We start from the raw sequence: 57,671 nt of genomic DNA on the forward strand, positions 1-57,671 counted from the left end.
TGGAGCGATATTTACAAAAACAAAGTAGAAATCGAAGTCCGCACCGATCTCCGAATCAAATGGTACGGCGGCGCGCGGAAGCCGACGTGGAATGCGCAGCTCGGCGGCAAGGAGGCGAAGTCATGATTGCCGTTACGATCGCGTTCGTCTTGATCGCCTATCACGAGAGCCGGTATCTTCGCAGTCACCGTCGCAGCAAACGAACGGTTCGTCTCGTGCTCGGTTTTTTGACTTTCCTGTGGCTCCTTGCTTCGACGGTCGTCCTGCTGCATGGCCGATTCTCGCTGGGGGTCGCCGTCACGGACTTGTTCAAGCCGCTGCAGCAGCTGCTGTTTATCGAAGAATAGAGGAGGGATGACGTTGAAGGCAATTACGCCGCTCCAGATCTATATGATGTCGACCCAGTTTCTGTTCTCGACGGCGATCGGTTTCTTCATCGGTCCGCTTGTGCTGAAGGCCGGATTCATGAGCTGGATCAGCGTTATCCTCGGCAGCGGGATCGGCCTGGCGATGACGTATTTATCCTTTAGGCTGATGCAGCGAAGGCCCGAAGAATTCCTGGCCCATTACGGCATGCACATCGTCGGCAGGTGGCCGCATTATATCATCTTCGCGTGCGTCTTGCTGATCCATCTCTATATGGCGGCTTTCGTGCTCCGCGAACTCAGCGATTTTATCATTCAGATTTATTTGCCCGGAACCCCGGAATGGGCCGTCGTATCGTTATTCGGCCTCTGCATCGCCCGCGGCGTCCGCTCGGGGCCGGTGCACTTCTTTCGCAGCGCGCAAGGGCTGTTCTTGTTCAGCGTCATCTCGGTGTTTACGTTCCCCTTGTTCGTCTCGAGCGAAGTGGATACGGAGAAGCTTATCGCGTTCGTTACCGATTTCCATCCCGGCGGCATTTGGGACGGCACGCTCATCTCAAGCGCGTTGTTCAGCGAGACGGCGTTCATCGTCTATTTGATTCCGTATTTCAGGAACAAGGAGCGGACCTTCCGCATGGTCGCTTGGTCGGCCTTGACCGCCGCCTTCGTGACCATCGCCAATATTGTCGCGACGCTCATGTTGTTCGGGTCCGAGCTTACGGCGAATCTGACCTATCCGACGTTGGAAATGATCCGTTACATCTGGGCAGGCTCTTTCCTGGAGAACCTCGATCCCTTGTTGATCGTCTTCTGGTTGTTCAGCATGCTGCTGAAGATCGGGCTGTTTCTGATGATGGGCACGCTCATTACCGCCCATTTATTCGGACTGAAGGATCACAAACCGTTCTCTTACGGCATGGCCGCCGCCATGATCGTTTTGTCGATCGCGATGTTCGAATCGACGGCGGATATCGAAGAAAGTACGACCCAAAGCCAATCGATCCTGCTGCTGCTCAAGTCGTCCGTTCCACTGCTGTACTTGCTCGTGGATTCGCTGCGCGCCTGGAAGGGGAGAAAGCTCGCCGGTCAAGCCGACTAGCGGGCGAAAGCAGGGACAGGCGAATGCCGCATGTCCAACCTCGCGGTTGTACACGCAAACCAATCGCCTCTATTAAATGCAATTATATTTATCTCGTATCGATAGCTGCCTAGCAACAGAACGGAACTTATGAATAGTTTGAAGTACAACTTAATTGCGAGCGAAGGGAGCATGGAATGAAAGTTCTGATCATCGCGCCGGAGCAGCTGCCCGTGCCGCCGGTTTCGGGCGGTTCCGTCGAAAATTGCATCTACCAAATCGCCAAGCACATCCCGAACGATCACCAAGTCACGATCGTCAGCCTGCTTCGAAAGAATCTGCCTCGCAAATCGGTCTTGAACAATACGACCATATTGAGAGTTTCCGGCGGAACGAAGCAGAACTATCTAGCAAATGCCATTCGGAAAGTGAAAGGGAACGTCTACGATGTCATTCAAATCGACAACCGACCAAGCTTCGCCGGTGCCGTGCGCAAAGCATTTCCGAAAACGCCGATCTCCGTCTTCCTGCACTCCATGACCTTCGTATCCGCCCCGATGACGTCGCTGCGCAAAGCGAACGCCGATCTGAAGCACGCCAACTTGATTATCGGCAACAGCAGGTCGCTGCAGCAATCCTTGGCACGACGCTTTCCGGCCCATGCGGACAAAGTGAAATTCGTGCATCTCGGCGTGGACGGGTCGAAGTTTCAACCTCGAAGCCAGCCAAGCTCCAAGACGTTTCGCCTGCTCTTCGCCGGGAGGCTGATCCCGAGGAAAGGCGTTCCCGTCTTATTCAGCGCATGCCGGATCGCTCGGAAATCCGTGCCTTCCCTGCGCGTATCCGTGGCCGGAGGCACCAGCAAAGCGGCTTATCTCGCGTTCTTGAAGAAGAAGGCGCGCAGCCTGGGCGTCCCCGTTCAATTCAAAGGAAGATTGACCGGCAAGCAAATGCCCGCGTTCTACCGCTCCGGGCACGGTTTCGTCTGTCCGTCGCAAAAGCATGAAGCCTTCGGCTTGGTCAACGTCGAAGCGATGGCGAGCGGCCTTCCCGTCATTGCCTCCCAGATCGGCGGCATTCCGGAAATCGTGCAGCATGAACGCAACGGCCTGCTCGTGCAAGATTACCGGAATCCCTCCGCGTTCGCTGCCCAAATCGTCAAGCTTGCCCAAGATTCAAGTCTGCGCGGCCGGCTGTCCAAGCAGGCCAGAGAAGACGCGCTGAGCCGGTTCAATTGGAAGTCGACCGCCGCGAAATTAATGGAGTATTATCAACAAGCACGGAAGCATGCGGGTAAAGGAGAGAGCGATGTCGCGCTATGTAGGAAGCAAGTGGAGAAAAACCGTCGCTATTCGAAAAAACACTGAATTGGCCTCGTACGTGCCGGATACGCTTAGAATGACGAATACGACGCTGCTCCAGCATTTAAACCGTTATGCCATGGTGTATATCAAGCCGGAATTCGGCATGCACGGCAACGGCGTCATTCGCGTCGAACGCACGGCAGCCGGCTATAAGTACCAGCTGAACAAGAAGGTTCGTTCATTCGGGGACTATGCGGCCCTGTATCGCTCGATCCGGCTTCAAACCGGCGGCAAGAAATATCTGGTGCAGAAGGGCATTCGCCTGCTTGCGCATCGCGGCAGGCAATTCGATATCCGGGTCATGGCTCAATTCGGGCCGAAGCGGGCGTGGGAAACGACGGGCATCATAGGAAGAGTAGCAGCAAAAAACAAGATCGTAACCAATTATCACGGCGGCGGCAAACTTCTGGCTGCGAGCCGGTTATTGGGTCCGCATACGGACGACGTGAAATCCAAGTTAAGCGCGCTGTCTAAGCTCGGCGTTCGTGCGGGAAAGGCGATGCAGAGCTCGTTCCCCGGCGTATACGTGATCGGGCTGGATATCGCCATGGACGAATCGCTGCAGCCCTGGATTCTCGAAGTGAATACGCGTCCTGACCCTTATATTTTCAGGAAGCATCCGGACCCGAACGTTTTCAGGAAAATCATGCGGTATGCCAAGGCATATCCGAAGTCATAAGTAATCCCGAGAGTCCGCCTGTTTACAGGTTGACTCTTTTTCGCATAGCCGTATAAATGGCCATTTCCATGAGGAAAGCCGCGCCGTTCAAACCGGCTGAACTCGTCGCGAGAGTCAAGGCCCGTCGACGCGCAGGGAGACTTGCAGACCGTAACCGTGCATATTCGGAAAATTCGAGAAAAAATCGAAAGCAATTCGGCCGAACCAACGTACATCGAGACGGTGTGGGGCGCCGGCTACCGTTTTAAGGGATAGGGAAAGCCTGATGGCGCATTCAGGCTTTTTTTCTTTGCGCCCATTCGGCTGCGCGAGCTTCGGACGGGCCAGTTAAGAAAATTTTAAGAAACGGTTCACGTCTGGTTGAGAAATGGGCACTAAAGTAGGGATAGACCAATCAAAGATGCCCCTACCCCTACTAGAAAGGAGCGCGCTAAACATGCAGCATCTATTCAACGCCATCGTACTAGGCATCTTGGAGGGACTGACGGAGTTTCTGCCGGTATCCTCCACTGGCATTTGGCAAAACAACCAACCCTTAAGAATTAACGGTGCCTAAAGCAGCTGCGCAGGTTTCGTTCAAGCGAAACTGTAAAAGAAAGGAACGTTATCATGAATATCAAACCACCTTTATCGGCCGGTAAACGGCATGCGGCACGCATGCTCGCGAAAGTACCGGAAATCACGCTGTACTTCTGGATCACGAAGCTATTGACGACTGGAATGGGCGAAGTGGCGTCCGACTACTTGTTCGAGCGATTGAACCCGATCATTTCCGCACCGCTCAGCGTGATGATCTTCATTGCCGCGATGGTGCTGCAATTCAAAGTTCGCCGTTACGTACCGGGTATCTACTGGCTCGTCGTCGTCATGGTCAGCATCTTCGGGACGACGGCTGCGGACGTCGTCCGCGTCGGTCTGGGCATTCCCTATATCGCCTCGACGCTGTTCTTCACGGCGGCGCTCGCGATCATTCTGGGCCTCTGGTTTCGGAAAGAGAAGACGTTGTCCGTACACAGCATATTCACCCGGCGCCGTGAGATCTTCTATTGGCTGACCGTGCTGGCGACCTTCGCGCTCGGCACCGCCGCAGGCGATATGACCGCGACCAATATGCACCTTGGCTACCTGGCTTCCGGCATCATGTTTACCGTGATTTTGGCCGTGCCGGCGATCGGCTTCTGGCTGTTCGGGCTAAAGGAAATCGTGGCTTTCTGGTTCGCGTACATTATGACCCGCCCGGTCGGAGCTTCGTTCGCGGATTGGATGTCGGCGGCGCATACCAGCGGAGGTCTCGAGCTGGGCAAAGGTCCGGTCACGCTCGTCTTGACGATCCTCATCGTAATTTTGGTCGTCTTTCGCGGCGGTTCAGCCGCAAAGAGCGCCGAGTTGCAACCCGATTTGGCAAGCGACATTTAAGTAGAACGTAATCGCAGAGATTGAATGAGTATCGGCTAACGAGGGCGGTGGAATGATCGTGCAGCGCAGATTAATCCTGTGGTTACCGGCCATCCTAATGGTCCTAAGGTTCGGAACAGATGGATGCGGACTATTCACTGCCGCTTGGGGATGATATCGCTGCCGGTATTATGGCTGCATGCCGGGGGTTCCGTGATTGCAGCGGCCGCCGCACATTGCTGATTGGCGCTATACTTGCGGTGCTTCATAAGAGAACGGCAGCGCAGAAGACGTAAAGGAGCTCGCCTGTTTTTAGTCGTAAACAAGTGATTATTCAAGCAGAAGGTGGAGAATGAAGGAGCCGGGGCATGAGATGCCTGGCTCCTTTTTGTTGTTCGCATCTCATGCCGTTAGTCGTGGGCCGAACGCTTGGCTACGGTCATGAAGGGACCGGACCCGTCGACTGCCGTACGACCAGCTTGGAAGGAACGACGATCCGCTGACGCTCCTGGTCCGGATCGCCGATGACGGATACGAGCATCTTCGCCGCTTCGCGCCCGATCGCTCCGCCGTCTTGACTGACGCAGGTCGTGGGCAGGGCGGCCATCGCCGAAATCTCGTGATCGTAGCAGAAGACGGACAAGTCCTCGGGTATGCGAAGTCCCAAGCCATGCGCCGCATCCAGCACCGTAGCGCCGATCGACGCATTGATCGCGAAGACGGCGGTCATATCGGGATTGCGCAGCAGGAACTGCTGGAGCTCCTCGCGGTAGGACGGGTTCGGAATGCCTGTCTGCAGCACCTCGTTCATCCGTTCGACGTCGAAATGCGTTAGCCGAAGCCGATGGTCGATCGGCAGCCGATTCTCGGCATGCGCCTTGTCATAGCCGACGATGCGGTCCTCGATGCTGGACGTGCTGACGTAATCGGTCGTAATGAGACCGATGCGCGTATGGCCGAGTCCGATCAGGTACGAGACCGCGCCGAAAGCGCCTTCAACGTTGTCCGAGCAGACGCAGTTCGTCTCCAGGCCTCTCAAATAGCGGTCGACGATGACGAGCGGATACCGGTCCAGCGTCAACCTCAGGATATCTTCGTTGTACGACTCGCCGTCCACGGGGTACACGATGATGCCGACGACGCCGAGCCCGATCATTTCCTTGATCTTGTCTTTCTCCCGCTGCTGCGAGTTATGCGTGCTGGCGAATAAGAGACGGTAGCCGTGTTCCGCAAGCTCGCGCTCGATTCCGCTCAGCAAATGCGCGGTATGGAGATTGGAGAGATGCGGCATGAGATAGGCGACCAATCGCTGCTCCGGACGGACGGACTGCCCGGGCGCGGAAGGAACCGGCTCATCCGGCCGTTCATCGGAGACGAAGGTGCCTTTGCCCTGGATGCGATAGACCAAGCCTTCTGCAAGCAGCGCTTCCAAGGCTTTCTTCACCGTTATCCGGCTGACTCCGAATTGAGCGGACAATTCGTTCTCGGACGGAATAAGGTCGCCCGGCTTCCAGTGCGCTTCTCGCAGGCAATCGTATAGGTAATCCTGAAGCTGCTTGTAGATAGGCACGCGAGGAGAAGGTTTCGGCATATCGACGCCCCTGACTTGGTGGAATCCCGATCGTAAGGCTATGTATTCATGTATATATTGAATGTTCAAGTTTTAATACAAGTGACGCCCGGCATTCCCAAGTTGAATAAATCGAGCCAGACAAGATGACAACTGGCATGATCGAGGCCGAGGGATAATAAGTTGTATAGAAATCATGGCCAGCCGATTGCCGGTTACAAGAAACCGAAGCAAACGTTCGGTTTTTAAAGGAAGCGTTATGTAAGCGCTTCCCGATTAACGATCAATTCAAAGAGAGGGTGCTCGGAAAATGAGAGGGAAGCACAAGTGGAGTCCGGTTTGGATGCTTGTATTGACCATGGCCGTCATTCTTACCGCATGCGGGGGCAATAACGGCGACTCGTCGACGGGGAGCAGCGATGTCAAATTGACGATGTGGCATTGGAAGGTCGCGTTCGATCCCGGCTTCAAGGCCGTGGCCGACGCGTTCAAAGCGAAAACGGGTATTACGGTCGTGACGCAGGCTTTTACGCCGGACGATGCCTACCGCCAGAAGCTGACCGGAGCGGCGTCGGCAGGCGACATGCCGGATCTCTACGCCTACTGGGCGGGACCGCTCGAAGGCGCCTTCGACGGCAAAGCGCTCGAGATGGGACCGGAGCTCGAGAAGGACGCGGAGTGGAAGAACGGCTTCCTGCCTTCGGCGCTGCAAGGCGTGACCGTCAGTCAGGCGAACCTCGATACATGGGCGGCGGACGAGAAGAGCAGCGATTGGAAGAAGGAGCGCAAGGTCGGTCAGATCTACGGCGTGCCGCTTGATGTCGGCGCGTTCTATACGATCTACGGCAATGCCAAGCTGTTGAAGGAAGCGGGTCTGGAAGCCAAAGCGCCGGCGACGATCGAGGATTGGATCGATACGATGAACAAGGTGAAGGAGAAGAGCGACGTGCCGGGACTCGTCTTCAGCGCGAAGACCTTCACCCTGTACGAGAACTGGTTCATGAACTTCGTCGACTATATGAAGAACGGCGAAGAGTCGTTCACGAATTTCATGAATCATGACGAGAAGCTGTCCGATCCGAACCATATCCACGCCATCAAGATCATCGAGGATCTCGCCAAGTCCGGGAACATCCTTCCGGGCTCGGTCTCGCTCGACATCGATCCGGCCGACCAAGCATTCGCGCAGGGCAAAGCCACGTACGATATCGGCGGCACGTTCACGTACGCCAGTCTCGTCGCGATGGGCATGAATCCGGACGATATCATCAGCTTCCGCGTGCCGGCCTATGCCGATTCCAAAGTGCCGGATGCCAAAGTAACGCCGTTCCCGCTCGTCCAGATGGTCGTCACCCAAGGCGGCAAGCATCAGAAGGAAGCGCTGGAGTTCGTGAAGTACCTCACCTCCGAGGAAGGGCAGATCCTGTACGCGAACGGCGCTTTCGACCTCCCGGCGGTCAAGATCAACGATACGAGCAAGCTTAATGGCTCCCTGCAGGCGATGGCGGGCTCTCTCAGCAGCGAGAGCAATTGGTGGTCGGAGAACTCGGCCATCTCGGGCAAGATCGGCCAGCCGGAATGGCAAACGTTCCACGCCGATATGCAGAAGGTGATTCTCGGCAATATGACCGCGGCGGAGGCGGCCGAAGACTTCGATAAGGCGGCCGCGGCCGAGAAGGCCAAGGCGCAGAAATAATCGCCGCGCCAGCGGCGCAATCATCCAAGGGCGAGAGGGAGGAGCTGCCTCCCTTTTCGCTTTCTTCAAGGAGGCATGCGTACCATGAAAAACAGCTTCTCCGCCATGGCGCGCCGGGAGGCGGCTGCCGGTTATCTGCTCGTGGCGCCGGCGATTCTGCTGTTTCTGCTGATCGGCCTGTTCACGGTGCTCTTCTCGATCGGACTGTCCTTCTATCACTTGGGACAGGGCTCGCTGATTACGAGCGCCAAGTTCGCCGGACTCGACAACTTCCAGAACTTCTTGTTCGGCCGCGACCTGAATCTCTCCAGAGCCTTCAAGCAAGCGCTGGTCAACAATCTATGGGTGCTCCTGTCGACGCTCGTCGTCATCCCGATCGCCCTGGCGATCGCCGTCATGCTGCAGCGCATTTCGAAGGGCATTCGTTTGTACCGAACGGTGTTTCTCCTCCCGATGGTGACCTCGTCCGTCGCGATCTACTATGTCTGGCAGGGCATCTATGAACCGGAAGGCACGCTCAACAAGCTGCTCGCCGCAATCGGACTCGATTCGCTCATCGCCGTCAACGGCTGGCTCGGGGAGCTGCACACGGCACTGCCCGCGCTGATCGTCACCGTGATCTGGGGCAGCGTGCCCGGCATGATGATCCTGTATTTCGCGGGCTTGCAGACGGTGGATCCGCATCTCTACGAGGCGGCGGAGATGGATGGAGCCGGCGCCTGGCAGAAAATCTACCGGATCACCTGGCCGATATTGCGTCCGATCACGGTCATCTGTCTCATCATGGGCATGAACGGCGCGCTGCAGATTTTCGATCCGGTGTGGATCATGACCAAGGGCGGACCGGCCAATGCGACGGAGGTCGTCAACGTGCTCGTGTACCAGCAAGCCTTCGTCAATGGCGACATGGGCGTAGCCAATGCGATGGGCTGGTCGATCTTCGTGCTGACGTTCGTGCTGTCCTTAATCAGTCTGCGCATCCTGCGCGACAAGAGCGAGTAGGGGGGCCGCCGATGAAACCGAGCGCGATTCGTAAAATCCCCCTGTATGCCGTGCTTACCGTATGGGGCGCGTTATGTCTCTACCCGCTCCTGTGGATGATCGGCGCATCGCTGAAGGATCCCATGGACGTCATGAGCTCGTACTCGCTGCTGCCGAACGGCGTCTGGCATTGGGATACTTACGTGGACGTATGGAACAAGATGAAGTTCTTCCATTATTTCCTCAACAGCGTGAACGTGACGTTCTTCACGATTCTCGGCATCAACGTGCTCTTCACGATGGCCGGCTTCGCCTTCGCCAAGCTGCGCTTTCCCGGCAGCAACATGCTCTTCCTCGGCTTTCTCGGCATGATGTTCGTTCCGGGCATCACGGTCATGGTGCCGCTTTATCTGACGGAACATTCGCTAGGCCTGCTGAACACGCATCTCGGCCTCATCCTGCCGATGGTCAACGGCAGCGCGCCGATGGCGCTGTTCCTGTTCCGGAATTATTTCCGCACGATTCCGCACGAGCTCTACGAGACGGCCAAGCTGGAAGGAGCCGGCATCCTGCGGATTCTCTACCGAATCTATATTCCGCTGGCGATCCCGGCGATCGCGACCATCACGATCATGAACTTCCTCGGCTCCTGGAACAGTCTCGTGCTCCCGATGGTGCTCTTGAACAGCCAGCATCTCTACACGCTGCCGCTGGCGGTCATGCTGCTCGATACCGGCGTCTTCCGGCAGTGGAACGTGCTCATGGCGGGCTCGCTCATTACGATCGTCCCCGTCATCTTGTGTTTTTTCCTCTTGCAAAAGTATTTCATTCAAGGTCTGACGTCGGGCGCGATCAAATCATAAGCGAAGCAGGTCCGGAAGCCGCGAATATCGCGGCTTTTTTGTGTTTAAGCGCATGGCGCGGATACTGAAGGGATAGCGGAAGAGAGGAGGGGCACAGGATCGCGGACAATCGAAAAAGAGGAATTCGCAAATTACATAGTCCTTACAAGAAGCTTTCGCGCTATGCACAGTGGTCGGCATAGCCGCTGTGAGCGATACTCCAAGCAAAGGGAGGTGACCGCTGCTTCGCACGAACCGCAAGTCAAGATGCGATCGTCTGACATCATGGATCAGTCAGCCATTTGAACCAGAAGAGAGGGAGCTGAGAATTGATGAGAAAAGCTTTGGGAAGAAAGCCGGGGCGGAAGCTGGGCAGCGCGCTGCTCGCGTTCGCGACGCTGCTTCCGTTCGTCCCCGCGCCGGCGGCATACGCGGCGACGGTCAACATTACCGCATACGGAGCAAACGGCGGCGACACGACGGATGACCTGCAGGGTATCACGAACGCCATCGCGGCTGCCGCGAGCGGCGACACGGTTTATTTTCCGGCCGGTACTTACTACATTACGGGCACGATCAACGCCAAGTCCGGCGTGAAGCTGATCGGGCAGAGCAAGGACACGACGATCATCAAGTACAGCGGCACGACGGACAACAACATGATCACGCTCAGCAATACGACGGGCGTCGAAGTCGCCCAGCTGACGCTGGACGGCAACAGCAACACGCATGTCGTCTCCGGCATATGGGGAGAGCCCGGCAGCGGGCATAACATCCATCATAATATCATCAAGGATCTCGTTAAAGCCGACGGCTTCGCTCCGTTCGGCGTCCTGCTCTCCGCCACGGACAATTCGACGATCGCGGACAATACGTTCACGAACATCGGCGTCAACTCCGAATGGGGCGGCGCCATCCGAGCCGGCTGGAATTCGAACGGCACGAAGATCCTGCGCAATACGATCGCGAACACGGGACGCGGCGGCATCTTCGCCAACGATACGTGCAACAACGTCGAAGTGAAGAACAACACGATCACTGGATCCGGCAAGCACGAGCACGGCCTGTCGATCGAACTGCATACCAATTGCAATAACTCCGTCATCGAGGACAATAACGTCGACCATTGGATCAGCGCCGTTCGGTCCAACAATATCGCGGTCAGACGCAATACGGTCCATACGACGGACGGCACCGTGCAGGGGATGGGCCTTGAAGTCATGGTTACGCATGGCGTCACGACCGACAATCTCGTCGACGGCGGGCAGCAAGTAGGCATGCAGCAATCCCCTGGAACGGGCTACCAATACTGGGGCTACAATACCGTTCAAAACATGGTCATGTGGGGCATGCAGCTGCAAGGCGCGGATACGGGCGAAACGGAGCAGTTCCAATACTTCTACAAGAATACGTTCAAGAACGGTCCGATCGGCAACCCTGCGGCCGCCTATCCGGGCTATGACGGCAATGCCGTCCGGATTCACGGCAACTCGCAGAACTTGACGTTCGACAGCAACCAAATCATCAACAACGGCCGTAAAGCGATCGAGATCACGACCGCTACCGGCACGGACCGCCTCAGCTTCATCAACAATGTCATCACGGGCAACGGCGGACCGTCGATCGATCAATATCCGTCCTCGGCGGCGGACCTGGAATGGAGCAACAACACCGTCAGCGGCAACGGCACGAACACGCAGTTGGTCAGCCGCGGCTTCAGCGATCCGAAACCGGTCGCGAACTTCAGCGCGCCGCTCAGCGTGCAGCTGGGGCAGCCGATCACGTTTACGAACTCTTCCACGGATAACGGCACGATCGCCGAAAACCTGTGGGATCTCGGCGAAGGACCGCCGGTGAACACGGTCAGCCCGACCTATACGTACCAGAAAGCGGGCACGTACCGCGTGACGCTCGTCGTCTGGGATAACGGCGGACGCGCGAGCCTCAAGGAGCAAACGGTGAACGTGTTCACGGGCCCGCCGGATACGCAGGCACCGACGGCACCGACGTTGTCTTCACCTTCCAAATCCAATGTAACCGTCGATCTCTCCTGGTCCGGCGCCACGGATAACGTCGGCATCGTCGGCTACGACGTCTATCGCGGCGGTACGCTCGTCGGCTCCACGACCGGCGCGACGACGTACACGGTTACGGGCTTGACGCCTAGTACGGCATACAGCTTCACGGTCAAAGCGAAGGACGCGGCAGGCAACGTCTCCGCGGCAAGCAATACGGTGAGCGTCACGACCGCAGCCGGCGACACGCAGGCGCCGACGGTACCGACGAACCTGGCCACCACAGGCAAGACGGATACGAGCGTCAGTCTGTCCTGGTCAGCCTCATCCGACAATGTGGGCGTGACCGGCTATGACGTCTACTACGGCACGACATTGGCCGGTTCCACGACCGGGCCGAGCGGCACGGCGTTCACGGCGAGCGGGCTGGCACCGAACACCGCGTACACGTTCACGGTCAAGGCGAAGGATGCGTCGAACAACGTCTCCGCCGCCAGCGGCAGCATCACCGTCACGACGGATCCGCTGGCCAACTGGACGCTGTGCGCGGGCGAGAACAATACGTGCAGCTTCACGGGCACGAAGCAAGTACGATTCGGCGCGAACGGCAGCTATTTCTACGGCACGTACACGAACTCCGTCATGTGTTCGACGAACCAGTTTGGCGATCCGGCTCCGGGCTACTATAAGACATGCGAAGTGAACCTGGCCGGCGGCACGGGAGATACGCAAGCACCGAGCGCTCCGTCGAATTTGACGTCCCCGTCGAAGACGACCACGAGCGTGAATCTGTCCTGGACGGCGTCCACCGACAATGTAGCGGTAACCGGCTATAACATCTACAATGGTTCCACGCTGGCAGGAACGGTAGCATCCGGCACGACGTTCTCGGTCACCGGACTGACGGCGAACACGGCCTATACGTTCACGGTCAAGGCGAAAGACGCGGCGGGTAACGTCTCCGCGGCCAGCAATGCCTTGAGCGTCACGACGAGCAGCGCCAGCGACACGCAAGCTCCGACTGCTCCTAGCAGCTTGACGTCGCCGTCGAAGACGGCAACGAGCGTCAATCTCTCGTGGACCGCATCGACCGATAATGTCGGCGTGACGGGATACGACGTATATAACGGCAGCACGCTTGCCGGCACGACGGCCGGCACGACGTTCACGGTAAGCGGCTTGAGCGCGAGCACGGCGTATACCTTCACGGTCAAAGCGAAGGATGCGGCAGGCAACGTGTCGTCGGCCAGCAACGCGCTGAGCGTGACGACCAATGCCAGCAGCGACACGCAAGCTCCGACTGCCCCTAGCAGCTTGACGTCGCCGTCGAAGACGGCAACGAGCGTCAATCTCTCGTGGACTGCGTCAACCGATAACGTCGGCGTCACGGGCTATGACGTGTATAACGGCAGCACGCTTGCCGGCACGACGGCAGGCACGACGTTCACCGTCAGCGGTTTGACGGCAAGCACGGCCTATACGTTCTCGGTCAAAGCGAAGGACGCGGCGGGCAATGTCTCCTCAGCCAGCAATGCGCTGAGCGTGACGACCAGTGCAGCCTCGGGCGGAAGCGGCAGCGTCACGCGCGAGTACTGGACGGGAGTTTCGGGAACGTCGGTGTCCACGATCCCTACGGGAACGACGCCTAGCGGCACGGATACGCTGACGAGTCTCGAAGGTCCGACGAACTGGGCGGATAATTACGGCGACCGCATCCGCGGTTACATCACGCCGACGACGTCCGGCTCGTATACGTTCTATATTGCCGGCGATGACGAAAGCCAGTTCTACCTGAGCACGAACAACAGCCCATCGAACAAATCCATGATCGCGTACGAATACGAATATGCTGGCGTTCGCGAGTGGACGAAGCATACGAATCAGCAGTCCGCCTCCATAACGTTGACGGCCGGACAGCCGTACTACTTCGAAATTCTTCACAAAGAAGGCGGAGGCGGCGACAACCTCGCCGTTGGCTGGACCGGACCGGGCATTTCGACGATTACGGTCATCGGAGGCTCCTACTTGTCCGCTTATTGATTCATCAGCCGGTAACGGCAAAAATGCTCAAGGCGCTTAACGTGGCATGACCGCGTTAAGCGTTTTTTTGCGTTGTGCGCCAACGTCGTCAAGGACGCGATACGTGTTCATGCTCCTGGGTGGGCTTGGCAAGCTGTTGCGGTCATCCGCTTGAATTGTAGTCGGAAAAAAATAAGTGCGATTATGCAACTATTTACAGGCGAAATCGGGATTTGAGTAAAATAGTTGCAACTATGCACCTATTTTATTGAAGTTACGCCGAATGTTCAGTTATTGTTCGAAATAAATGCAGTATTGCACTTATTTCCAATTAAACGGCGATTTGAAAGGAATTAAGTGCAGATTTGCACTTATTTCAAATTGGGAGCTGTAACGATATCCTTCTAATGTCGTTTGCTAGAAGTGCGATTTTGGTATGAAGCACTATTATCAAAAGGCGTCAGCCAAGCACGCCAGTGGAAAAGTCGGAACGTCTTTGTGCTTTACCCCACCGCGCAGGTTTTGCGAATGGGAGCGACTTTGGTGCGAAGCACCACGGGAGCGCCCATTGCAAAACCGGAGCTCTGACCTTGGTGCGAAGCACTGGTGTATTCAGACTAAACAAAGGCAAAGCCGCTAGAAGTGAAAAGTGCAGCTCACGAAAGGGGGAGCAGGGGTAGAGCCCCGGAGGCTCTACCCCGCCGCGCAGGCATTGCGAATGGGAGCGACTTTGGTGCGAAGCACCACGAGAGCGCCCATCGCAAAACCGAAGCTCTCATGCAAAAAGACGTAATGCGAAGCACGCCAGGTGAGGTGGAACGCCCAATGGTTCATGCACTACCCCGCCGCGCAGGTTTTGCGAATGGGAGCGACTTTGGTGCGAAGCACCACGAGAGCGCCCATCGCAAAACCGGAGCCTTGCATGCAAAAAAGACGTAATGCGAAGCACACCAGGGGAGGTGGAGCGCCCAATGGTTCATGCACTACCGCGCCGCGCAGGTTTTGCGAATGGGAGCGACTTTGGTGCGAAGCACCACGAGAGCGCCCATCGCAAAACCGGAGCCCTGCATGCAAAAAGACGTAATGCGAAGCACGCCAGGGGAGGTGGAACGCCCAATGGTTCATGCACTACCCCGCCGCGCAGGTTTTGCGAATGGGAGCGACTTTGGTGCGAAGCACCACGGGAGCACCCATCGCAAAACCGAAGCCTCATTTTCAAACACAGGCAGGATATTCCATCCCCGTTTCGAATAGTTAAACTCGAGTGAACGCGTATCGCGAGAGAGTATCTTGTGCATCGTGTCATCAACGTTCGTTATGCAAGGGCTTTCATCCAAATGCAACGGCAAGCTGCGGCGGAACAAGCACCACTAGTCGGAAGAAGCAAGCTTGAAGGACTACCATGCAGAGCAAGGGAGAGGAATTGACATGTCGAAGTTGACGATTCGCGATGTGAAGGTGATCCTGACGGCGCCGGAGGGCATCAACCTGGTCGTGGTGAAAATCGAAACGTCCGAGCCTGGGCTGTACGGCCTTGGCTGCGCGACGTTTACGCAGCGCTACCTGGCGGTCGCCACGGCGATTGAGCAATATTTGAAGCCGTTCCTGATCGGCAAAGACCCGCATCGCATCGAGGATATTTGGCAATCGGCTATGGTTAGCTCCTATTGGCGCAACGGACCTGTACTGAACAACGCGTTATCTGGCATCGATATGGCGTTATGGGATATTAAAGGCAAGAGCGCCGGACTGCCGGTATTCCAGCTGTTAGGCGGCAAATGCCGGGAAGCGGCGGCGATCTACCGGCATGCCGACGGCCGGGACGAGCAGGAAGTGGAAGACAACGTGCGGCGGCTCATGGAGCAGGGACTCCGGTACATTCGCTGCCAAATGGGCGGGTACGGCGGCCGGAACCATACGCTGCATCAGCCGGAGCATGCGCTGCCGGGGGCGTATTTCGATCCGAATGCTTACATGCGCAGCGTACCGCGAATGTTCGAGCATGTCCGAGGCGCAGTCGGCGTGGAGGTCGAGCTGCTGCATGATATCCATGAGCGGCTCGTGCCGATCGAGGCGGTACGGCTGGCCAAGCAGCTCGAGCCCTATCGGTTGTTCTTCCTGGAGGATCCGCTGGCGCCCGAGCAGCTGGATTGGTTCGAGACGATGCGAAGCCAGACCGCCATTCCGATCGCGATGGGCGAGCTGTTCACGCATCCGAGAGAGTGGACGCCGCTGATCGCGGGCAGACTGATCGACTTCATTCGCTGCCATATCAGCGCGATCGGGGGATTGACGCCGGCGAAGAAGCTCGCCACCCTGTGCGAAGCGTTCAGCGTTCGCACCGCCTGGCACGGACCTGGCGATGTATCGCCGGTCGGACATGCAGCCAATCTGCATCTCGACGTCAGTTCGATCAACTTCGGCATTCAGGAGTGGTACGGCTTCTCCGATCAGATTCAAGAGGTATTCCCCGGCTGCCCGGTGGTCAAGTACGGTTATGCGTACCCGAACGATAAGCCAGGTCTCGGCATCGATATCGACGAGGAGAAGGCTGCCGCGTACCCCTGCAGCAATCGTCTGCCGGAGTGGACCCTAGCGCGCACGCCGGACGGCACATCGGTACGGCCTTAGCTGCATGCCTGACATGAATGGGCTTATGGAATACCGATCAGGCTGCACGTAAATAATTGCGGGAAGAAAGAGGTGTTAAGCATGCTGGACGACAAAGAAAATGCGCTCTATGCAAGGTCTACACGATAAACAACGGCGGTTGTTTGCATAGAGCTGATCAGGCGTGCCGCCAACCTTGTTTGGTGAAGCTGTTTATCATGAGACGTTGCTGCCTTGAAATGCATGCTATTTTAAGGAGTAGATCGATCATGAACTATATAAATGCGGATGTCCTCCTGCCAGAGGACTTATTGAAGGAAGTACAGCGCTATATAAGCGGCGTCATGATTTATGTGCCCAGGCCCGAAGGCGAACGTAAGGGATGGGGCGCAAATTCCGGCAGCAGGACCGAAATCCGGAACAGGAACAGGGAAATACGCCGCGAGTTCGCGGAAGGCGCGGCGATCGCGCAGCTTGCCGAACGATATTTTCTCGCAATCGATACGATCAAGAAGATCGTGTATGCGAAAGCAAAATAGAAAGCACGAAAAAACGTCATCTCGGAGCTGTCCGAGGTGGCGTTTTTGCATGGGCAACCGGTTTCATAGAAACGGGAACGTCCGATTTAAGTGGAAGCAGGGGGAATATAAGCCTAATTCGCTGGACTTCTTGTCGTATCGCGGGCAACTATCATATAATAGTATATAAATATTTTTTAATCTAACGGGTTACTTGATCCAGAAAAGGCGTGTGACGAGGTCGCGCCCTTGCTTGTCGATGTGCTTAAGCAGGAGCGCCCGCATCCTTTTTTGCAAATCTTATGATATAAGGATGGTAAACATGAGCAGCAAAGAAACGAAAACAGACGTCATCTTGATTGGTGCCGGAATCATGAGCGCGACATTGGGGACGATTCTGAAAGAGCTCGTGCCGCAATGGACGATTACGGTGCTGGAGAAGCTCGATCATGCAGGGGAAGAAAGTTCTAACGAATGGAATAACGCCGGGACGGGACATGCGGCACTGTGCGAGCTTAACTACACGGTCGAGAAATCCAATGGCGCTATAGATATCAGCAAAGCGATCAACATCAACGAACAATTTCAGCTGTCGATGCAATTCTGGTCTTATCTCGTAAACCGCAAGCTGATCAAGAATCCGCAGGACTTCATCATGCCGCTTCCTCACATGAGCATGGTCCAAGGGGACAAAGATATCGCGTTCTTGAAGAAGCGTTTCGAAGCGCTGACGGCGAATCCGCTGTTTCAAGGGATGGAATTCTCCGACGACCCCGAGAAGCTGATGGAATGGATTCCGCTCATCATGCAGGATCGTCCAGCCAATGAACACATAGCGGCAACCAAAATCGACACGGGTACGGATGTCAATTTTGGTGCTTTGACGCGCATCCTGTTCGAACACTTGAAGCGCAAGAAGGTCGCGATCCAGTATAACCATACCGTTCAGAACATGAAGCGCACGCGCGACGGATTATGGGAGCTGAAAGTCAGCAATGGAAACGGGACGGTTGAACGCCGAACCGCCAAATTCGTGTTCATCGGCGGCGGCGGCGGAAGCCTGCATCTGCTGCAAAAGTCCGGTATTCCGGAAGGCAAGCATATCGGCGGATTCCCGGTGAGCGGCATCTTCATGTCCTGCAAGAATCCGGAGGTTATCGCGCAGCATCATGCCAAGGTGTACGGCAAGGCGAAGGTCGGGGCTCCGCCAATGTCCGTGCCGCATCTGGACACGCGCTTCATCGACAACAAGAAATCGCTGCTGTTCGGCCCGTTTGCCGGATTCTCGCCGAAGTTTCTCAAGAACGGCTCCATGTTCGACCTCGTCACTTCCGTCAAACCTCATAACCTCGTTACAATGATGGCGGCGGGGGCGAAGAATATGGCGCTCACGAAATACTTAATCGAGCAAGTCATGCTGTCCAAAGAAAAACGCATGGAGGAATTGCGCGAGTTTATCCCGAACGCCAAATCCGAAGATTGGGAATTGGTCGTTGCCGGTCAGCGCGTGCAAGTCATCAAGGATACGGAAGCCGGCGGCAAGGGAACGCTGCAATTCGGAACGGAAGTCATCTGTGCCGCCGACGGCTCGATCGCAGCGCTGCTGGGCGCTTCGCCAGGCGCTTCTACGGCGGTTCACGTCATGCTGGACGTCATCAGCAAATGCTTCCCGCAGCAAATGAAAGGCTGGGAAGCGAAGATCAAAGAAATGATTCCTTCTTACGGCGTATCGCTCATGAAAAATCCGGAGCTGCTGCGAGACATTCATGCGTCCACGTCCGAAGCGCTGGGCTTGCGCGAGCGCCTCGCCGCAGGCGATCGTACGGCGAGCGAAATGCTGATCTAATGCGGAGCTGAATTTGATTTTATTCCGGCTATTATTTATACTATTTCCGATTCATAAGAAATTCAGTCAGGGTTCGCAGCGATGCGAATCCTTTTTACATACAAGGAGGCGTCTCGCATGGGTATAACATTGCATACTGAACTATGCCGTCTATTGAACATCCGTTATCCGTTGTTTCTGGCCGGCATGGCCGGCGGACCAAGCACGGTGGAATTGGTCTCGGCGGTCTCCGAGGCCGGCGGCCTCGGCACGTTGGGCGCTGCTTATATGGAACCGGAGGCGATTCGCGGCGCGGTTCGGCTCATCCGGGAACAAACTTCTCAACCGTTCGGCGTGAATCTGTTCGCGGCGCGGTCGGCGGATGACAATGCCCGCACGCAGCAGGTTCAACAAACGTTGGACGGCATTCGGGAAGAACTGAACTTGGCGCCCGCTGTTCCCGGGGGTTTAAGAACGCCGGAATATTTCGAGAAGCAAGTTGCCGTCCTGCTGGAAGAGAAGGTGCCCGTGATCAGCACGGCGTTCGGCCTCCTTTCTGAATCGATGATGCGGCAGGCGAAAGCCGTCGGCAGCCATGTCGTCGCAATGGTTACGACGGTAAACGAAGCGATCATGGCCGAGCAGGCCGGCTGCGATATGATCGTAGCGCAAGGCAGCGAGGCCGGCGGTCATCGCGGAACCTTCGACGTTGCGGGCGATCGACGGATGGGCGCCAATATCGGAACGATGGCGCTCGTCCCTCAAATCGTCGATCGCGTTCACGTGCCCGTCCTGGCGGCCGGCGGCATCATGGATGGCCGCGGTCTCGCAGCCGCGCTTGCCCTCGGCGCGCAGGGCGTACAGATGGGAACGCGGTTCCTGACCGCGACGGAATCCGGCGCGCACGCGGCGTACCAGGAGCGGCTGCTCGCGAGCAATGAGGAAAGTACCCTGCTGACGAGGGCGTTCTCCGGCCGGCCGGCGCGCGGACTGCGCAATGCGTTCATCGACCGGTGGAACGAAAGCGGCATAGACCCGCTCCCGTTCCCGACGCAGAATACGGCTACGCGCGATATTCGCAACGAAGCGGCGAGGCAGAACAATCCAGATTTTATGTCCTTATGGGCCGGACAAGGAACCAGGCTGCTGACGTCGGGTCAAAGCGCGCGGCAAATCGTGCAGGAAACGATCGATCGGGCGAGCGAGATTCTTCATGGCAAGAAGGATTAAGACAACGGGCAGAAGCGGCGCCTAAGCGTGTGCGAGCGTGTGCCCGATGCATTTCACGCGCTGCACGGTTGCCGTCAAGCTTGAGCCTCCTTTATAATGATTGGAATAAGGGAGGCGGTAAATATGGCAAATCAATTTGCCGGAATAAGAAGCGACTCATGCAAAGCCTATCATTAGGGCGATCTTTGCATGGGGTGATTCGCTGGACGTGATCGCCCGGGAAGATGTGAATCGTTTCTAATAGGGGGCTTTGCGGCTGCTATTATTTTGCAACTTAAAATAAGGAGCTGGAAGCTATGCATCAACCATTCATTAGAAACCATCAGTATAACGAGATTAAGAAGCGGATCGGTCAGCTGCAAAATGCGTGCAACACCGTATCCGATAAGAAAGTCGTCGAAGCGGTTCGCAATGATACCGAAATGATGATCAATGGATTATTTCTCGAAGCGACCGATCAGCAGAAGCAATTGCTCGGAAACCTGGATCAGCTGCATGGCACCGCGGACTTTCAGCGTTATTTGCAAGCCTTGGAGCCTTATGTCATCGAAGAATACGCGCAGGTAACGGATAATCAGCTGAAGAAGCTGTTTCCGAAAATCAAAAAATTGAAGCTTCCCGATCTTGAAGCAGCCGATAGCAGATTCGCGACGTATCTCGGCTGGACCGACATTGCGGTGAATAGACTGTTCATCGTGTACGAGCTCGGCGGAAAGCTTGTCGGCTTCGAAGGGAAATATACGCCGACGAATAAGAAGGGCGTATGCTTCTTGTGCAGCAAGCATACGGAGGTTGCGTTGTTCACGGCGGTGACGAAGTGGAAGCCTGCGGGCGTTTCTTCGGATTATTACCGGGCAATCGGCAATTATATGTGCGTGAACAGCGAGGTTTGCAACCGAAATATCACCTCCGTCGACGTACTGGAGACATTCATTCACGGCGTCTTGGTCGGTCCGTAAGGGCTGCGCCGCCTAGTTATAAGAGAGTTGTTCCGATGGTTCAGAGAGACCGGGGGAGCAGCTCTCTTTTTTCGCGAAGATCGCTTATGAACATAGAACCGGGAGTGAAGCGGCATGTCCAATGATCTCAAGCGTGCCATGGACGATCTCATGATAAGCATTCCAGGGGGAGAAGTCGATCTGAGGGATGATCGCATTCAACGCAAATGGAAAGCGGAGCTAAAGCCGTTTCGCCTAGGCCGGTATCCTGTAACCAGCGTGCTGTACGATGCGGTTAGCGGTCATTCCTCAGGTGATACCTTATGTTATTCCTTAGATCATTCCTTGCTATCGAACGGCGATAATCGAATCCCCGCTGTGAATATCTCTTGGCAGGATGCCATAGCGTTCTGTAATAGACTGTCACGGCTTGTTGGCCTCCAACCGTGTTATTCGACAAGCGATAATGGCGAAACCATCGATTGCGATTGGGATGCCGCCGGTTATCGACTGCCATCAGAAGCAGAATGGCAGTACGCTTGCAAGGCAGGGACGACCGGATATCGATACGGAGAGCTGGATAAGATCGCGTGGTATAGCGGGAATTCCGCTGACCATCTCCATGAAGCAGGTGGTAAGGAACCGAATGTTTGGGGTCTGCATGATATGCTAGGCAACGTTTGGGAATGGTGCTGGGACTTATATGACGAGCATGTATACGGCTCCTATCGTATTTTTCGCGGAGGCAGCTGGGCCGAGGAGGCGAGAGGCTGCGGAGCGACGGTTCGTCGTCGCAGCCATCCGACATTCCGGATCGATGATCTTGGATTCCGCCTTGCTCAGTCTAAGTCATGATTGCCGCTGCTATCGAACAGGTCTGTTGCGCCTGATCATCTCGCAGGAAGAGCATTAAACTGCACGCTGAAGCCCGTATTGCGGGGAAGGCACGGCAGATCTTATATGGCTGTGTCTTTTCATTGCAAGGCGGGGTACTGCGAGCTTGAACGATCCATCATGGATTCCAGGCGAAGGAAGAAAAAAGCTCTCTGCGCCCATACAGGCACAGAGAGCAAGGATTGTTACAACAGACCGGTTAGAGCGCATGGCGGATTCGGAACAAGCCTGGCATGCTCATTCCCGTTCGTCCTTGGATATTCGATTGACGGCAAGCAGCATCAGGAACGACAGCAGGATCATCGCGATGATCCAGGCCCATGCCATCGTCATGCTGCCGCCGTCCGATGCGACGTAGATCGCCGTCGGAATCGTCTGGGTGCGGCCCGGAATGTTGCCCGCGACCATCAGCGTAGCTCCGAATTCGCCGAGTCCTCGGCAGAAGCCTAGAATGTAGCCGGACGTCAGCGAGCGAGCGGACAGCGGGACGGTCACATAGCGGAACACCTGCCACTCGCTGGCTCCCATCGCGCGCGCGGCATTCTCGAGCTCGGAATCGACGCCTTGAATGCCGGTCTTGATCGTCCGGTAAGCAAGCGGGAAAGCCACGACCGCCGCGGCGATCACGGCGGATTCCCATGTGAAGAGGATCGGTCCGCCGAACAACGCCTCGTATGCTTTGCCGATCCAGCTGCGACGCCCGAGCACGACGAGCAGGATGAAGCCGACAACGGTCGGCGGAAGCACAAGCGGGAGCAGCAGGATTGTTTCCAGGATGCTTTTGCCGAAGAAACGCGTTTTGGCCATGCGCCAGGCGATCAACAGCGAGGCAGCGAAGACGAGAACGCTGGCTGCGACGGTTATTTGAATGGAAAGCCCGATGGGTTCCATGAATAGGTTCCAAGACATGCGAGCACTCCTTCATTCAGCGGCGGTTAGGAAAGCCGGAACCCGTATTTGACGAAAACGGCTTCGGCCTCTTTCGTTTGCAGGTACGCGTAGAAGGCGTTCGCTTCCGAGGCGCGTTTCGTCTCCTTCACGACGCCTGCGGGATACAGAATAGGGCTGTGGACGTCGGGATTGATGCGAAGCGCGATTTTGACTTTGCCGGACGTCAGCGCGTCGGTCTTGTAGACGAAGCCTGCGTCGGCGTTGCCGGTCTCTACGTACGTCAGCACTTGGCGGACATCCTTGGCGTACACGAACTTGGATCGGAGGATATTCCAGACGCTGCGCGTCGTCAGCGTTTCTTTGGCATATTGTCCGGCGGGTACGGACTCTGGCTGCCCGATCGCGATCTTCTTGACGGAGCTGCCGGTAAGCTCCTTGACCGTCGTGAATGTCACATGGGAATCGGAAGGCACGACCATGACCAAATCGTTGGACAACAGCGTGGAATGGTTCGCGATGAGATCTTCTTTCACCAGCGTATCCATCTGCTTCGATCCGGCCGAGAAGAAGAGATCCGCCGGAGCGCCTTGTTCGATCTGCTTCTGCAGCGTTCCGGAGGAGCCGTAATTGAATACGAGATCGATCGTCGGGTGCTGCTTCTCGTACGCTTTCTCGATAACGCCGAGGCTGTCCTTCAAGCTGGCTGCCGCGGATACGAGCAGCTCCGTCTTCTTGGCCGCCGCCGTCGCGGATGGAGCGGCGGGAAGCGCGACCGCAGCCGTTAATAGGGCGAGGCTAAGTGCCGCCGTCGTTTTTTTCATCCTTTTGACCTCCTGGCTTCCATGCGTCGTTACATGTCATTTATCGTAACATAACTCTATGAGAATTTGCATCGTTTTGCTAGGAGAAGGAGAAAGGGAAAGGGAAAATATCGGAATGAACCAGTTATACGGGAATGATGGATGACATCAGATAGAGCGTCTACTAAACCAGGGCTGGAGAAAGAGCCGAAGGAAGAGTCAAAAAAACCGATAAAAAGCCCGCATGCAATTATTATGTTCGAAAATCATATCATCCATCATTTGCAATGATTACGTGCTACAAATTCAGCGCTTCGAAACTTCATAAGGCTCGATATGAATGTGCACGTGCGTGATATGGTGCTGATCGTACATTTCCTTCTCGACCTGCTCCGTAATTTCATGGCTCTCCGTTACGTTCAGCAGATGGTGAACCCCGATCGTGACATCGACCAGCTTCATGTTGCCGTGGATGCGGGCTTTGATATCGATGATCTTCTCGACGCCGGGCACGTCGCGGATCGTCCGCTTGATAACCTGCAGCTCCCCGTCGTCGAAGCCGTCCGTCAGCGCATGCGTCGCATCGCTGAAAATCCCCCAAGCCGTCTTGCAGATCATCAAGCCGACGAGCAAAGCCGTCAGTTGATCCAGCCATGGCGCTCCCCATTGCGCCCCTAAAATACCGATGAACGCGCCGGCGCTTACGAGCGCGTCGGACCGATTGTCCTGCGCGGCCGCCATCATCGCTTGACTGTTGATTCGCTTGGCGAGACGAACGTTATATTGGTAGACCATATAGATTGCGCCCGCCGAGAACAGGGCCGTCCATGCGGCGAGACCCCCTTGCGGAACCTCATGACCCGATTGAAACGAGGATGCCGCTTGATAGAGCACCTGAACGCCTACCGCAAACATGATGAACGAAGCGATCATCGCCGATACCGTCTCCGCCCGGAAATGCCCGTAACGATGGTCGCTGTCCGGCGGCTTGCGCGAGATGCGAAGGCCGATCAGCACGGCGATCGACGCGATGATATCCGTCGAATTGTTTAATCCGTCCGCCTGCAGCGCTTCCGAGTTCGTCCAGTAGCCGACGGATAATTTCAACGCCGACAAGAGGAGATACGCCCCGATGCTGACCCATGCGCCGATCTCGCCCTTCTTGATGTCTTCGTACGTGCTTTCCATGCCCAACCTCCATCAACTAACATTCGCTAAGCCATCATACTTGACGAAAACCGTGTGGGTCTAGAGAAACAGTGTTGTCGGCGTCCTCAAAAATCGGCATGGCGCAAAAAAGTTGGACATGTCCAAAATTAAACGGGCTAAGAGGTAAAAAAAAACGCCCGCACAAAAGTCCCATGCAGCAGACTGTACTAGCTGGAAACTTTTTTGGATTTCCTTGCAACTATTTGGAAACGAGGTGCATCATCATTAGGTGGAGAGGTGGGACCTGGGGTTGGATGTCATCGAACGTTTGGCACAACAAGACGAACAAGCGCTGCGCCGGCTGATGGATGCTAACGATTATTCGCACGCATGCGAACAGACCGCCGATTCTTCTTGGATCCCTAGGAGGAAGGCGGTCTGTTCGTCTACGTTTGAGTGTCTGGAAGCCGTTATCGATCAGCTTGCAGACCGCCTGCGGACAACGCGGCATAAAATCACGCTAGGCTGAAGTGGACATGAATTTGGACAGGAGTTCGAGGCGATTTCGCGAATTCATTAACCTAGTAAAACGTAGGACACTATGGTTCTTGAGGAGTGACGATGATGCCGCAGTACAAGCAGGGCAGTTATGGCGGAGAGAGCGTATCGATCGCCAATGATCATGTTCGGGTGGACGTGCATAAGCGATTGACGGGATGGGGCTGGGCGGAGATTTTCACGGCCGATGGCCGGTTCATGGGCGTGCTGGAGCATTTTGGCGAGCTGCTGCTTCGCGACCAGGAGATTCCGATTCGCATGGAATCTTCAACTTGGGAGCGGGACGTATCGGACAGCGGGGAAAGCTTGGTTTTTCAGGTGAAAGCGCTTAATGTGCAGCAGATGCTGCGCGGGACTTCGTTCGACTCCTGGATCCAGTACCCGTTCGACGCCGCGCTCATGGAAGGCGAAGTGAAGCTGACGCTGCTGAAGGATGATCCGGTGCTCCAGCTGGATTTCAAGCTTACGTCCCGTTACAACCTGTTCGCCCGCTATGTCAGGGGGCCTTGGGTGAAGGTAGGAGCCGATTCGTTCGGCGCGCGGAAGACGGATGCGATCTTCCCGGGCATCGAGTGGCTGGAGGGCGAGGAGTGGTCGAGCGGCACCGATTGGTTCAAGGATCCGTGGGCGCTTCGGGCCGCGCCGCACCCGAACAAAGCCGCGATGCCGCTGATGGCGGTCAGCTGCGACGGTTTGGCCGTCGGATTGTCGTGGAACGCCGGGCTGAAGTCGACAAGATGGTTCAACTATCGGACGCACCTGCAGCAGCCGGTCTTTGCCTCGCCGAATTTTATCGATCGCCGGAACAATCATTTGCTCGGGCTGATGGTGCCGGACGCTGCCGGGGAGCATACGGAGAACCAAATCTACGCCGCCGAACCGCTCGAGCTTCATCCGCAGCAAACGGTCGCTTGGAGCGCCGAACTGTTCGTCGTGCCAGGCAGCTCGCTAGATGCGGTGACGTTCTGGATTCGGCGCAATGGCGGATTGCCTGCCCCTTCGGCCCCGCGCTGGCCCTACGAGGAAGCCTTGCATCGCATCGCCGATGCTTACGGCAATCGTTATTGGACGGATGGACAAGGCTTCGGCACGCCGCAGCATGACAAGGGCTACTCGTTGAAGCAGCCGCGGTTTGCGGAAGCCTACCTTGAACGTTATTCGGGCAGCGAGTCGGCCGCTGCGCTCCGGCAGGCCGTTGAGAAGTGCCAAACGCTCGCCGAAAGCGCCGTGTCTGCCTCTGCAGCCGATCCGCTCGAGCGCGGCTTGGCGCTGCTCGCGCATCAACGCGATGACGGATCGTTCCCGTTCGACCCGGATGGCCGTCATTATATGAAGGATGATTTTGTCGTCGCGCGGGCTTTCCTCGAACCGATGGGCCTTGCGGGCGATACGGCGCTCGATCTATGCGTCCTGCCGGCTATCGAGCTGTTCCTCGGCTGGCAGGCGACGGGCGACGAGCGGTTGAAGCAAGGCGCATTGCGCGCCGTCGATTACTGCTTGCCGCTGACGCGGCCGGAGGGCGGGGATTTCTGGGAGACGCCGCTGCACAGCCCCAATCTATTCGCCGCCGGACATGCCGCCATCGCGTACGAGCTTGCTTACCAGGCTGCTGGCGAACAGATTTATAGAGACAAGGCGATCTATTGGCTGCGCGCGCTGCTTCCTTTCACGCATTTATGGGAACCGAACGATAAGCCGATGCTGTACAATACCAAGCCGTGCTTCTGCTCCAGCGACTGGTATTTTGCCAATTGGGTCCGGGACCACGTGCAGTGGGAAGTGCTGGAGACGTTCGCGGAATCATTCCGGCTCGGCATCGATTGGGCTGGGATCGATCCTGCCATCGACTGGAATGTCTATCACGAAGGCATTACGAACGCGGCGCTTCGTTGGATGCTCGACCACCGCGACGAAACGTGGATGCCGCATAATCTGCAGCATACCAAAGGTTATTATGAGCAAGGTCTGTTAGATGATTGTTTTGCCGATACGCATAACGCCGTGACCGGCTTGTATGGCGGCATGGCGATCATGCCTGACGTCATCGCGGTCAATTTGCTCGCTTTGCTCGGGCATCAGCCCTGACCAAGGAGCCGGTTCGCGGATGGGGAAAATACCTCTTCATTTCCTGTTAGGGAACCGACCCGTACGGGGTAAGGAGGGGGAAGGAGTGATGACGATGACCCCGAAACAGGATACAATGGCTGCGAGACAAGACACGGGACAAGGTACCGCGAAACAAGGTACCGCGAGACAACAAGAGACTACGATTCGAATTCCCGGTTTAATCAACGACCTGACGCTTATGCATGTGACCGACTGCCATCTGACGGAATGCGATGAACGGGAAACGGCAGCCATCCGCGAAGCCGCGAGGAATCGCGCCAAAGTGTTTGCCGATCAATTGGACGGCGGCGATACGACGCTGGGCATATTCCAACGTTTCATCGACGATAGCAATGAGCAGCAGGTGGATTTTACCGTATTCACCGGCGATATCATCGATTTTCCATCACAGGCGAATTTGGAAACGATACGGGCCGCATACGACCGCCTGAACTCGCCATTTCTCTATACATTGGGCAATCATGATTGGTATTTCGATGGCAGATTTACGGATGAAGTGCGCGCCGAAGCTTATCCGCAGTTTCGGGATTGGATCTCCACGACGCCGGGCTGCGACGTCCGTACGGTTGGCGGCGTAAAGCTGATCGCCCTCGATAACAGCAATTATCAAGTGACGCGGGAACAATTCGAGACGATCCGGGAAGCGGCAGCGCTCGACGAACCGTATTTGCTGTTCATGCACATTCCGATGTATCTCTCCGGGCTCGTGAAGGACGTCGTCGACAAATGGAAAGCGCCGATTCTGATGGGGGCTTCCGGCTGGGATCCCGAAGTACGCGAAGCGTGGCAGGTACGCCACCAGGACGAGAGCACCGGCGAGTTCTGCAGGTGGCTGGCGAGTCCCGACAGCGGCAATATTCGCGGCATTTTCTGCGGGCATGTCCATCTCAATCATACGGATGCGTTTCGCGAAGGCAGATATCAGTACGTGACTGCATCGGGATATACGAGCACGAGCCGATTGATTCGGTTGATTGCGGATTGAAAATGCAGCATGCGTAAAAAGGTTCGATCGTAAGCGCGTTTGCAAAAGGCAGATGCTAATGCGCCGGCCATCGCGGAATGGACGCGCACCCGTCAAGTCGAACGAAAACGTTCACGCTGTCCGGCGTGCGACTGCCAACTGATGCCAGGGACAGTTTTTTTAATTCATCAGTGGTCATAAACTGACCTCTTAAAATCGAAGGGACCGCCGATTGTAGGCGGTTCCTTTTAGTTCGTATCAGTGCTGGCACCCAAGGCATGAATTAAGACGGTTGATTGGATACATTCTGATATTAAATTGGTTTACATAATAATATTTACGTTAATTTACAATTCGTAAGAGAAGAACTCGAATACGCTTAAGCTAAAGCGGTGCTGAATATATTTCGCGGTGCGACATATGGTTTAGGAGTGAGAAGTAACGTAAGCAGAGGGAGGCGGAATGGAATTGTTGGACGCATTCGTAGCACGCTCGCTGGAGGAAGTAAGATTTTGGTCGCGGATAATGAAAGAACATTCGCTGTTTCTGAGGCTGGGATTTCGTTGCGAAGATACCGTTCTAATTAACGAGGCTAATCATTTTTATGCGACCTTCGAAAATATCGAGTCCCGTGCAAATCGTTTTACGCTGAACGAAGATCCGAACGTGATCAGACGGTTTAATGACGAAGTCCACGTTGCGGTATCGCATATTTGGCTCTTTAAGCGAAAAGTGCTAGGCCTTATCCTGACGTGTCAACTGCCTGGAGCTAACAATTTCCCCTTGCTGGTTGACCATGTGAGCAGAGAGGCCAATTATTTCAGAAATCGATTAATGGAATTAAATACAGGGAGGCTGGAACCGCTTCCAGACGCGATTATTGACGAGAACGTATTTTTCCTGAGAATCATGGCTGATCATGCCAAATTTATAAGCCATTTGTTGGATCCATCGGAAAGAAAGCTGATTGATCAGGCGAACCAGTTTAGCGCGGATTTCGATCAATTACTATTTCAAGCCAGAGATCTGGAATCCATGCGGCCTCAATCGCAAACGGTGCCGCTTCTGGATCAATTTCTGGATCAGAACCGGGTTTCGGTCAAATCGCTGCGTGATTTCAAAAAAACTGCAAGGGATTTAATAGAAGCTTGCCGAATAAAGAGCATCATTCATCCGTTATTAGCTGATCACGTATTTCGAGAGGCCGAACATTTTCTGTTCATCATCGATATGTTCGAGAACAGTTTGACGGGCAAAACCGCGCATCAATAAAGGAAATCTGGATCTGGATCAATTTCAAATATTTCTAGAGAAGCAGCTGACTTGGGAGTTGGCTGCTTTGTTATTATTTAAAAGTGATAACTATTACACAAAACCCGTATTTTATACATATGTCATTCCTGCGTACACTTCGCATATCCAAATAGCAGCAGTTAAGGTAGACTTCTACTAATTTGTCCATAATAGATAAAAAGGGAACCTATCGCGATAACAATTAGAGCTGAATTTTTAGACTTAGATTCGTGCCACATTCCACTTTTATATCTCTGAACTAAAACAACAAGTATTGATATTATGAATAATGAAATCATTAATGCAGCAATAAGCTTCATTCATATCTTCTCCTTTATTTTATTGTAATAAAAACACCACCTCGGTTAGTGTCCCAAGTTGGTGTTTTAACTACAAGTTATGTTGCATGTGCACCAGCAACGGCCCCATACCTGTAATGTTGGACATCCTTAGCAAGGTAATACTATTATCTGAACAACTGCCCTTTTATTGTTCTGAACTAACGTTCCCAGTTAGTTCAAAGATTTGGTCTCCAATTCATCATTCCGTTCATTTCTTTAAGGGTTTCCCGTCCCATTAACTTTATCGCATTTGTCCGAATGACAGGTTTCTCTTCATAAGCTAACCACTCTGCAATTTCTATCGCGGCGAGTGTTTGAACATCATCGTGCTTACTTTGCATCATTATCTCTATAAAATCGAAAATCCGTTTTAACACGGGGCTTTGCCAATCATTTTGAAGAAGTTCTTCCATGGTTGGAACGACAACGAGACCAAAGACCACATATGGCAGGTAGTCATCGAGCCACAAATACATATTTTCAGCGTAGAGTGGCTTTAGTTCAGGTATTGCAATTAAGAGTTCGTCTATAACAGTGGTGTATACCATTCCATTTGCCACGCTCACAATCTCCTTATCTGAACAAACCTGTCGTCAAGCGGACCAAGCTCACAGCAACCAGCTGTCGTTGTATTCTCGTTTCCCGCTAGCTCCACCTACAATCCAATTTTTCACAGGCGTATTTCAGCTATTTCTTCCTTGCTTGTCTGTACTTATATATTGAACACCCTGATACTAAAAGCAGAAATATTGGAATCGCAATGTACTTTCCAACAGATAAAAGAAATTCGCTATAAGTTATCGTGGGGTCATCAAAAAACAATGTCCCTACCGCTAACCATAGTAGGCAAAGTATTGTCCCTACTACCCCAGGGATACCGCAAATAATGCTAACTACCAGCCATACCCAATGACCAAGGTTACCCACTTGACTCCTCCAGACGAATAAGGAAGAGCCATTGCTCTAACTTCTTCAATGATTTCGATTTTCATGAATTCATCGTTTAAATTCCACATGATCGTTCAACTATCCTGCCCGTTAGCATTCCTGTAGATGGATTAATTTCGTCTTTGAAAAAAGAAAAGCGCCTCGGTACGATGGGAGTACGCAACGGGTCATAGCCCTTAAAATCCCATCATCTAGGAGGACGCTCTACTATGAAGTTTAAAGCGCAGGATAAACAAATCAACTCATTGAAAAAATTACCGCTCACCATCTAGTCGTCGGCATCGACATCGCTCAACACATTCACGTCGCACGAGCGGTCAACTTCCGTGGGATCGCACTTGGAAATCCGCTATCCTTCTCGAATGACGAAGATGGCTTTCAAAACCTTTTTCGGTGGATCCATTCGCTACAAGCCGCCCATAGCTTATCTGCAGCCATTGTGGGCATGGAACCAACCGGTCATTACTGGCATAATCTCTCTAACTGGCTCGCAGATCATCAATTTGAAGTTGTTCTCGTTAACCCTCATCTGGTGAAAAAGAATAAGGAAAACCGTGACAACACGCCATCCAAGAGCGACAAAAAGGACGCGCTCGTCATTGCGGACATGGTCAAAAACGGCTACTACTCGTTCATCCGAAACACGCCCGAAGCCTTCGACGAATTACGTATCTATCTCTCCAACCGCGACTCTGTCGTGACGAGACTCGTAAGTGCCAAGAACCAAATCCATCGGTGGGTCAACGTTGTTTTCCCAGAGCTGCGACAAGTCTTCAAGAAGCTTGATGTGCACGGGCTCGTTAGCTACTTTACGCCTCTTTCCCACGCCCGAGGATTTGAGTAAGCTGCAGCCCCAAGACGTCATAGCTGGCTGGAAAACCTTTATGAAACGGCATTCTGGTGAGCGTAGGGCTCGAGCTCCTATCTCGTTCGCTAGTCGATCTGTTGGCTCTAAACAAGCCACACATGCTTACAAGCTTCACTTAAAGCAACTCCTAGATGAATACGACCTTGCATGCCAGCAATTAAAGACGGTTGAGGCGGAGATCATTACCGTATTAGATCGGATCCCTTTTGCGAAATCCATGCTTGCTGTCAAAGGGATTAGCGCCATTTCACTGGCTGGTATTCTTGGTGAAGCAGGAGATCTAAGTGGCTTTGTTCACGGCAATGCCCTGCTGCGTCCCGCCGGTCTAAACCTTGCAGAAGCAAGCTCAGGAAAATGGACCTGACAGATGAAAATTAGCAAACGTGGACGCTCTCGCCTCCGACGGTTTATCTTCATGATGGCCATGAGTTTAGTGGCGAACAATCCGGAATTCAAAGCCATGCATGCGTACAATGTTCAGGTCAAAAAGATGAAGAAGATGAGGTCGCTGATGAAGCTGTGTGGTAAATTAGCTCGTATACTCGTTGGTATGGCTCGAAGCCGGGAAGCCTACAATCCTCATAAAATGATGCCTAATGAGCAAGCCGCTTAAGAGATTCTACCCGTTTCGTCGTACGAGTTTTGGCTTATTCGCGGGATTTCAAAGAAAGCACGGAGTACCGGATACATTAAACCAAAGGGCACCGACCCGTACCGTTAGCAATACCGGACTCCACCCCTTGGACAGGCGTAACGAAGGAATGAGAGGGCATAGACCCGTTGAGACATGGGAGTGAAAACCTCCAGGGGCGGCGTGGAGATTAAGTGCAGTAAATGGAAGGATATGGGGTGATAACCTCCCCCCTCTGTTTCCTCACGCCTTCATGTTGTCCTGGTCTTCTGCGGTGTCCCTCTTACTATCTTTCTGTATTTCTTGCAAGGGTGAAATCCTGCGAATAAGCGAGCATTCGTGAGAAAACTAAATCGTACCGAGGGAGTTTATTCAAATCAACTAAGATATATTGCCTTATTACCCGTGATTTTCGAATATTATTACCATACCATTTACGACGAAATCGTCAAATGCACATACCGTTCCCTGCTTGTACTCATAAAATAAGGTATGTAATGTCAAAGGGGGGTATACGATGGCACGTTTATTAGATGCTAGAACATCTCAAAATAAAAGTTACACTGACCTTGATTCAACGACTATATTGCAAGCAAATACACCGACGCCTATTGGGGTTGTCGGTTTGAATACTATTGGTGCGAGCGGAACCATTCGTGTGCAATTCACAGGAATCGCTGAACTTAGGCTTCCAGATCCCTTAACACCAGATACGGTAATTATCATTATTATTGTACGTGGAACAGATCTGACTGGCATACCAGTCGCTCGTGCTCTTTATGGCACTGGAAACACTGTCTCCCCTATTCAGGTTATCACAATCAATGCTTCCGATTACAATGTTCCTTACCCTCCATCAAATGAACTCATCTATACCTTGTTTCTATTCTGTACGATAGAAGCCACTCGAGTGGGAATGGAAAGTTTCAATGCAATTGCGTTCTCAGATTAAGTGATGAATGAGAGAAGTATAAAAGGATCCACCGCGGTCGGATCCTTTTTGTTTTATTCAATTATCGTTCCCAGTTAGCGAATCACATGTCGTTTATCGGTACATCTGAACAAACCACATCTTAAAACTGTACTTTTCGTAGAAACCAACGATTTTCTGCCATTGCTTACTTGCGGAATACACTGTTGAACGAGTTATCCCATTGCTTTCAGCGGATTGGAGCAGCTTATCAACCATCGCATGCCCGATATTGTGGCTCCGATAATCTGGATGAACGTAAACCTCATCGACCTCAAGGTAACACTCACCTTTTCAATGACAGCCAAACCGTCGCTTTCATGGACTGTTCCTGTTATATATCCTACTACTACAGACTTTATCTCTGCGACCCAGAAATAATCCCCGATATAGTTCCTTAGAATCTCTTCGGTATTTGCTCCCAAACCGTAAGTGATCCCTTCAGTTACCCACAATCCAGACAATTCAGCCGCTCTTGATAAATCACCTTCATTTGCCTTCCTAACATTAACCATTGAACTATCACCGCCTACTTTACAATGTCCAGCTACCATCGTGCGTAGTTGACCTATCGTTCCCAGTTAGTTTAGTCCATTTTCAACTCTATTTTTTCCGATTTTTCTTTTGTCTGCAAAACAAGGGTAACTATTGTATCAGAGGTTGGGGGAGTAGAAGGGGAACCAGTTAGAAACATATAAATACCTTCATCAGGTGGCTGCTTAAAAGTTGTCGTACTGCTCCCAGCAATATTATCGACCAGAATTTTAAAATCACCTTTTGGTTTTGGATCTTTTCCGTTGTAAATTCCAATGGTCCTTGTAAACATTTTTTCCGATCCTTTGTATTTAGCAACATACATTATTGCTCCCCAATTGTCATTGTGACCCTTGAATTCATGGACATTTTCGAGTTTAGAGTCATTTAAATCAGGAACTTTATCTTGCGTTATTCCGCCATAATAATCTTTTTCTTTAGAGCAGCCTGTTAAGAGGATAAGTAATGTAAGAACAATTGCGATTGACTTCATTGTATTCCTCTTTTTCCAAAATTAACTCATATACATTATACGTATAATATTCTGGAAGAATTCGGAAATCCCTACAACCTCTTTCACGTTTTCATTATTCAACTAACCTCCCTCTATGGACAACGGCAGCCGCACCTATCGTCTTCGCGAGGTTCACTAACTTTATGATCAATTAATAATAAAAGCCTGTTCCTGACAATTCGTCAAGACCAGGCTTATTTATGTACTACAGTTTTACAACATTCTCAGCTTGAGGTCCTCGTTGGCCCTTAACAACATTGAACTCAACACGTTGACCTTCGTCCAAAGATTTGTATCCTTCGCCTTGAATGGCTGAAAAATGAACGAACACGTCGTCGCCGAATGCTGAATGACATGAAGCGTTTTCATAACGGACGATATAACACGATACTCCGATCGATACCCCAATCCGCAGGTATTTTCATACCGGATTGTTACGATGGCCCGGCTCTTACCCGCCTATGAATCAGCGCGAACGGGCAAGTCCTCGGGCAGCCATGGGTCTGCAGACTCTCCTTTGGTTTTTTTCTAGTTCCCGGTAACCTGACGGCTGCGCCTCCATCTCCGCTCCGCCGAGTCGTCAACAGCAAAAAAACCACCGTTCCAAGAACGGTGGCCAGAACAATAGTTAATCAGTCCTCGATGCAGCGGACCCGCGTATCGAATTCGCGCTTCCCTTCTTGCAGGGTGATGATTCTCGCCCCGCGCGCAAGCCTGCCGTAGGTGTTGCAGCCGGTCACGCGCCCGTAGCACAGCCGGATGCCATGCCATTCGGCGACGTAATCGTTATCGTGATCATGCCCGGCAAAGGTTCCCATCACGTCGCCCATTTCCAGCATGGCCGTGAACAAGCCGCTGTTCAATTTGGGACAGCAGACGTCCTCGCCCTTGATGCCTTCCGCCCGGCCTTCCTGCCATGCCTGCGCGTATTCCGGGATCGGAATATGGAAGAACGCGAGCGCAGGCAGCGTGCCGCCGTTCTTGTCCTTCAGCGCTTGCGATTCGCGGCAGTACCATTGGACCTGATCGGGATGAATCCAGCCGTAGCCGCCGACGGATTCCGGCGCGTAGTCATTTGAATCGAACAAATAAAGCGCCGCCGCATCCGCATCGTCCGCGGAACCCGCTACGGGAAGCACGTAATTCCCGATGCCATGGATGTCTTCGGGCCCGTCCACGGACAAGTTGCTGCCGTATTCCGTCAAAATTCCGTTCAACCGTTCGCGCGTAATCCCTTTCTCCGAATCGTGATTGCCGTAAATGACGGCGAACGGAATGCCGGATCGCGCGACGCCGCCGACGGCGCGGCGGAACGTCCCTTCTTGGTCCTCGACGTCGAAGCTCGAAATGACGTCGCCCGTCAGGACGATCAAATCCGGCCGCTGCTCCGCGATAATGCGCTCCATGAGCGCAAGCGTCCGAACGTCCTTCTCGGCGTCGATGCCGTCTTTAATATGCATATCGGTAAATTGCACGATCGTAAACGTTCCGTCCGACCGGAAACGCAGCTTGTTTCGTTCCATGTGATCGCCTCTTTCGTCGAATCGATTCATCTGTCGCGGCTCAGACCGACTTTGCCGTTATGAGCCGTTCATCAAATACGCCGCCAATAGGCGGGTCCCCCAGCCTGTCGCTCCCGCGGCAAGCTGGCCCTTGGGCGCAGCGTTATCCTTCGGCCCGTTCATGTCGATATGCGCCCACGACAACGAAGGATGGACGAATTTCCGCAAAAACAACGCCGCCATGATGGCTCCGCCGCCGTCGCCGCTGCTAATATTGGACGCATCCGCATAATCGCTGGACAAGTAGGCTTCGTACTCGTCATGAAGCGGCAGCTGCCAGACTCGCTCGCCGAACGGCTCGCCTGCCTGCCGCAAAGCCTGCACGAGCCCGTCCGCGCCCAAGATGCCGGCGATTTGCTTGCCGAGCGCGCCGACGACGGAGTAAGTGAGAGTCGCCATATCGACGACTTGCTCCGCCCCGAGCCGGTGCGCGTAGAGCAGCGCGTCCGCCAGAATAAGCCGGCCTTCCGAGTCGGTGTTCCCGACTTGAACCGTCAGCCCGTTCGCGTAGCGGATCACTTCGCCGGGCAGCATCGAGCGATCGGACGGGCTGTTCTCGGCCGCAGGCACGAGCACGACGACATTGACGGCCGCGCCGGCCCGCACGATCAAGTCGAGCGCGCCGAGCACGCCCGCGGCCCCGGCCATGTCCATCCGCATATCGCTGATGTCATGGTCGCGCTTCAGGCTGATGCCGCCGGTATCGAACGTAATGCCTTTGCCGATCAAGGCTACAAGCGGCTTCGTCTCGTCGGAGCAGTACTGCAGCTCGAGAAACACGGGCGGATGAAGACTTCCCTTGCCTACGGCGGCTAAACCGGCAAACCCGCGGCGCTCCAGCTCTTCGCCTTCATGGACGGCCATCTGCACGCCTGTATTGGCGAACCGCCGCGCCGTTTGTTCCGCCAGATCGCGGGGACGCAAATAGTTCGGCGGCTCGTTCGTCAGGTCGCGCGCCCACATCGTGCTCTCGGCTCTGAGCCGTCCCAGCCGGATCGCTTCCGCGTGCTCCGCCGTCTGTTCGACCGGGAAGCGCACCAGGATTTCCGGGCGTTCCGTTCGCGTCGACTTGTAGGCATCGAAGACGTACGTGCCGAGCAGCGAGCCTTCTACCCAAGCCTCCATAAAGGCCGGCTGGCTTTCCTCCAACGGTCCGGCGCCCGACAGGGCCGCGAAGGAGACGGCGGCCTCCGAACGCTCGTCCTTATACAGCGCGCGACCCGCATTGCCGGCCGCATCGCGCATAACGGCGACCGTAAAAGCAGCCGTGTCGCCGAGGCCCATCAACAGAAAATCGGGCGATCCGTTTGCCCCGTAGAACCAGGTGACCGCGTGCCGCGCGCCCATGTAAGGCAGCAGCTTCGCCGTTCTAATCGCTTCCAATTCGGAAGGCATGTTCGCCAAGCTTTCCGTGAAGACCGGCACGATCAACGTTCGCGCGGCCGTTTCGGCATGGATTTCGAATTTCATCGGTTTTGACCTCCGCCGGATAAGATACAAGACGCGTTCTCCCAGTTGTCCGTCGTGCTGCCTTCCCGCCCGGCGATGAACCGCTCGAGCGCCATGCGATCCGGCGTTCCCGTGCTGCCGCCGGACTCCGTCACCGACAACGCCCCGCATGCATTGCCGTACAACAAACACGTCTCCGTCTCTTTTCCGGTCAGAAGGCCATAGATGTAGCCCGCATTGAAGGAATCGCCCGCGCCCGTCGTGTCGACGACGGGCACGTTGAAGCCGGAACGGAATTTCGACTGTCCGTTCACGGTCGCGACCGCGCCGGCCGAGCCGAGCTTGACAATGAAATGGTTGCTGTGCGCCGACAATTTGGCAATGATCGCCTTCACGTCCGAACAAGCCGTATAATGCTCGGCCTCCGCCTCGTTCATGAAGAAGACGTCCACTTCGCCCATCAATTCGTAGATTCCCGTGAACCATTCCCCGGTATCGTCCCAGCCGACATCGAGCGAGGTCGTCGCGCCTCGGGCCTTCACGGCCCGAACCGTCTCCATGAATTCCCCATGGTTCTGTCTGCCCCGATAGCCGGTCAAATGCACGTGACGCGCCGAAGCCACGCTTTCCATATCCAGCAGCTTCATGCTCAGCTCCGCATTCGACCCAAGGTAAGTAATGAAGGAACGATCCTGCTCCGGATTGATGGCGATGGAGATGCCTGTGTTGGTGCTGCTGCCGCGAATGAAGCTGGTATCGATTCCATATTGGGCAAAACGGTCGCGAACCTGCTGTCCGAACCCATCCTCGCCGAGAATGCCGTTAAAGGCGAGCTTAAGTCCCAGCTTCGCCAACGCGATGCTGAACAATGCGGCTCCGCCGCCTACATGCATCGTCATATTCTGGACGAGCACTTCTTGCCCAGGCTCCGGCAGCTCGTTGCAGCCGGCAATGACCAAATCGATGTTCGCGTCCCCGATCACAATCGCGTCGTATTTCTTCATGGCTGCCTCACCTCCGTGGCGTAGTGAAAAGCATGACCTGCGGTCGGTAAGGGTTCAAGGTTCTCGCAAGAAAACCGGCTTCCGAATCCATTCCGCCCGCCGGTCGCCTGTCACCGGACTTTCTTGTGACCTATAGATCCCGCGCCCTGCAGCTTTCGCGCGCGACCAAGCGGTGTTCGAGTATGATGTCCCCGGTCGGCACTTCGCCGGACTCGACTTGGTTCAGCAGGGTGCGCATCGTGACTTTGCCCATCTCGTGGATGGGCTGTTCCATGGACGTCAGCGTCGGTCGGGTCAGCTCGGTGAGCTGGCTGCCGTCGAAGCCCATGATCGAAATATCCTCGGGCACGCTAAGCTTGTTGTCGCGGATGCAGTTCATCGCGCCGACGGCCATGTCGTCGCTCACCGCGAACACCGCCGTCGGCGGCTGATTGGTCCGCAGCAGCTCTTTCATCTGCTCGTAGCCGCTCTGCACTTTGTAGTCCCCGAAACGGATATGCTCGTGCACGATTCGAATGCCCCTGTCCGTAAGCGCGTTGCGATAGCCGCTGTAGCGGTTCTGCCCCGACGTGATGTCCCGCATGTCGCCGCCGATAAACCCGATCGCTTCATGCCCAAGCTCGATCAAATACACCGTCGCGTCGTAAGCCGCTTGATAATCGTCGACGATGACGGATACGAATTGCTGGTCCATCGGCTTGACGCTGGAGAAAATAACGGGGATCTTCATCTTATGGATGAAGCCGCGAATCTCTACGTTGATTTTCTCGTGCATGATGATAATGCCTTCCACGCGCATCTCTTGGAACACGTGCAAATACTTGAACTCTTTATCGATGTCTTCGCTGATGTTGCAGACGAGCAGATTATAATCGTTCGCGCTCGCCGCTTCCTCGATGCTGCTCAGAATGGTCGCATAGAAGCTGGAGGTGATGTCGGGAACAATCACGCCGATGAGGTTGGTTTTGTTGCGCACCAAACTACGGGCAATATGGCTTGGAGCGTATCCCAATTCCTCGATCGCGAGATTCACTTTGTGCTTGAGATCGTCCTTGACATATTTCTCGCCGTTTAACACGCGGGAAACGGTCGTAACCGAAACGCCCGCCAGGCGCGCCACGTCTTTTATTTTTGGCTGCACATTACTCACCCTCTTATTTAGGTTTCCAAGCGGATTAAAGGCGGTTCGTCGCGACGCTTCGTTCATTACAAGTTCTTAACACTTCGTCGCGAATAAGGAAATTCCTGTCTGTTCGGCAATTAATCCCCGTCTTCCACGAACAACGGCTGGGAAAAGGCCGCATAACCGCCTTCCAGATACGCCGCGATGCGCACGTAGCCTTCGTCTCCCCGGCAGACGTAGCTCGCCTGGCTGATCCGGCCGGTCGTTTCTTGCAGCACTTCGCCGTCCTTGCCGAAGAACGTCACGTATTTGTACATTTTATCCAGCAGCGCATTCGAGCGGAGGTCGACGACGATCGTGTCGCCTTCCGTGCGAATCGCATCGAATCCATACCCGGTCGAAACATAGAAATTTCCGTTCTTGATCGCTTCGGTAATCGCTTCGTTCGTATTCGCCTCGGCCTGCACCATGTTCCAAGCCCGTTTCTCTTGCCCGTACACATGCGAGTCGTCGTTGCCGAACCCCCAGACCCTGCGCCCCGCGGACAGCAGCGCATCCCATTTGTCGAACGCGATATCGTACTCCGGATTGCCGTCGCCGTTATACACTTCGACGCCGATATAACGCTCCATCTTCATCATGCCGTCCAGCGTCCAATAATTCGAGAAAAAGCGGTTCGGATGAACAAGAACGGCAAACCCGCCGTTATCGATCGTCATATCCGTCAACCGCTGATAATTCGCGATGGTAAATTCGTTGCTGTAACCGTCCAGCAGCGCAAGCGGCGGCGAGACGAGCAGCATATGCGTTTGCCGGCTGCTCACTTCGATCGCGTCGAACACGGTTGGAATTTCCCGCTTGCCTTCGTGCTTCGTTATTTTATCATGATCGGATATGCCCAGAAAATCGTAGCCCCCGTACATCTTGTAAACGGTCTCCAGCGGAAACCAGCCGTCGCTGTTGGTCGTATGGTTGTGAAAGCTCCCCCTCCACCATTTGCCGGTCTCCGTGTAGCTGTTCAAGATTCTCATCCGTCCTTCTTCCTCCCCCGCGTTATTCTTTCATGGAACCGATCATAATGCCTTTGGCGAAATACCGCTGCACGAACGGATAGATGATAATAATCGGCGCGACGACGACGATGATCGTGGCCATCTTGAGCGAATTGCCGGTAATTTGGATTTTGTCGAGCAGCTCGTATTTGGTCGTCCCCGCCGCTTGATTCAGCGTGTCGCGCATCGCTTCCGCGCTCGTCAGCATTTCTTGGAGCAGCGTCGACAAGGGGCGCAGGCTGGCCTTGCGGACGAAGAACGCGCCGGTAAACCAGTCGTTCCAGTGGCCGACGGCATTGAACAAGCCGATAACCGCGATGACCGGCCGGCTGAGCGGCATGATGATGCGCATGAAGATCGCAAAGTCGTTGTAGCCGTCGATGCGGGCGGATTCTTCCAAGCTCGGATGAATCTGCGTGAAGAAGGTGCGGATGATGATCAAATTCCATGCGCTGTACAGACTCGGGATTACGTATACCCAAATGTTGTTCGTCAGATGAATCGACTTCAGCAGCATATAGTACGGGATAATTCCGCCGCCGAACAGCATCGTGAAGAAAATGAGCATCATGAAGAACTTTCCGCCCGGAATCGTCTTGCTCTTCAGCGCGTACGCGGCCATCGCCGTCAAGAACACGCTCGAGATCGTGCCGACGACGGTACGGAAGACGGAAATGCCGAACGCGGAGGCGATGTTGGATGCTTCGAAAACTTTATTGAAGTTTTCAATCGACCAGATGCGGGGCCAGAAATAAATGCCGCCTCTTTCCGCGTCTTTGCCGGGATTGAACGCGAGCGCGAAGATGTTCAGGAAAGGAAGAATAATCGATAAGCACAACAAGACGATCAGCGTATAATTGACGATGCGGATAATGCGTTCACCGGTGCTCACCTTATAAAATTCGTTCACTGCTTGCTCCCTCCTCCTGCCCTCGAATAGACGCCGTTATCGTAAGCGGCCGCCCAAACGGAAAGGCGGTTTATCCGGGTTGCGGATAAAACCGCCTGACCATCCGGCATCGGACTGCTATTCGCGGTCTTTATTCGCGGTTGTTAAGCGCGATTGCCAAGCCTGTTGTTCGGCCGAACCGTCTACAGCTTCACTTTCGTTTTCGGATCGGCATTCTTGTCCGCCAGCAGCTTCAAGTAGTCGTCCAAGCCGGCAGCTTCCATTTGTTTCAAGGCATTGTCCAAAATCTTCTTCGCGGCATCGGGGCTCTTCGCATAGTAGGCTTGGATCAAGCTGTCGTTATAGTTATCGAACGCCGCTTTCAAATCCGTGCCCCGGTCGAACTCTCCGATAAACGCGGTCGGCTGGTACGCATCGGAAACGACGCCTTCCTTGACTTTCTTGTCGAAATCCCAGAACGTCGCGATTTTCTCCACGGCCGGGAACAAGCCCGAGCTTGCGTTGTCGCCATAGTTCTCTTCACCGAAATCGGCCATGTTGTCGTTGTCCGTGCTGCCGAGAATATCGCCCCAGTTGTTGCCGACGCCCCCGAAACCGAGCTTCTTCGCGGCGTTCGGATCTTTCGCTTTCAGATCGATGACTTCTTGCTTCACGATCGGGTTGCCTTTGTCGTCGAGCGTGTAGTCGCGGCCTTCCAAGCCGTATTTCCAAAGCAGCTTGCCTTCGCGGCTTGCGAGGAAGTCGGCGAATTTGACGACCTCTTCCGGTTTCTTCGTCGTTGCCGGAATCGCCCAAGCGGAGTAGCCGGATTTATAAGAAATTTGCATTTGATAAGGGCCGTCTGCTTGGTTGATCGGACCGAGCGGAACGTAATGCATGTCTTGGTTGTATTCTTGGTAGCTGTGCGTATCGGCAATGATCGCCCACGAGCCGTTCAAGGCGCCTTCCGTCGCGCGGCTTTCGTCCATGGTGAAGAACTCCGGATGGATCAGTTTTTCTTTGAGCAGCTTTTGCACGTATTCCACTTTCTTCATCGCATAGTCCGTTTGCGCTTCATGCAGGACTTTGCCGTCCTTCGTTTGTTTGATCCGTTGGTCGTCCGCGCCCCACTCCAGATCGTTGAACAATGCGCCTACTTCCTTGCCGCCCCAATAAGAAGGGCCGATCGGCATAACCGGGCTGCCGTTCTTGTCCGTGAAATTGCCGGCTTTGATCTTCTTGGCAAGCTCGTACAGCTGATCCGTGGACGTGATCGTGCGCGGATCGATGCCGAGCGCGTCAACGATATCTTTGCGGATGTAAGGACCGCCGACGCCTTTCCAGGTAACCTGGCCGCCCGTCCGTTGGATATTCATGTGCGCGAAATAAGCGGAGCCTTGGAACTCGGGACGGAACATGACGCCGAACTTCGTATCGATCGGCAGGTAGTCGTCCTGCAAATATTTGCTGTACACTTTGGAATCTTTGAAGTACGGCGTCAAATCGGTAAACATGCTTTCGCGGGCCGCCTTCAGCACGACGGGCATTTCGGGCCGGCCGCTGTTGTTGAGGTAGAAGGCTACGAAATCCGGCAGATCGTTAGCCGCAAGGCCCGCGATCAAGCCGTCGATGGAATGCTCGGCTTTCATGATTTCGATCTCGAAGTCGATGCCGGTCATTTCTTTGATTTTCGCTTTGATCTCGGGGTTCATTTCTTCCGTGTAGTCGTCGGTTCCCATGAACACAAGCCCTTTGATCTTGCGGTCCGCAATCCATGTTGCCGGCTTTCCTTCGGATGCATTCGTAGCATTGGCATTCGTAGCACCGGAATTGCCGCCCTCGGCGTTCGTGTCTGTTCCGGTGTTGGTGTTGTTATTGCTGGAGCAACCTGTGATCATCATGGCTGCCAGTAAAGGAATCGCTAACAACTTCGTCCATTTTCTGCTCATGCTTTTTCCCCTTTACATGTTTTATGAATACGTCTGTCGACGTTTCCACCATTGATTGGGATGCCGTTCGTTGCGGGTTGGGATGCGTTATTGTGGTAGCGTTACCACAAAGAAGTTTCGGAAACTTTGCGCGAAATCCGGTTGGCGACGACGACCAGGATCAAGCCGATCAAACCTTGAAGCATGCCGACGGCGGTTGCGTATCCGTACTGACCGCCCTGTAAGCCGACGCGAATGATGTACGTATCCAGAATATCGGAGAGCTGCATGTTGCCCGGCGTGCGGAGCAAGTACAGTTGGTCGAAGCCGGCGGACAAAATGTTGCCGAGCGAGAGGATGAACAAGATGACGACTGTCGGCATGATGGACGGGAGCGTGATGTTCCATATCTCCCTGAACTTGCCGGCTCCATCGATCTTGGCCGCTTCGTACATATCGGGATTCACGCCTGAAATCGCTGCCATATAGATGATCGAGTCCCAGCCGATCGACTTCCAGAGATGACTGCCGAACATGATTTGGTAGAAGTATTTCGGATCCATCATGAAGAAGGTGCTTCCGTCGCCGCCCATATTCGTGATGACTTGGTTGAGCAGGCCCGTATCCGGGGCAAGCACCCGTTGGACCAAGCCGACGACGATGACCCAGGACAGAAAATGCGGCAGGTAGAGCACGCTCTGCGAGATGTTTTTGAACCATTTGTTGCGGACCTCGTTGAACATGAGCGCGAGCACGATCGGAAACGGCAAGTAGAGGAACAGCTTCATGCTGCTGATAATGAGCGTATTCTCGATCAGATCCCTGCTTTGGTACGAATTGAAGAAGGTTTTGAAATAGTCGAAACCGACCCAAGGACTTCCGAGAATGCCTTTGTTGAATTTGTATTCCTTGAACGCCAGCAGCAGGCCGCCCATGGGAATATACGAGAACACGATGAAGAATACGAGGCAAGGCAATAGCATGAAGTACAAGTAACGATGCTGAATAATCCTTTTCCGCAGGGCAGTGCCGCTCTTTCTCGCTTTCGGTTGCGGAGTTGTCGTTTGCGCCATGAGTCGGAAATCACCTTCTCTTCGTGGAAATGGTCGTTCGAACCGTTGCCATTTGACCCTCCTCTGGTAACGATTCCAGATTGGTTCAAAAAAATTTACTTTCCCTAAACGAATTGGAAAAGTAAGCACTTTCATGGCAAGATTATAGCAACTCTTCCGGCAGAAAGCTAGACGTTTTTTGAAGCTTCAATAATTTTTAACAATCGCTCCGGTTTACGCGTCGTGATCGCGTCCACGCCCATGGCGAGCAGCCGCTCCATCTCGCTGCGTTCGTTCACGGTATACGCCCACACGAGCAGTCCCGCGGCATGGGCGCGATCGACCACCACTTGGCGGCAGGTCGACGCCTCCATGTTCAACCCCCTATAGCCGCCTAATTGCGCCTCCCGGCAGACGGCGTCCGCAAATTCGTCATAGCGCTGCCGCTGTCCGAGGTGCAATGCGTCCGGCGTATTGAACATCACGTTGATATCCGGGAAGCGCTCCGTCATGGAATCGGTCGTCCCCGTGAAGAAGATTCGATTCTGCGCGCCGAAACGGCGCACGAGCTCGGCGGCGGGTTCGATGGCGGCAGCCGATTTCAAATCCAAATTAAGCAGCATGTTCATCCATTCCGATACGCGCAAGAGCTGCTCTAACGTTACGATTTCGTGTTCGGCATACGCGGGACTAAGCAATGTCCTGACAGCAAGATCATTCAACTGCTCGTAACAGTACTCGCGCAGGTAAGGCGAATCGTCATGCAGCAGGACCGGCGTGCCTCCCCTTGCGACATGGACGTCCACTTCCGCGATTTGCTGCTCCGCTCTCGGCGGCCTCGCGGAACGACGCCAACGTATTGTCGGGGTAAACGCCGCAGCCCGTATGGGCTGCCGTCAATGTTTTGTGCATGCTGAACCCTCTCTTTCGTCGAATGTTCGTTGCCGATGCGGATCGGGTCGGACCGTGCATGAACGGCGGAGGCTTAAGCGGACGCTAGAACGGACCCGTCTAAGCGGCGGTTAGCGGATGAGGGGCGGCTGCTGGCGTTGATCAGCACCCCGTCAAGTAGACAGTCGAAATAAATAAAATCAATTAAGCGGTTGTAGGGGCGTATTTCTTTCTCTTTCTACGAATGACTGACTGGATTCCCTGCATCTTCATCAAGCGATGTATGCGCTTATGGTTCTCTGTTCGGGAATGAGATCAAGTTCTTGTCAATCTCGGTAATGGGATCAAGTTCTTGTCAATTGGTTTTGACAAGAACTTGATCCCATAAATACAAAAAGCCGCGATTTTCGCGGCCATTAATGACATAATGTTCTTGTCATCCGACAATTATTTCGTAGTTCTTTCGTTGGCCAGTGCTCCTCCTTGATTAGATTTGGATACCGCTTTTTTAAGTAATTCACCTGCGCCTTCAAGTAGTCTCATTCTTCCTCGACGCTGCCAAAGACGGTGCGAGGACGCCTCTTCAGTGGATTAAACTCGTTGCCTTTCCGCTCATGGAATGGCTCCCCGTTTTGCCATTTCTTCACCTAAACTTTCAGTTGGGAACAGTTACGGATTCCTTCTTGTTCAGAAATGACCTTGTAACTCGCTGAGCCCTCAACATACGCTTTGACCGCCTTCAGCTTGAATTCATCAGTGTAGGACTGAAATGTTTGTCCCTCTTTAGCCATAAAAATATCCCCTCCAAGTGGCACTCAAACCTCCATGATAACATGAAGGTTTTTTTTGAGTGTCTACTTGAAGGGGATAATACCAATTCCTCAAGCTTTAATTCAGCGCGTTATAAATGGTCGACTTCGATGATCGCATCGGCAAATGCTTCCGGCGCCTCCTGCGGCAAGTTGTGGCCGATACCGCCGCGAACGATCACATGCTTGTACTTACCGGTGAAGTACTTTGCGTAGTCAGCGGCCGCCGGATGGGGAGCGCCATTGGCATCGCCTTCCATGGTGATGGTCGGCACCGTGATTGGCGGCGATTCGGCCAGGCGTGCTTCCAATGCCGCATAGCGGGGTTCGCCCGGAATGAGACCAAGGCGCCATCGGTAATTACTAATCGTGATGGGGACTTGATCCGGATTCTTGAGTGCTTCGGCGCTGCGTTCGAACACGCGGTCATCGAAGTTCCACTTCGGCGATGCATTTTTCCAGATCAGCTTAGCGAAATCATGAAGATTCTTCTGATACCCCTCGCGCCCGCGTTCTGTGGCGAAATAGAATTGGTACCACCATTGCTGTTCGGCCTCCGGCGGCAATGGTCGCTTGCCGGCTTCTTGGCCGCTGATTAGGTAACCACTGACCGCTACTAATCCCTTTACCCGCTCTGGCCATAGGGCTGCCACGATGTCGGCGCTGCGGGCACCCCAGTCATAGCCGCCCAGGATGGCTTTGTCGATTTTCAGAGCATCCATCAGTGCCACGACGTCGGACGCCAAAGCGGCCGGCTCTGCGTTACGTTGGGCATCCGGATCGAGGAAACTTGTGGTGCCGAAGCCGCGAGCGTAGGGAATGATGACGCGGTAGCCGGCTTTCGTTAGCCTCGGCAGGACTTCGAAGTAGCTATGGATGTCGTAGGGCCAGCCATGCAGCAGGATGACGGCTGGTCCCTTCCTCGGTCCCTCATCGACGTAACCCATGTTCAGTCCGCCTGCCTTGATCTGCTTGATCGTTGCAAAAGTCGGTGCTTGCGATGCTGTTTCTAGCTTCGCTAAGATGCCCAATTTTGTTGCGTGGCCTTCGGCGGCCTGACCGTGCGTCGTCGACGGGACTACGGCCTGCACTAGGGAGAAGGCAATCAGGGCGCCTCCCAGGAGACGTTTGTTGATGACATGCTTGTTCATTTGAATTCTCCTATCGCGGTTGAGGTAGTTCGATAATCAGATCTGCGTTAAACGATACACGACTTCCGAATAATTGGAGTTTCGGATGTTAGGGTTCCGTGTTCGTATTTTGCATAAGGCCATCGTCCATTCACGCAGCAACTCGTCGTTGCCGAACGATGAGCGCGCGGACATAGCGGCAACCATCACCCTAATATTGTTGTACTAAATAAATGATCTGATTCAATCATTTCAAAGGCATGTAATATAGCTCCTAGACGAAATCGTACCCGACAGAACACAATCCATACGTTTTTATGAGAATAAAAAACAGCCCCGAAACTTAAAAGTAGAAATACTAACACTTGTCTTATTAGACTTTACATTACTGCATTTTGCAGTACCATAAGTTGGAGAACCCGAATTCATACTGAATACGCAAAATTGTTTTTTTACTTTATAATTATCGCCGTTTCTAACAACGTGATAGTCCACTGGTGGATAATCAAGGTCATCAGCATAATTTAGTTTAACCGAGGCATTGATATCATTTGGAGTAGAAGCGTCAAATGAGATCAAGTTCTTGTCAATCTCGGTAATGGGATCAAGTTCTTGTCATTTGGTTTTGACAAGAACTTGATCCCATAAATACAAAAAGCCGCGTTATTCGCGGCCTTTAATGAGATAATGTTCTTGTCACCCGACAATTTCCGACGACGTTTAACTATGTCGGGAATGTTATCAAGTTCTTGAGGTTCTTTGGACATCGTATCAAAGAGCCATCAACGATTAATTCCACGCCATTTACATAGCTGTCATCAAATCTGACCTAGACCGCCATCTACGAATAACTCGATGCCATTAACATAACTGCTTTCATCAGATGCAAGGAACATCACAGCATTGGCCATCTCTTCAACCGTTCCCACTCTGCCTGATGGAATCATATTTTTGGCTTGTTCAACAACGGCATCGACATGCTCTCCAAATAGGTGATCATAGGCAGGCGTTTGAACCATTCCGGGACTTAGGATGTTTACGCGAATGCCTGTACCTTTCAGATCTAGGATCCAATTGCGAGCCAACTGTCTGATCGCAGCTTTAGATGCTCCATAGACGCTGAAAGCAGCAGAATTTGCCTGAGATCCCGTCATGATAATCGAGCCGATGTTATTTGGAAACAGAGGCAGGGCTTTTTGAACCGTGAACAGGGTTCCTTTCACATTCACGTCAAACGTGCTTCGGTATTGTTCTTCCGTGATTTGACCGAGTGGAAGAAAAGTTCCGACTCCTGCGTTGGCGAACAAGATGTCCAAATGCCCTTTCTCTCGTTTTACCGTCTCGAATAGCTTGTCTAAGTCTTCAAGTTTGGAGATATCGCCTTGTACGCCTGTCACTCGCTCCCCGATTGCACTTATAGCCGCATCCAGTTCGCTTTGTCTGCGTCCGGTAATGAACACATGAGCCCCTTCTGCAACGAATTGTTTCGCTGTCGCAAGGCCAATACCGCTGGTCCCTCCAGTGATTACCGCAACTTTACCTTCAAATTTCTCCATTTATGAAACCTCCATTCATTTATTAAAAAATTAAATTTGAGCAACCCCGCCGTCTACGAATAGCTCAATTCCATTCACGTAACTACTTTCACTTGAAGCAAGGTACATGACGGCATTGGCAATATCTTCAACCGTTCCCACTCGGCCTAGAGGCGTTATGTTTTTCGCATGTTCAAGAACGGCATTCTTATTCTCGCCGAACAAGTAATCATAGGCAGGCGTATTAACGAATCCTGGACTTAGTACATTTACACGAATGCCAGTTCCTTTGAGGTCAAGGATCCAGTTACGAGTCAACTGCCGAATGGCTGCCTTTGATGCTCCGTAGACGCTGAATGCAGGATCACCGATCGAACCCGCAGTAGACCCCGTCAGAATGATGGATCCAACTTTATCCGGAAACAATGCAAGAGCTTTTTGAACAGTGAAAATCGTGCCTTTCACGTTAACATCAAACGTTTTATAATAAATTTCTTCCGTAATTTCACCCAATGGCTGCATATGTCCAAGCCCTGCATTCGCGAAGAGAATATCCAAATGCCCGCTTTGCTTCTTTACCGTCGCATAGAGCTTATCCAGATCTTCCAGATTGGAAATGTCTCCTTGCACGCCGGTTACATTGTTCCCGATTTGTTTTACTGCTTCATCAAGCTCCGCTTGCCTGCGTCCCGTGATATAGACATGAGCACCTTCTTGTGCGAATTGCTTCGCTGCTTGAAGACCGATACCGCTCGTACCACCTGTTACGACTGCTACTTTACCATCTAATTTACCCATGATTATTCCTCCGTGTGATGTTCCAGGTTACATCCATTGACATTGTGCTCACTCTAATCGCAGAGCATCCTCAGCTTTTGAATTCAGGATCTTGGTGCACATTTGCTTCGCTCCAGACCAAAAACATATATTTTCAATTATGGATTGATTCATTGTTCACTCCCTTTCTTACGCATTAACTGTCCAATTTAGCTGATCGCTCAATAAAGCTTTTACCTAAACCTCAGCTACGGCTTAGTTTAATACAAACACGAAATGGTTAGCAGTAAGTTACATTACATTACTCGTATCAATTTTTCGTCGCTGAAGTGACAGCGGAACAGAATTCTCCTGTTGATCGTTGCAGTCATCCCTTCCAACCGTCGGCAATGAGATTAAGTTCTTGTCAATTTCGGAAATGGGATCAAGTTCTTGTCATTTGGTTTTGACAAAAACTTGATCCCATAAATACAAAAAGCCGCGATATTCTGCCTTTAATGACATAATGTTCTTGTCACCCGACATCAAGTTAGTTTCCCTTTCTTGCATTCGAATTTGAGCCGAATTATTGCGGTTCCATCTCTCTTCTCTCCCAGCCGCACGTAATGATCAGCTGCTGTTGAGGTTTGTTGAGCTAACGTTCCTCGAAGGTGAGCTTACGGATGTTTTTTCACACATGTTGTATAAGTCTATAAATGGCCTCAAGTGGCTATACTGGGGGGGGTAAAATGTGCCAATATAAGGAGCGAAAAAATGGGAATTCTGAATGAGGGGAATCCAAAAGACCAACCGCTGCATTACGGCGAAATCTTTCATATTTGGATCTATTCGGCAAAGAAGAAAACGACCATTTCCACCTATCAGCTCTACCTATCGCACGCAGGCGATAATGATTTGAAGCGTTTATTGAACAATCTCGTTAAACAGGCTCGGCAAGCCGCAGAAGAATGTGACGAACTACTCGTCCATAATGGCATAATGCCCCCGCCTTCCCTACCGGAGCGCCCGTCGGTGAGACTGGAAGAAATTCCAGCCGGCGCCCGTTTCTCAGATGTAGAAATCGCGGTCGCAGTTGGCGAGAATCTGGCTGCTGGTCTGGTAGCTTGCAGTCAAATTACCGGGAGTTCGATCCGCATCGACGTCGGCTTGTTGTTCTCGAAGTACTACGCCCTCCATCTTGCATCGTCTGCAGTCGCACTGGGAATAAGCAAAGAGAAAGGCTGGCTCGTTCCTCCTCCACTTCAGATACGTCGGCCGGAACATTAACCAAAGTAGCAATGCAAAAAACGAAATATGGACAGCCCGTCACTCCACGGACTGCCCTCTGTTTGTGTTGCAGCGTTATACGCCTACGGCTTCCGGACGCTTGATTTGAAGTGGCGGCGGTATCAGCCACCCTTTCTCTTTGCTCAGACGCAGCATTGTTACGCCGAGAGCGGCTTTGGTCACATGATATTTGCCGAATAAGGCGCCGACGTCTTCACGAATCGACAGCCCCATCGCCGTACTAGCGGCAACTAGGCCGGCGGCCAGATTTGTCGATAAAATAGCCGCAATCTCCAGATCGGCGAATCTTGCCCCAACTGGAATCTCCTCCAGCTTCGCTTCCGGGCGTTCCGGCGGCTTAGGAGTCGGCGTAATGCCGTTGGCGATCAAAATCTCGTCCAACTCACTGATTTCCAATTGTGCTTGTTGAATGCAGTCTTCCAAGATCGCACGAAGATCCATGTCCCCCGTGTGGAATTTTAGTGCGTTGTAAGAGGAAACGAGGCCTTTTGCCATCGTCGATGCCTCCCAAATTGCGAAAATCTCGCCGTAATGCAATGGTTCGTCTTTTGGGTTGCCACTTAAAACACCCATGCTGTGATCGCTCCTTCAAAGGAATTGTGTCGTGCCCGGATCGCAGCCGAGAACATTTATAATATAACCTGGGAAAGCGCGACTATCCTGCGCAGAACCTTGAAATAATAGGCATACTTATACACCTCTTGAAGTTGTTCTTACCTTATTACCGGCAGCTTCAATGCGTCCTGCAGCAATTGTCGACGCTAAAAAACCAACAAGCGCAAACATGGCATTAAAACAATTAGCTCCTGTTTCAAATTGAATTGCCTAGCTGCCGTTTCTTCTTTCCTGCACTTTATCAGATGAATTCAATCTTGAAACGCCGCCATTCGGCCCTGTAGCCTACAAGAGCGTCTCGGCTCCGTCGATGGAAATCTTCGTGCCGGTAATATGGCTGGACTGGTCGGAAGCGAGGAATAACACCAAATCGGCGACCTGCTCGGGCCGCTTCTCAATCGGTTCAACTGGTGTCGTTATTAAACTATTCTCCCCGTTACTTCAATGGACGGCATCCGATCGTGTGACTGTCGATGCTTTTTCATGGCCAAGCATTCCTTGAATAAAATCTAACGGTGCCCCATTATCTAATAGCGGCATGCATAAGTATGACGAAATTGAGGGTATACGTTTGCCTCGATTGTCCGCGAACTGCCAGCCGCTTTATCGCCCACCTAAGAGTTGGAATGGCCATGCGCTTAACCGGATTAGTGTCTGTTACAAATAAGGCCTTACACGAATCCTTACGGCTTGCCAAGTACTTCTTCAACCATACTTTACACTTTGTTGTGAAGTAATTTTCTCTTTGTTTTGAACCTTTTCCATTTACAATGGCGGAGCAATTCTCCCAATTTAGATCCTCAATGTTTATTTTCTCGACCTCTCCATAGCGTCTCGTTAGCATAGGGAAAGTGGGAACCCTGACCTCATACATACCTATTTAATATGGTAACGTTCAATAATGGATTGATGCGCTTTTGGATGTGCAAGAATAAAATCTCGCGCTTTACTCATTTCGGAAGCTGGTAATTTTCCAGCCAATACATCGGCCATCAGATTAAGGTAGTACCGGGCTTCCACTTGAGTAAATTTCTTGTGACCAATCACTGGATTTCCTTGTCCTTGATTTACCTGGGCATACACCGCTGTACCCCCTACTGCCAACGTCGTCACGACAGCACCCAGAATAAGTGCCTTCCTCAATTCTGTCCACTCCCTTTCTTACAAGATAATATATATGACGTTAGGAATGTAAAATAGTTACAATACTAAAGGTTTGTACGAAACTAATGGTTCACCGGACTATCGTTAACGAATTGAGAGTAGTTGCGCTAAACTGCTTTTAGCTTAATGAAATAAGGAGCAGCTGCCGCGGCGGCAAACTGCTCCTGGATCATTGAACTATAGTTTCCCGTTAGCTGAATCAACTTTCAACGCTTTCCCACATATAAGTGATACGGTTCTCCGCGCAGTCAGTAAAGGCAATTTTCGTTTTTCTCACGACATACGCAGGTTCCCAATATCCAGGCTCGTCTCTTAACTTAAGTCAATGCATGTAAACATCCCTCTAGTTACAATGTAATCATTACTTAAACTTAGGAGGGTTTTCATGGGGTATTCCAAGGATAGGGTTATCGGATCAGCGGGGGTCTTGGTAGATTCTCTTCTTAATTCTGCTTAGTGACTCCGGAGTAATGCCGAGATAACTGGACAATTGATGTTGGGGTACCCGGTCGATGAGAGATGGGCGTTTTATTTGCAGCGTCTTAAAGCGTTCTTCGGGCGAAGAAGCGATAAAAGCAGCAAATTCCTCTTGGACCTGACTAAAGTTCTCCTCGATCATCCTACGGGTCATAGTCTCCAATTGAGGGTGTTTGATGTACATGTCCTTTTCCATATCCAGGTCGCCAACGACCATTGCGGAGTCTTCCATGCACTTGAAAGTGTAATCGGACGACTTGTCTGGTTTGTGATGATTAAAAATGGCGATGGCTTGCTCTTCGGTGTAGAAATTAAATGTGACCTCTCTACCATCCTCATCGATAGCATACTGCCTAACGCAGCCTTTCAAGATGAAATAACATTTTGTGGGGACATCTCCTTGTTTAATAAGAACGGTTCCCTTTTTAAATTCTTCTATACGGATCTGGTCCACAATGACTTGCTGATCTTCCTCGTTAAGGGAAGTCCATCTTGACATGTACTTGTATAAAATGTTTTTCATTACCGCTTCTATTCATCTCCTTCCGTTCAACACATATTCATTATCTAATGTTAGGGAGCCTTTTGTACAGGATCGTTGCAGTTATATTCTACAAATAGCAAACTAAAGAATAGGAGAGAACCCATGAGAGCCATGATCCAAATCTCGTATGGTCCACCTGAAGTGATTGTCCCGCAAGAAATAGCTAAACCGTCGCCAAGAGACAAGGAAATTATCATACGTATCCAGGCAGCGTCAGTAGGACCGTCAGACTGCGCTATTCGCAAGGGCGATCCAGCTATAATTAAATTGATCTACGGATGGTCCAGACCAAAATATGCAATTAGAGGATGCGAATTAGCCGGAGAGATCGAAGCGATCGGTAAAGAAGTAACCCGTTTTAAAGCAGGGGATCGCGTATTGGGGATGAGCGTCAAAACCTTTGGTGCACATGCCGACTACAAGTGCCTTTCCGAAGAGTGCCCCCTAGCGTTAATACCGGACAACATCACCTTTGAAGAAGCCGTCGCCATCTGTGACGGCGGTGCAACCGCGTTGACGTTTCTAAGAGATAAGGCAAAGTTGCGGAAGGGACAAAAGGTGCTGATCAATGGTGCCTCGGGGGCTGTCGGAATCTACGCTGTGCAATTAGCCAAATACTATGACGCTGAAGTAACTGGTGTTTGCTCTGCCGGCAACGAAAGTCTGGTAAGAAAAGCAGGTGCAGATTTCATTATTGATTATACCCAGGAGGATTTCACGAAGTCGGACAAAGCCTATGATGTCGTTTTTGATGCTGTAGGCAAACGTTCCTTCTCGGCATGCAAGCGTGTACTTACGACCAAGGGAATTTATCTGACTACCGTACCCAAGCTGTCTATCATTCTACAGATGATGTGGACTTCCCTGTTTAAGGGTAAACGGGCTGTTTTTGCAACAGCCGGACTTATGCAAAACAAAGAGAACTTGGCGTTTCTCTTGGAACTCGCAAGAAATGGAACGCTGAACGCGGTGATTGATCGTCGTTATCCTTTGGAACTCCTGCCGGATGCCCACAGATATGTAGAGACCGAACGTAAAAAAGGTAACGTGATTATTAAGTTCTAAAGTTAGCCGTGACCTTTTCGCGCAAAAACTTGCCGTTACTAATGCTACGGTTCACCGTTTGAATAATCTTAAACTATCCTGCCATTTCGTATTCAATGGAATCGGCAGCCGATTGTCTGACCGGCTGCCGTTGCGTCTCCATTCAACTATCGTTCCCCGTTAGGATTCCTGTAGAGCGTTAATTTTCACTGATGATACCGACCAATTCCGCAACTGCGTCGGCTCCTAAGATCGCGCGCTCGATCGCCTCGTCGTTATCCAAAGAACCGACTATCACGGATAAACGCTCGTGCCGAAGCTCGAACCGCTTCGGCGATCAGACGTTTTTTTTCGGCCCGCTGCTGACAGCGGGAGCTTGCCGGTTAAATCTCGTGTCAACCAGTTGACCGTAAAGGAACGCGGCCAGATCTGCTCTCTTCAGCTTCATGCCGACCGTAGAATGACCATAGTATCCGACCTTAGAAAACTGCCGGGCCTACCGGTCAAAACTAGAATTCTCGCTAGCCCTGCGGACCTATCTCACATTGTGGGAATGATCATGCTGACCATCGCAAGAAGCAGCTGGCGCCCCAATTGAAATCGGTCCTTCCGATCAGGCACGCTCAGTGCAGAAGCTGCAATGCTGTTTAATACATTGGATTCAGATCTATACAAACTCACAAACTTAACTGCGTCATAGTTGGTTTCGAGCCCACAGGCCACTACGTAGTTGGAATCAACTTCCCAGCATTACTGCACTTTTGATAGAGTTGCTCTTATGGAACCCGGTTTGAGAGCGGCCCCTTATTAGAAACTTTTGGCAGCTTCCTTAGCTTGTGCAATTGCTTTTTCTTTAATAGCTGGCGCTTGCTCTTGTGATTTTAATGCCGTTCCTTCAACAAAAATTGCCTCAATTGATTGAATCCCATAGAACTGTAAAACCTTTTTCAAATAACTGTATCCCATTTCCAGTGGAGATAAAGGACCTTCCGAATAAACAGAACCACTAGCTTGAATGTGTAAGACTTTCTTACCGGTCAACAGACCTTCAGGGCCGTATTCAGTATATCTAAAAGTCTTGCCCGGAATTGAAGTCGCATCAGTGTATGTTTTCAAAACCGGTGGAATCGAGAAATTCCACATCGGGGAAACATATACGTACTTATCAGCAGCCACGAATTGATCAACAATCGCCTCAAGACGAGCCACTTTTGACTTTTCACCATCAGTCAGTTGATCGAAGGATGATCCCGATCGTAGCTTTTCCCAACCTCTTAAAACATCAGCATCAAATTGCGGAATATTCTCTTTGTACAGATCCAAATGAACAACTTCATCTCCTGGATTCGCCTCGCTATACGCTTCAATAAACTCTTTGCCTACCGCGAGGCTGTAGGATGATTGGGGATCGAGAGGGTGAGCGGTAATGTACAATACGATTGCCATGAATTAAAACTTCCCTTCTGTAATCAGCATTTTATACTTCCAAGGATAATCATATTATATATACTTACTTATTTTAAGTAGGCACAATAATGTGGTATAGTATTAAAAAAGATACTGTTTCGGAGGCCTACGTATGAAAAAGAACCCTCTCCAATGTCAATTTGTTGTGGCGTTGGATTCGATCGTCGGCAAATGGAAGCCGATTATTCTTTATCATTTACTTCAAGGTAAAACTTTGCGGTTCAATGAGCTAAGAAGATTGCTGCCCGACATCACTCAAAGGATGCTTACGCTCCATCTGCGTGAATTGGAAGAGGAAGAGATCGTTAAACGAGTCGTCTATCCGCAAATCCCGCCGAAAGTGGAATACTCCATCACGGAATACGGCATGAGCCTGTCTCCGATTTTGGAAACCTTACATCAATGGGGAGTGGCCCATGTTGAGCGAAAGCAGCTCAGTAAGGAGAAAAATGAGCATATAGAAACGGACTAGCGTTCGACATTACGCTAGTCCGTTTCTTCTACTGCGAGTCACAATTTAAACTAAAGTGATTACGAGGCACGTCCGGCACCGCGTACCTTTTAGCTTAACGAGGCTGCCGTACATATTCGCGGCAGCCTCGTTTGTTTCCTTTGTTCAACTATCGTCTCCCGTTAGGATTCCTGTAGGGCGTTAATTTTGCGCTTTGCACAAAAACGAGCGCCTCCGGTACGATGGGTTAGTCACTGGTCATAGCCCTTTAGCCATCATAAGGAGGTCGCTCTATCTTGAAGTTTAAAGCTCAAGCCAACTCCTCGAACGCATTTCAACCCAACACCTTGTCGTCGGCATCGACATCGCCCAGCAAACGCACGTTGCACGTGCCGTCAACTTCCGTGGCATTCTGCTTGGCGCTCCGCTTCACTTCTCCAACGACGATGCCGGCTTCAGCCTACTGCTGCAGTGGATGAAAGATCTGCAGGAAACGTACACACTAAACGACACCATCATCGACATGGAACCAACCGGCCATTATTGGCACAGCCTCGCTGCCTGGCTCAAAGACCGCAAACTCGAGGTCGTGCTGGTAAACCCTCATCTCATCAAAAAGAACAAAGAAAACCGCGACAATTCCCCATCCAAAAGTGACATCAAAGATGCCTTTGTTATCGCCGACATGGTGAAGAACGGCTACTACACCATCATTAAAGAAAACAGTGAAGTGTTCATGGAACTCCGCGTCCTCATGGCGAACCGGGAGACCATTGTCCATCGTCTCGTCAGCGTCAAGAACCAGATTCACCGC

The 57,671-nt window shown here is 52.8% G+C and carries 48 protein-coding genes and 6 pseudogenes (2 of these 54 only partly in view); 27 read left to right on the top strand and 27 right to left on the bottom strand.

Going from position 1 to position 57,671, the window contains the following annotated elements; all coding sequences use genetic code 11:
• The 7 genes and pseudogenes from GT003_RS05050 to GT003_RS05085 form a co-directional block, all read left to right on the top strand.
• Positions 1 to 126: the final stretch of a Ger(x)C family spore germination protein gene (locus GT003_RS05050; protein WP_161695076.1), read on the top strand. It extends 1,077 nt beyond the left edge of the window; 126 of the gene's 1,203 nt are visible here — the last part of the coding sequence; the start codon falls outside the window, past its left edge; it ends in the stop codon at positions 124 to 126.
• Positions 123 to 347, top strand: a complete 225-nt coding sequence (locus GT003_RS05055; RefSeq protein ID WP_161695078.1) for a hypothetical protein — start codon at positions 123 to 125, stop codon at positions 345 to 347. Before GT003_RS05050 ends, GT003_RS05055 begins: the two co-directional genes overlap by 4 nt.
• Positions 348 to 360: 13 nt before the next feature.
• A complete protein-coding gene (locus GT003_RS05060) occupies positions 361 to 1,464 on the top strand; it encodes a GerAB/ArcD/ProY family transporter (RefSeq protein ID WP_161695080.1) in 1,104 nt (367 codons plus the stop codon).
• Between the two features lie 176 nt (positions 1,465 to 1,640).
• Complete coding sequence (locus tag GT003_RS05065) at positions 1,641 to 2,810, top strand: glycosyltransferase family 4 protein (RefSeq protein ID WP_161695082.1); 1,170 nt, start codon at positions 1,641 to 1,643, stop codon at positions 2,808 to 2,810.
• Positions 2,752 to 3,486 (top strand): YheC/YheD family protein, encoded by a 735-nt coding sequence (locus GT003_RS05070; RefSeq protein WP_249043557.1) that lies wholly within the window; start codon positions 2,752 to 2,754, stop codon positions 3,484 to 3,486. Before GT003_RS05065 ends, GT003_RS05070 begins: the two co-directional genes overlap by 59 nt.
• A 123-nt stretch (positions 3,487 to 3,609) precedes the next feature.
• Positions 3,610 to 3,741: pseudogene (locus GT003_RS05075) on the top strand (winged helix-turn-helix domain-containing protein); the annotation flags it as partial.
• A 354-nt stretch (positions 3,742 to 4,095) separates the two neighbouring features.
• Entirely contained in the window at positions 4,096 to 4,902 is an 807-nt protein-coding gene (locus GT003_RS05085) for a COG4705 family protein (protein WP_161695088.1), read from the top strand.
• Between the two features lie 418 nt (positions 4,903 to 5,320).
• Here GT003_RS05085 and GT003_RS05090 read toward each other — a convergent pair whose 3' ends face one another.
• On the bottom strand, positions 5,321 to 6,472 hold the full coding sequence (locus tag GT003_RS05090) for a GntR family transcriptional regulator (RefSeq protein ID WP_161695090.1): 1,152 nt from the start codon (positions 6,470 to 6,472) through the stop codon (positions 5,321 to 5,323).
• A 322-nt stretch (positions 6,473 to 6,794) separates the two neighbouring features.
• Here GT003_RS05090 and GT003_RS05095 point away from each other — a divergent pair, with 322 nt between their 5' ends.
• The 10 genes and pseudogenes from GT003_RS05095 (at position 6,795) to GT003_RS05150 (ending at position 21,980) form a co-directional block, all read left to right on the top strand.
• Positions 6,795 to 8,147: an ABC transporter substrate-binding protein gene (locus GT003_RS05095; protein ID WP_161695092.1), complete on the top strand. Its 1,353-nt coding sequence runs from the start codon at positions 6,795 to 6,797 to the stop codon at positions 8,145 to 8,147.
• A gap of 84 nt (positions 8,148 to 8,231) precedes the next feature.
• Positions 8,232 to 9,149, top strand: coding sequence for a carbohydrate ABC transporter permease (locus tag GT003_RS05100; RefSeq protein ID WP_161695094.1), 918 nt, complete (start codon positions 8,232 to 8,234; stop codon positions 9,147 to 9,149).
• An 11-nt stretch (positions 9,150 to 9,160) separates the two neighbouring features.
• Complete coding sequence (locus GT003_RS05105; RefSeq protein ID WP_161695096.1) at positions 9,161 to 9,991, top strand: carbohydrate ABC transporter permease; 831 nt, start codon at positions 9,161 to 9,163, stop codon at positions 9,989 to 9,991.
• A 431-nt stretch (positions 9,992 to 10,422) separates the two neighbouring features.
• Positions 10,423 to 13,977 (top strand): annotated as a pseudogene (locus GT003_RS32225) (fibronectin type III domain-containing protein); the annotation flags it as partial.
• Positions 13,978 to 15,432: 1,455 nt separating this feature from the next.
• Positions 15,433 to 16,635 (top strand): enolase C-terminal domain-like protein, encoded by a 1,203-nt coding sequence (locus GT003_RS05125; protein ID WP_161695098.1) that lies wholly within the window; start codon positions 15,433 to 15,435, stop codon positions 16,633 to 16,635.
• A gap of 248 nt (positions 16,636 to 16,883) precedes the next feature.
• Complete coding sequence (locus tag GT003_RS05130) at positions 16,884 to 17,153, top strand: CD3324 family protein (protein ID WP_161695100.1); 270 nt, start codon at positions 16,884 to 16,886, stop codon at positions 17,151 to 17,153.
• Positions 17,154 to 17,391: 238 nt separating this feature from the next.
• Positions 17,392 to 18,978 carry a malate:quinone oxidoreductase gene (locus GT003_RS05135; RefSeq protein ID WP_161695335.1) on the top strand — a complete coding sequence of 529 codons (1,587 nt, stop codon included), beginning with the start codon at positions 17,392 to 17,394 and terminating at the stop codon, positions 18,976 to 18,978.
• Between the two features lie 81 nt (positions 18,979 to 19,059).
• Positions 19,060 to 20,187 (top strand): NAD(P)H-dependent flavin oxidoreductase, encoded by a 1,128-nt coding sequence (locus GT003_RS05140; RefSeq protein ID WP_161695102.1) that lies wholly within the window; start codon positions 19,060 to 19,062, stop codon positions 20,185 to 20,187.
• Positions 20,188 to 20,483: 296 nt separating this feature from the next.
• Complete coding sequence (locus GT003_RS05145; protein ID WP_161695104.1) at positions 20,484 to 21,146, top strand: FusB/FusC family EF-G-binding protein; 663 nt, start codon at positions 20,484 to 20,486, stop codon at positions 21,144 to 21,146.
• A gap of 114 nt (positions 21,147 to 21,260) precedes the next feature.
• The gene (locus GT003_RS05150) at positions 21,261 to 21,980 is read left to right on the top strand and encodes a formylglycine-generating enzyme family protein (protein WP_161695106.1); all 720 of its coding nucleotides are present in this window, start codon (positions 21,261 to 21,263) and stop codon (positions 21,978 to 21,980) included.
• Positions 21,981 to 22,256: 276 nt separating this feature from the next.
• Here the strand turns inward: GT003_RS05150 and modB are convergent, their stop codons facing one another.
• The 3 genes from modB to GT003_RS05165 form a co-directional block, all read right to left on the bottom strand.
• A complete protein-coding gene (modB, locus tag GT003_RS05155) occupies positions 22,257 to 22,928 on the bottom strand; it encodes a molybdate ABC transporter permease subunit (protein WP_161695108.1) in 672 nt (223 codons plus the stop codon).
• 26 nt (positions 22,929 to 22,954) lie between these two features.
• Positions 22,955 to 23,731, bottom strand: coding sequence for a molybdate ABC transporter substrate-binding protein (gene modA / locus GT003_RS05160; RefSeq protein ID WP_161695110.1), 777 nt, complete (start codon positions 23,729 to 23,731; stop codon positions 22,955 to 22,957).
• 285 nt (positions 23,732 to 24,016) lie between these two features.
• A complete protein-coding gene (locus GT003_RS05165; protein ID WP_161695112.1) occupies positions 24,017 to 24,898 on the bottom strand; it encodes a cation diffusion facilitator family transporter in 882 nt (293 codons plus the stop codon).
• Between the two features lie 271 nt (positions 24,899 to 25,169).
• Between GT003_RS05165 and GT003_RS05170 the strand changes: the two genes are divergently transcribed.
• From GT003_RS05170 to GT003_RS05185, 4 genes are all read left to right on the top strand, one after another.
• Positions 25,170 to 25,388 (top strand): hypothetical protein, encoded by a 219-nt coding sequence (locus GT003_RS05170; RefSeq protein ID WP_161695114.1) that lies wholly within the window; start codon positions 25,170 to 25,172, stop codon positions 25,386 to 25,388.
• Between the two features lie 95 nt (positions 25,389 to 25,483).
• Positions 25,484 to 27,502: a hypothetical protein gene (locus GT003_RS05175; protein WP_161695116.1), complete on the top strand. Its 2,019-nt coding sequence runs from the start codon at positions 25,484 to 25,486 to the stop codon at positions 27,500 to 27,502.
• Positions 27,503 to 27,590: 88 nt separating this feature from the next.
• The gene (locus GT003_RS05180) at positions 27,591 to 28,529 is read left to right on the top strand and encodes a metallophosphoesterase family protein (protein ID WP_239566125.1); all 939 of its coding nucleotides are present in this window, start codon (positions 27,591 to 27,593) and stop codon (positions 28,527 to 28,529) included.
• Between the two features lie 441 nt (positions 28,530 to 28,970).
• Entirely contained in the window at positions 28,971 to 29,780 is an 810-nt protein-coding gene (locus tag GT003_RS05185) for a DUF2935 domain-containing protein (RefSeq protein ID WP_161695120.1), read from the top strand.
• 538 nt (positions 29,781 to 30,318) lie between these two features.
• On the opposite strand, the gene GT003_RS05190 is transcribed toward GT003_RS05185, so the two are convergent.
• Positions 30,319 to 30,702 carry a DUF7674 family protein gene (locus GT003_RS05190; protein ID WP_161695122.1) on the bottom strand — a complete coding sequence of 128 codons (384 nt, stop codon included), beginning with the start codon at positions 30,700 to 30,702 and terminating at the stop codon, positions 30,319 to 30,321.
• A gap of 597 nt (positions 30,703 to 31,299) precedes the next feature.
• Between GT003_RS05190 and GT003_RS05195 the strand changes: the two are divergent.
• A pseudogene (locus GT003_RS05195) lies at positions 31,300 to 32,571 on the top strand (IS110 family RNA-guided transposase).
• Between the two features lie 535 nt (positions 32,572 to 33,106).
• Positions 33,107 to 33,541, top strand: a complete 435-nt coding sequence (locus GT003_RS05200; RefSeq protein ID WP_161695124.1) for a hypothetical protein — start codon at positions 33,107 to 33,109, stop codon at positions 33,539 to 33,541.
• Between the two features lie 93 nt (positions 33,542 to 33,634).
• Here the strand turns inward: GT003_RS05200 and GT003_RS33110 are convergent, their stop codons facing one another.
• The 16 genes and pseudogenes from GT003_RS33110 to GT003_RS05275 form a co-directional block, all read right to left on the bottom strand.
• Complete coding sequence (locus GT003_RS33110; protein WP_420831487.1) at positions 33,635 to 33,790, bottom strand: hypothetical protein; 156 nt, start codon at positions 33,788 to 33,790, stop codon at positions 33,635 to 33,637.
• Positions 33,736 to 34,074, bottom strand: coding sequence for a hypothetical protein (locus tag GT003_RS32405; protein ID WP_239566118.1), 339 nt, complete (start codon positions 34,072 to 34,074; stop codon positions 33,736 to 33,738). Before GT003_RS32405 ends, GT003_RS33110 begins: the two co-directional genes overlap by 55 nt.
• Before the next feature lie 71 nt (positions 34,075 to 34,145).
• Positions 34,146 to 34,586 carry a hypothetical protein gene (locus GT003_RS05210; protein WP_161695126.1) on the bottom strand — a complete coding sequence of 147 codons (441 nt, stop codon included), beginning with the start codon at positions 34,584 to 34,586 and terminating at the stop codon, positions 34,146 to 34,148.
• A 226-nt stretch (positions 34,587 to 34,812) separates the two neighbouring features.
• Positions 34,813 to 34,947, bottom strand: a pseudogene (locus tag GT003_RS05215) (cold-shock protein); the annotation flags it as partial.
• 292 nt (positions 34,948 to 35,239) lie between these two features.
• Positions 35,240 to 36,130, bottom strand: a complete 891-nt coding sequence (locus GT003_RS05220; protein WP_161695128.1) for a metallophosphoesterase family protein — start codon at positions 36,128 to 36,130, stop codon at positions 35,240 to 35,242.
• 57 nt (positions 36,131 to 36,187) lie between these two features.
• On the bottom strand, positions 36,188 to 37,639 hold the full coding sequence (locus GT003_RS05225) for a leucyl aminopeptidase family protein (protein WP_161695130.1): 1,452 nt from the start codon (positions 37,637 to 37,639) through the stop codon (positions 36,188 to 36,190).
• Entirely contained in the window at positions 37,636 to 38,622 is a 987-nt protein-coding gene (locus GT003_RS05230; protein ID WP_161695132.1) for a carbohydrate kinase family protein, read from the bottom strand. Before GT003_RS05230 ends, GT003_RS05225 begins: the two co-directional genes overlap by 4 nt.
• A gap of 130 nt (positions 38,623 to 38,752) precedes the next feature.
• Positions 38,753 to 39,763, bottom strand: coding sequence for a substrate-binding domain-containing protein (locus GT003_RS05235; RefSeq protein WP_161695134.1), 1,011 nt, complete (start codon positions 39,761 to 39,763; stop codon positions 38,753 to 38,755).
• A gap of 119 nt (positions 39,764 to 39,882) precedes the next feature.
• Positions 39,883 to 40,776, bottom strand: a complete 894-nt coding sequence (locus tag GT003_RS05240; protein WP_161695136.1) for a CehA/McbA family metallohydrolase domain-containing protein — start codon at positions 40,774 to 40,776, stop codon at positions 39,883 to 39,885.
• Positions 40,777 to 40,798: 22 nt separating this feature from the next.
• Complete coding sequence (locus GT003_RS05245; protein WP_161695138.1) at positions 40,799 to 41,707, bottom strand: ABC transporter permease subunit; 909 nt, start codon at positions 41,705 to 41,707, stop codon at positions 40,799 to 40,801.
• A 182-nt stretch (positions 41,708 to 41,889) separates the two neighbouring features.
• Entirely contained in the window at positions 41,890 to 43,635 is a 1,746-nt protein-coding gene (locus GT003_RS05250; RefSeq protein WP_161695140.1) for an extracellular solute-binding protein, read from the bottom strand.
• A gap of 101 nt (positions 43,636 to 43,736) precedes the next feature.
• Entirely contained in the window at positions 43,737 to 44,687 is a 951-nt protein-coding gene (locus tag GT003_RS05255; protein WP_161695142.1) for an ABC transporter permease, read from the bottom strand.
• 167 nt (positions 44,688 to 44,854) lie between these two features.
• On the bottom strand, positions 44,855 to 45,472 hold the full coding sequence (locus GT003_RS05260; RefSeq protein WP_161695144.1) for a glycerophosphodiester phosphodiesterase family protein: 618 nt from the start codon (positions 45,470 to 45,472) through the stop codon (positions 44,855 to 44,857).
• A gap of 986 nt (positions 45,473 to 46,458) precedes the next feature.
• On the bottom strand, positions 46,459 to 47,517 hold the full coding sequence (locus GT003_RS05265; protein ID WP_161695146.1) for an alpha/beta fold hydrolase: 1,059 nt from the start codon (positions 47,515 to 47,517) through the stop codon (positions 46,459 to 46,461).
• Positions 47,518 to 48,314: 797 nt separating this feature from the next.
• Positions 48,315 to 49,052, bottom strand: coding sequence for an SDR family NAD(P)-dependent oxidoreductase (locus tag GT003_RS05270; protein ID WP_161695148.1), 738 nt, complete (start codon positions 49,050 to 49,052; stop codon positions 48,315 to 48,317).
• Positions 49,053 to 49,082: 30 nt separating this feature from the next.
• Positions 49,083 to 49,829 carry an SDR family NAD(P)-dependent oxidoreductase gene (locus GT003_RS05275; protein WP_161695150.1) on the bottom strand — a complete coding sequence of 249 codons (747 nt, stop codon included), beginning with the start codon at positions 49,827 to 49,829 and terminating at the stop codon, positions 49,083 to 49,085.
• 732 nt (positions 49,830 to 50,561) lie between these two features.
• Here GT003_RS05275 and GT003_RS05280 point away from each other — a divergent pair.
• Positions 50,562 to 51,074, top strand: coding sequence for a DUF3231 family protein (locus GT003_RS05280; protein WP_161695152.1), 513 nt, complete (start codon positions 50,562 to 50,564; stop codon positions 51,072 to 51,074).
• A 75-nt stretch (positions 51,075 to 51,149) separates the two neighbouring features.
• Here the strand turns inward: GT003_RS05280 and GT003_RS05285 are convergent, their stop codons facing one another.
• The 5 genes and pseudogenes from GT003_RS05285 to GT003_RS05300 form a co-directional block, all read right to left on the bottom strand.
• A complete protein-coding gene (locus GT003_RS05285; RefSeq protein ID WP_161695154.1) occupies positions 51,150 to 51,668 on the bottom strand; it encodes a DUF3231 family protein in 519 nt (172 codons plus the stop codon).
• 327 nt (positions 51,669 to 51,995) lie between these two features.
• A pseudogene (locus GT003_RS05290) lies at positions 51,996 to 52,100 on the bottom strand (SDR family oxidoreductase); the annotation flags it as partial.
• A gap of 133 nt (positions 52,101 to 52,233) precedes the next feature.
• On the bottom strand, positions 52,234 to 52,584 hold the full coding sequence (locus GT003_RS33115; protein WP_428842589.1) for a tyrosine-type recombinase/integrase: 351 nt from the start codon (positions 52,582 to 52,584) through the stop codon (positions 52,234 to 52,236).
• 2 nt (positions 52,585 to 52,586) lie between these two features.
• The gene (locus GT003_RS05295; protein WP_161695156.1) at positions 52,587 to 52,853 is read right to left on the bottom strand and encodes a hypothetical protein; all 267 of its coding nucleotides are present in this window, start codon (positions 52,851 to 52,853) and stop codon (positions 52,587 to 52,589) included.
• Positions 52,854 to 53,289: 436 nt separating this feature from the next.
• Positions 53,290 to 53,874, bottom strand: a complete 585-nt coding sequence (locus GT003_RS05300; protein ID WP_161695158.1) for a Crp/Fnr family transcriptional regulator — start codon at positions 53,872 to 53,874, stop codon at positions 53,290 to 53,292.
• A 123-nt stretch (positions 53,875 to 53,997) separates the two neighbouring features.
• Between GT003_RS05300 and GT003_RS05305 the strand changes: the two genes are divergently transcribed.
• On the top strand, positions 53,998 to 54,960 hold the full coding sequence (locus GT003_RS05305) for an NAD(P)-dependent alcohol dehydrogenase (protein WP_161695160.1): 963 nt from the start codon (positions 53,998 to 54,000) through the stop codon (positions 54,958 to 54,960).
• Between the two features lie 786 nt (positions 54,961 to 55,746).
• Here GT003_RS05305 and GT003_RS05310 read toward each other — a convergent pair.
• Positions 55,747 to 56,385 (bottom strand): NAD(P)H-dependent oxidoreductase, encoded by a 639-nt coding sequence (locus tag GT003_RS05310; RefSeq protein ID WP_161695162.1) that lies wholly within the window; start codon positions 56,383 to 56,385, stop codon positions 55,747 to 55,749.
• 133 nt (positions 56,386 to 56,518) lie between these two features.
• Between GT003_RS05310 and GT003_RS05315 the strand changes: the two genes are divergently transcribed.
• Entirely contained in the window at positions 56,519 to 56,878 is a 360-nt protein-coding gene (locus tag GT003_RS05315; protein WP_161695164.1) for a winged helix-turn-helix transcriptional regulator, read from the top strand.
• Positions 56,879 to 57,188: 310 nt separating this feature from the next.
• Positions 57,189 to 57,671 (top strand): annotated as a pseudogene (locus GT003_RS05320) (IS110 family RNA-guided transposase) (its annotated part continues 543 nt past the right edge of the window); the annotation flags it as partial.

This window comes from Paenibacillus sacheonensis, from assembly GCF_009909195.1.
GTDB classification, from domain to species: Bacteria; Bacillota; Bacilli; order Paenibacillales; family Paenibacillaceae; genus Paenibacillus_Z; species Paenibacillus_Z sacheonensis.

What these genes read in the sequence shown, in the direction of transcription:
- GT003_RS05055 (WP_161695078.1), top strand. Translation starts at nt 123, where the DNA reads ATGATTGCCGTTACGATCGCGTTCGTCTTGATCGCCTATCACGAGAGC.
- GT003_RS05065 (WP_161695082.1), top strand. Translation starts at nt 1,641, where the DNA reads ATGAAAGTTCTGATCATCGCGCCGGAGCAGCTGCCCGTGCCGCCGGTT.
- GT003_RS05070 (WP_249043557.1), top strand. Translation starts at nt 2,752, where the DNA reads ATGTCGCGCTATGTAGGAAGCAAGTGGAGAAAAACCGTCGCTATTCGA.
- GT003_RS05085 (WP_161695088.1), top strand. Translation starts at nt 4,096, where the DNA reads ATGAATATCAAACCACCTTTATCGGCCGGTAAACGGCATGCGGCACGC.
- GT003_RS05090 (WP_161695090.1), bottom strand. Translation starts at nt 6,472, where the DNA reads ATGCCGAAACCTTCTCCTCGCGTGCCTATCTACAAGCAGCTTCAGGAT.
- GT003_RS05095 (WP_161695092.1), top strand. Translation starts at nt 6,795, where the DNA reads ATGCTTGTATTGACCATGGCCGTCATTCTTACCGCATGCGGGGGCAAT.
- GT003_RS05100 (WP_161695094.1), top strand. Translation starts at nt 8,232, where the DNA reads ATGAAAAACAGCTTCTCCGCCATGGCGCGCCGGGAGGCGGCTGCCGGT.
- GT003_RS05105 (WP_161695096.1), top strand. Translation starts at nt 9,161, where the DNA reads ATGAAACCGAGCGCGATTCGTAAAATCCCCCTGTATGCCGTGCTTACC.
- GT003_RS05125 (WP_161695098.1), top strand. Translation starts at nt 15,433, where the DNA reads ATGTCGAAGTTGACGATTCGCGATGTGAAGGTGATCCTGACGGCGCCG.
- GT003_RS05130 (WP_161695100.1), top strand. Translation starts at nt 16,884, where the DNA reads ATGAACTATATAAATGCGGATGTCCTCCTGCCAGAGGACTTATTGAAG.
- GT003_RS05135 (WP_161695335.1), top strand. Translation starts at nt 17,392, where the DNA reads ATGTGCTTAAGCAGGAGCGCCCGCATCCTTTTTTGCAAATCTTATGAT.
- GT003_RS05140 (WP_161695102.1), top strand. Translation starts at nt 19,060, where the DNA reads ATGCGAATCCTTTTTACATACAAGGAGGCGTCTCGCATGGGTATAACA.
- GT003_RS05145 (WP_161695104.1), top strand. Translation starts at nt 20,484, where the DNA reads ATGCATCAACCATTCATTAGAAACCATCAGTATAACGAGATTAAGAAG.
- GT003_RS05150 (WP_161695106.1), top strand. Translation starts at nt 21,261, where the DNA reads ATGTCCAATGATCTCAAGCGTGCCATGGACGATCTCATGATAAGCATT.
- modB (WP_161695108.1), bottom strand. Translation starts at nt 22,928, where the DNA reads ATGTCTTGGAACCTATTCATGGAACCCATCGGGCTTTCCATTCAAATA.
- modA (WP_161695110.1), bottom strand. Translation starts at nt 23,731, where the DNA reads ATGAAAAAAACGACGGCGGCACTTAGCCTCGCCCTATTAACGGCTGCG.
- GT003_RS05165 (WP_161695112.1), bottom strand. Translation starts at nt 24,898, where the DNA reads ATGGAAAGCACGTACGAAGACATCAAGAAGGGCGAGATCGGCGCATGG.
- GT003_RS05175 (WP_161695116.1), top strand. Translation starts at nt 25,484, where the DNA reads ATGCCGCAGTACAAGCAGGGCAGTTATGGCGGAGAGAGCGTATCGATC.
- GT003_RS05180 (WP_239566125.1), top strand. Translation starts at nt 27,591, where the DNA reads ATGACGATGACCCCGAAACAGGATACAATGGCTGCGAGACAAGACACG.
- GT003_RS05185 (WP_161695120.1), top strand. Translation starts at nt 28,971, where the DNA reads ATGGAATTGTTGGACGCATTCGTAGCACGCTCGCTGGAGGAAGTAAGA.
- GT003_RS05200 (WP_161695124.1), top strand. Translation starts at nt 33,107, where the DNA reads ATGGCACGTTTATTAGATGCTAGAACATCTCAAAATAAAAGTTACACT.
- GT003_RS32405 (WP_239566118.1), bottom strand. Translation starts at nt 34,074, where the DNA reads ATGGTTAATGTTAGGAAGGCAAATGAAGGTGATTTATCAAGAGCGGCT.
- GT003_RS05210 (WP_161695126.1), bottom strand. Translation starts at nt 34,586, where the DNA reads ATGAAGTCAATCGCAATTGTTCTTACATTACTTATCCTCTTAACAGGC.
- GT003_RS05220 (WP_161695128.1), bottom strand. Translation starts at nt 36,130, where the DNA reads ATGGAACGAAACAAGCTGCGTTTCCGGTCGGACGGAACGTTTACGATC.
- GT003_RS05225 (WP_161695130.1), bottom strand. Translation starts at nt 37,639, where the DNA reads ATGAAATTCGAAATCCATGCCGAAACGGCCGCGCGAACGTTGATCGTG.
- GT003_RS05230 (WP_161695132.1), bottom strand. Translation starts at nt 38,622, where the DNA reads ATGAAGAAATACGACGCGATTGTGATCGGGGACGCGAACATCGATTTG.
- GT003_RS05240 (WP_161695136.1), bottom strand. Translation starts at nt 40,776, where the DNA reads ATGAGAATCTTGAACAGCTACACGGAGACCGGCAAATGGTGGAGGGGG.
- GT003_RS05250 (WP_161695140.1), bottom strand. Translation starts at nt 43,635, where the DNA reads ATGAGCAGAAAATGGACGAAGTTGTTAGCGATTCCTTTACTGGCAGCC.
- GT003_RS05255 (WP_161695142.1), bottom strand. Translation starts at nt 44,687, where the DNA reads ATGGCGCAAACGACAACTCCGCAACCGAAAGCGAGAAAGAGCGGCACT.
- GT003_RS05265 (WP_161695146.1), bottom strand. Translation starts at nt 47,517, where the DNA reads ATGAACAAGCATGTCATCAACAAACGTCTCCTGGGAGGCGCCCTGATT.
- GT003_RS05270 (WP_161695148.1), bottom strand. Translation starts at nt 49,052, where the DNA reads ATGGAGAAATTTGAAGGTAAAGTTGCGGTAATCACTGGAGGGACCAGC.
- GT003_RS05275 (WP_161695150.1), bottom strand. Translation starts at nt 49,829, where the DNA reads ATGGGTAAATTAGATGGTAAAGTAGCAGTCGTAACAGGTGGTACGAGC.
- GT003_RS05280 (WP_161695152.1), top strand. Translation starts at nt 50,562, where the DNA reads ATGGGAATTCTGAATGAGGGGAATCCAAAAGACCAACCGCTGCATTAC.
- GT003_RS05285 (WP_161695154.1), bottom strand. Translation starts at nt 51,668, where the DNA reads ATGGGTGTTTTAAGTGGCAACCCAAAAGACGAACCATTGCATTACGGC.
- GT003_RS33115 (WP_428842589.1), bottom strand. Translation starts at nt 52,584, where the DNA reads ATGTATGAGGTCAGGGTTCCCACTTTCCCTATGCTAACGAGACGCTAT.
- GT003_RS05300 (WP_161695158.1), bottom strand. Translation starts at nt 53,874, where the DNA reads ATGAAAAACATTTTATACAAGTACATGTCAAGATGGACTTCCCTTAAC.
- GT003_RS05305 (WP_161695160.1), top strand. Translation starts at nt 53,998, where the DNA reads ATGAGAGCCATGATCCAAATCTCGTATGGTCCACCTGAAGTGATTGTC.
- GT003_RS05310 (WP_161695162.1), bottom strand. Translation starts at nt 56,385, where the DNA reads ATGGCAATCGTATTGTACATTACCGCTCACCCTCTCGATCCCCAATCA.
- GT003_RS05315 (WP_161695164.1), top strand. Translation starts at nt 56,519, where the DNA reads ATGAAAAAGAACCCTCTCCAATGTCAATTTGTTGTGGCGTTGGATTCG.